The sequence below is a fragment of the Moraxella nasovis genome, assembly GCF_022701215.1.
GTDB classification, from domain to species: Bacteria; Pseudomonadota; Gammaproteobacteria; order Pseudomonadales; family Moraxellaceae; genus Moraxella; species Moraxella nasovis.
This window is the reverse complement of sequence record NZ_CP089976.1, coordinates 1,440,781-1,498,451: the sequence shown is the minus strand read 5'-3', so window position 1 is coordinate 1,498,451 and position 57,671 is coordinate 1,440,781. Positions and strand designations below refer to the sequence as shown.

Annotated in this window: 55 protein-coding genes and 1 pseudogene (2 of these 56 only partly in view); 15 read left to right on the top strand and 41 right to left on the bottom strand. The window is 42.5% G+C overall.

What is annotated here, in order from left to right:
- Nucleotides 1–1,341, bottom strand: the 5' portion of a protein-coding gene (locus tag LU293_RS07290) for a 1-deoxy-D-xylulose-5-phosphate synthase (RefSeq protein WP_242746868.1). Its footprint begins 759 nt before the window's first position; the window shows 1,341 of its 2,100 coding nt (coding positions 1–1,341); the start codon lies at nucleotides 1,339–1,341; the stop codon falls past the left edge of the window.
- A gap of 243 nt (nucleotides 1,342–1,584) precedes the next feature.
- Between LU293_RS07290 and ribA the strand changes: the two genes are divergently transcribed.
- The 3 genes from ribA (at nucleotide 1,585) to LU293_RS07275 (ending at nucleotide 3,694) form a co-directional block, all read left to right on the top strand.
- Nucleotides 1,585–2,196 (top strand): GTP cyclohydrolase II, encoded by a 612-nt coding sequence (gene ribA, locus LU293_RS07285; protein WP_242749718.1) that lies wholly within the window; start codon nucleotides 1,585–1,587, stop codon nucleotides 2,194–2,196.
- On the top strand, nucleotides 2,193–3,173 hold the full coding sequence (gene hemF / locus LU293_RS07280) for an oxygen-dependent coproporphyrinogen oxidase (RefSeq protein WP_242746865.1): 981 nt from the start codon (nucleotides 2,193–2,195) through the stop codon (nucleotides 3,171–3,173). Before ribA ends, hemF begins: the two co-directional genes overlap by 4 nt.
- A gap of 77 nt (nucleotides 3,174–3,250) precedes the next feature.
- Nucleotides 3,251–3,694: a c-type cytochrome gene (locus LU293_RS07275; protein WP_242746862.1), complete on the top strand. Its 444-nt coding sequence runs from the start codon at nucleotides 3,251–3,253 to the stop codon at nucleotides 3,692–3,694.
- Nucleotides 3,695–3,774: 80 nt separating this feature from the next.
- On the opposite strand, the gene LU293_RS07270 is transcribed toward LU293_RS07275, so the two are convergent.
- The 16 genes and pseudogenes from LU293_RS07270 to LU293_RS07200 form a co-directional block, all read right to left on the bottom strand.
- Nucleotides 3,775–4,296, bottom strand: a complete 522-nt coding sequence (locus LU293_RS07270) for a DUF2726 domain-containing protein (protein WP_242746859.1) — start codon at nucleotides 4,294–4,296, stop codon at nucleotides 3,775–3,777.
- Between the two features lie 124 nt (nucleotides 4,297–4,420).
- On the bottom strand, nucleotides 4,421–5,575 hold the full coding sequence (locus LU293_RS07265) for a LysM peptidoglycan-binding domain-containing protein (RefSeq protein WP_242746856.1): 1,155 nt from the start codon (nucleotides 5,573–5,575) through the stop codon (nucleotides 4,421–4,423).
- Between the two features lie 149 nt (nucleotides 5,576–5,724).
- Nucleotides 5,725–7,056, bottom strand: coding sequence for a bifunctional folylpolyglutamate synthase/dihydrofolate synthase (locus LU293_RS07260; RefSeq protein WP_242746853.1), 1,332 nt, complete (start codon nucleotides 7,054–7,056; stop codon nucleotides 5,725–5,727).
- Between the two features lie 142 nt (nucleotides 7,057–7,198).
- On the bottom strand, nucleotides 7,199–8,104 hold the full coding sequence (gene accD / locus LU293_RS07255) for an acetyl-CoA carboxylase, carboxyltransferase subunit beta (protein ID WP_242746851.1): 906 nt from the start codon (nucleotides 8,102–8,104) through the stop codon (nucleotides 7,199–7,201).
- 177 nt (nucleotides 8,105–8,281) lie between these two features.
- Nucleotides 8,282–10,045 (bottom strand): gamma-glutamyltransferase, encoded by a 1,764-nt coding sequence (ggt, locus tag LU293_RS07250; RefSeq protein ID WP_242746848.1) that lies wholly within the window; start codon nucleotides 10,043–10,045, stop codon nucleotides 8,282–8,284.
- A 29-nt stretch (nucleotides 10,046–10,074) separates the two neighbouring features.
- On the bottom strand, nucleotides 10,075–10,887 hold the full coding sequence (gene trpA / locus LU293_RS07245) for a tryptophan synthase subunit alpha (protein ID WP_242746845.1): 813 nt from the start codon (nucleotides 10,885–10,887) through the stop codon (nucleotides 10,075–10,077).
- Nucleotides 10,884–11,279, bottom strand: a complete 396-nt coding sequence (locus LU293_RS07240) for a HinfI family type II restriction enzyme (protein WP_242746842.1) — start codon at nucleotides 11,277–11,279, stop codon at nucleotides 10,884–10,886. The genes trpA and LU293_RS07240 overlap by 4 nt, the downstream gene beginning before the upstream one ends.
- Nucleotides 11,257–11,622, bottom strand: a complete 366-nt coding sequence (locus LU293_RS07235; RefSeq protein ID WP_375540364.1) for a TdeIII family type II restriction endonuclease — start codon at nucleotides 11,620–11,622, stop codon at nucleotides 11,257–11,259. The genes LU293_RS07240 and LU293_RS07235 overlap by 23 nt, the downstream gene beginning before the upstream one ends.
- A 76-nt stretch (nucleotides 11,623–11,698) precedes the next feature.
- Nucleotides 11,699–12,061 (bottom strand): hypothetical protein, encoded by a 363-nt coding sequence (locus LU293_RS07230; protein WP_242749803.1) that lies wholly within the window; start codon nucleotides 12,059–12,061, stop codon nucleotides 11,699–11,701.
- A pseudogene (locus LU293_RS09930) lies at nucleotides 12,000–12,306 on the bottom strand (DNA-methyltransferase). Before LU293_RS09930 ends, LU293_RS07230 begins: the two are co-directional and overlap by 62 nt.
- Nucleotides 12,303–12,785, bottom strand: coding sequence for a DNA-methyltransferase (locus LU293_RS09840; protein WP_256462103.1), 483 nt, complete (start codon nucleotides 12,783–12,785; stop codon nucleotides 12,303–12,305). Before LU293_RS09840 ends, LU293_RS09930 begins: the two are co-directional and overlap by 4 nt.
- Before the next feature lie 13 nt (nucleotides 12,786–12,798).
- Nucleotides 12,799–14,022: a tryptophan synthase subunit beta gene (gene trpB / locus LU293_RS07220; RefSeq protein WP_242746835.1), complete on the bottom strand. Its 1,224-nt coding sequence runs from the start codon at nucleotides 14,020–14,022 to the stop codon at nucleotides 12,799–12,801.
- A gap of 200 nt (nucleotides 14,023–14,222) precedes the next feature.
- Nucleotides 14,223–14,972, bottom strand: a complete 750-nt coding sequence (locus LU293_RS07215) for an SDR family NAD(P)-dependent oxidoreductase (protein ID WP_242746832.1) — start codon at nucleotides 14,970–14,972, stop codon at nucleotides 14,223–14,225.
- A gap of 358 nt (nucleotides 14,973–15,330) precedes the next feature.
- Nucleotides 15,331–15,966 carry a phosphoribosylanthranilate isomerase gene (locus LU293_RS07210; RefSeq protein ID WP_242746830.1) on the bottom strand — a complete coding sequence of 212 codons (636 nt, stop codon included), beginning with the start codon at nucleotides 15,964–15,966 and terminating at the stop codon, nucleotides 15,331–15,333.
- 171 nt (nucleotides 15,967–16,137) lie between these two features.
- Nucleotides 16,138–16,401 (bottom strand): YgaP family membrane protein, encoded by a 264-nt coding sequence (locus LU293_RS07205; RefSeq protein WP_242746827.1) that lies wholly within the window; start codon nucleotides 16,399–16,401, stop codon nucleotides 16,138–16,140.
- Between the two features lie 39 nt (nucleotides 16,402–16,440).
- A complete protein-coding gene (locus tag LU293_RS07200; protein ID WP_242746824.1) occupies nucleotides 16,441–17,304 on the bottom strand; it encodes an MBL fold metallo-hydrolase in 864 nt (287 codons plus the stop codon).
- Nucleotides 17,305–17,524: 220 nt separating this feature from the next.
- Between LU293_RS07200 and LU293_RS07195 the strand changes: the two genes are divergently transcribed.
- Nucleotides 17,525–19,261, top strand: coding sequence for a SulP family inorganic anion transporter (locus LU293_RS07195; RefSeq protein ID WP_242746821.1), 1,737 nt, complete (start codon nucleotides 17,525–17,527; stop codon nucleotides 19,259–19,261).
- 4 nt (nucleotides 19,262–19,265) lie between these two features.
- Here LU293_RS07195 and LU293_RS07190 read toward each other — a convergent pair whose 3' ends face one another.
- A complete protein-coding gene (locus LU293_RS07190) occupies nucleotides 19,266–19,919 on the bottom strand; it encodes a DUF4230 domain-containing protein (protein ID WP_242746819.1) in 654 nt (217 codons plus the stop codon).
- Between the two features lie 125 nt (nucleotides 19,920–20,044).
- On the opposite strand from LU293_RS07190, the gene LU293_RS07185 reads away from it, so the two are divergent.
- Nucleotides 20,045–21,763, top strand: coding sequence for a proline--tRNA ligase (locus LU293_RS07185; protein WP_242746817.1), 1,719 nt, complete (start codon nucleotides 20,045–20,047; stop codon nucleotides 21,761–21,763).
- Nucleotides 21,764–21,904: 141 nt separating this feature from the next.
- Here LU293_RS07185 and LU293_RS07180 read toward each other — a convergent pair whose 3' ends face one another.
- From LU293_RS07180 to serS, 7 genes are all read right to left on the bottom strand, one after another.
- A complete protein-coding gene (locus LU293_RS07180; RefSeq protein WP_242746814.1) occupies nucleotides 21,905–22,957 on the bottom strand; it encodes a type I glyceraldehyde-3-phosphate dehydrogenase in 1,053 nt (350 codons plus the stop codon).
- The gene (locus LU293_RS07175) at nucleotides 22,951–24,777 is read right to left on the bottom strand and encodes a DEAD/DEAH box helicase (RefSeq protein WP_242746812.1); all 1,827 of its coding nucleotides are present in this window, start codon (nucleotides 24,775–24,777) and stop codon (nucleotides 22,951–22,953) included. Before LU293_RS07175 ends, LU293_RS07180 begins: the two co-directional genes overlap by 7 nt.
- Nucleotides 24,778–24,846: 69 nt before the next feature.
- Nucleotides 24,847–27,897 (bottom strand): efflux RND transporter permease subunit, encoded by a 3,051-nt coding sequence (locus LU293_RS07170; RefSeq protein ID WP_242746811.1) that lies wholly within the window; start codon nucleotides 27,895–27,897, stop codon nucleotides 24,847–24,849.
- A complete protein-coding gene (locus LU293_RS07165) occupies nucleotides 27,897–29,069 on the bottom strand; it encodes an efflux RND transporter periplasmic adaptor subunit (protein ID WP_242746808.1) in 1,173 nt (390 codons plus the stop codon). The genes LU293_RS07170 and LU293_RS07165 overlap by 1 nt, the downstream gene beginning before the upstream one ends.
- 412 nt (nucleotides 29,070–29,481) lie before the next feature.
- On the bottom strand, nucleotides 29,482–31,482 hold the full coding sequence (gene tkt / locus LU293_RS07160) for a transketolase (protein WP_242746806.1): 2,001 nt from the start codon (nucleotides 31,480–31,482) through the stop codon (nucleotides 29,482–29,484).
- Nucleotides 31,483–31,626: 144 nt separating this feature from the next.
- Complete coding sequence (locus LU293_RS07155) at nucleotides 31,627–32,277, bottom strand: EcsC family protein (RefSeq protein WP_242746803.1); 651 nt, start codon at nucleotides 32,275–32,277, stop codon at nucleotides 31,627–31,629.
- A gap of 37 nt (nucleotides 32,278–32,314) precedes the next feature.
- Entirely contained in the window at nucleotides 32,315–33,574 is a 1,260-nt protein-coding gene (gene serS / locus LU293_RS07150) for a serine--tRNA ligase (RefSeq protein ID WP_242746799.1), read from the bottom strand.
- Nucleotides 33,575–33,807: 233 nt separating this feature from the next.
- Between serS and LU293_RS07145 the strand changes: the two genes are divergently transcribed.
- Complete coding sequence (locus LU293_RS07145) at nucleotides 33,808–34,464, top strand: YcxB family protein (protein ID WP_242746797.1); 657 nt, start codon at nucleotides 33,808–33,810, stop codon at nucleotides 34,462–34,464.
- Nucleotides 34,465–34,565: 101 nt separating this feature from the next.
- Here the strand turns inward: LU293_RS07145 and gloA are convergent, their stop codons facing one another.
- The 11 genes from gloA to LU293_RS07090 all read right to left on the bottom strand — a co-directional run bounded on the left by gloA (nucleotide 34,566) and on the right by LU293_RS07090 (nucleotide 43,667).
- On the bottom strand, nucleotides 34,566–35,099 hold the full coding sequence (gene gloA / locus LU293_RS07140; RefSeq protein WP_242746795.1) for a lactoylglutathione lyase: 534 nt from the start codon (nucleotides 35,097–35,099) through the stop codon (nucleotides 34,566–34,568).
- A gap of 57 nt (nucleotides 35,100–35,156) precedes the next feature.
- Nucleotides 35,157–35,783 carry a carbonic anhydrase gene (locus LU293_RS07135; protein WP_375540326.1) on the bottom strand — a complete coding sequence of 209 codons (627 nt, stop codon included), beginning with the start codon at nucleotides 35,781–35,783 and terminating at the stop codon, nucleotides 35,157–35,159.
- A gap of 7 nt (nucleotides 35,784–35,790) precedes the next feature.
- Entirely contained in the window at nucleotides 35,791–36,705 is a 915-nt protein-coding gene (locus LU293_RS07130; protein ID WP_242746793.1) for a hypothetical protein, read from the bottom strand.
- A gap of 2 nt (nucleotides 36,706–36,707) precedes the next feature.
- Nucleotides 36,708–37,817, bottom strand: a complete 1,110-nt coding sequence (gene aroB, locus LU293_RS07125) for a 3-dehydroquinate synthase (RefSeq protein ID WP_242746791.1) — start codon at nucleotides 37,815–37,817, stop codon at nucleotides 36,708–36,710.
- A 4-nt stretch (nucleotides 37,818–37,821) separates the two neighbouring features.
- Nucleotides 37,822–38,436 carry a shikimate kinase gene (locus tag LU293_RS07120; RefSeq protein WP_242746789.1) on the bottom strand — a complete coding sequence of 205 codons (615 nt, stop codon included), beginning with the start codon at nucleotides 38,434–38,436 and terminating at the stop codon, nucleotides 37,822–37,824.
- Nucleotides 38,437–38,551: 115 nt separating this feature from the next.
- Entirely contained in the window at nucleotides 38,552–39,928 is a 1,377-nt protein-coding gene (locus LU293_RS07115; RefSeq protein ID WP_242746787.1) for a type IV pilus secretin PilQ, read from the bottom strand.
- Nucleotides 39,928–40,536 (bottom strand): pilus assembly protein PilP, encoded by a 609-nt coding sequence (locus LU293_RS07110; protein WP_242746785.1) that lies wholly within the window; start codon nucleotides 40,534–40,536, stop codon nucleotides 39,928–39,930. Before LU293_RS07110 ends, LU293_RS07115 begins: the two co-directional genes overlap by 1 nt.
- On the bottom strand, nucleotides 40,533–41,201 hold the full coding sequence (locus tag LU293_RS07105) for a type IV pilus inner membrane component PilO (RefSeq protein ID WP_242746783.1): 669 nt from the start codon (nucleotides 41,199–41,201) through the stop codon (nucleotides 40,533–40,535). Before LU293_RS07105 ends, LU293_RS07110 begins: the two co-directional genes overlap by 4 nt.
- On the bottom strand, nucleotides 41,188–41,793 hold the full coding sequence (locus LU293_RS07100) for a PilN domain-containing protein (RefSeq protein ID WP_242746781.1): 606 nt from the start codon (nucleotides 41,791–41,793) through the stop codon (nucleotides 41,188–41,190). The genes LU293_RS07105 and LU293_RS07100 overlap by 14 nt, the downstream gene beginning before the upstream one ends.
- Nucleotides 41,783–43,063, bottom strand: coding sequence for a type IV pilus biogenesis protein PilM (gene pilM / locus LU293_RS07095; protein WP_242746777.1), 1,281 nt, complete (start codon nucleotides 43,061–43,063; stop codon nucleotides 41,783–41,785). Before pilM ends, LU293_RS07100 begins: the two co-directional genes overlap by 11 nt.
- Nucleotides 43,047–43,667, bottom strand: a complete 621-nt coding sequence (locus tag LU293_RS07090) for a TetR/AcrR family transcriptional regulator (protein ID WP_311195307.1) — start codon at nucleotides 43,665–43,667, stop codon at nucleotides 43,047–43,049. Before LU293_RS07090 ends, pilM begins: the two co-directional genes overlap by 17 nt.
- A 335-nt stretch (nucleotides 43,668–44,002) precedes the next feature.
- On the opposite strand from LU293_RS07090, the gene LU293_RS07085 reads away from it, so the two are divergent.
- The 3 genes from LU293_RS07085 to LU293_RS07075 all read left to right on the top strand — a co-directional run bounded on the left by LU293_RS07085 (nucleotide 44,003) and on the right by LU293_RS07075 (nucleotide 46,426).
- Complete coding sequence (locus LU293_RS07085; protein WP_242746773.1) at nucleotides 44,003–45,181, top strand: acyl-CoA desaturase; 1,179 nt, start codon at nucleotides 44,003–44,005, stop codon at nucleotides 45,179–45,181.
- Nucleotides 45,182–45,333: 152 nt separating this feature from the next.
- Nucleotides 45,334–45,513 (top strand): cbb3-type cytochrome oxidase assembly protein CcoS, encoded by a 180-nt coding sequence (ccoS, locus tag LU293_RS07080; RefSeq protein WP_242746770.1) that lies wholly within the window; start codon nucleotides 45,334–45,336, stop codon nucleotides 45,511–45,513.
- A 91-nt stretch (nucleotides 45,514–45,604) separates the two neighbouring features.
- Nucleotides 45,605–46,426: a sulfite exporter TauE/SafE family protein gene (locus LU293_RS07075; protein WP_242746766.1), complete on the top strand. Its 822-nt coding sequence runs from the start codon at nucleotides 45,605–45,607 to the stop codon at nucleotides 46,424–46,426.
- A gap of 66 nt (nucleotides 46,427–46,492) precedes the next feature.
- Here LU293_RS07075 and gdhA read toward each other — a convergent pair whose 3' ends face one another.
- Complete coding sequence (gene gdhA, locus LU293_RS07070; RefSeq protein ID WP_242746763.1) at nucleotides 46,493–47,833, bottom strand: NADP-specific glutamate dehydrogenase; 1,341 nt, start codon at nucleotides 47,831–47,833, stop codon at nucleotides 46,493–46,495.
- Between the two features lie 361 nt (nucleotides 47,834–48,194).
- Between gdhA and LU293_RS07065 the strand changes: the two genes are divergently transcribed.
- Nucleotides 48,195–49,112 (top strand): DUF808 domain-containing protein, encoded by a 918-nt coding sequence (locus LU293_RS07065; RefSeq protein WP_242746760.1) that lies wholly within the window; start codon nucleotides 48,195–48,197, stop codon nucleotides 49,110–49,112.
- Between the two features lie 57 nt (nucleotides 49,113–49,169).
- On the opposite strand, the gene LU293_RS07060 is transcribed toward LU293_RS07065, so the two are convergent.
- Nucleotides 49,170–49,841, bottom strand: a complete 672-nt coding sequence (locus LU293_RS07060; RefSeq protein ID WP_242746758.1) for an SPOR domain-containing protein — start codon at nucleotides 49,839–49,841, stop codon at nucleotides 49,170–49,172.
- Nucleotides 49,842–49,853: 12 nt separating this feature from the next.
- Nucleotides 49,854–51,689: an arginine--tRNA ligase gene (gene argS / locus LU293_RS07055; RefSeq protein WP_242746756.1), complete on the bottom strand. Its 1,836-nt coding sequence runs from the start codon at nucleotides 51,687–51,689 to the stop codon at nucleotides 49,854–49,856.
- A gap of 183 nt (nucleotides 51,690–51,872) precedes the next feature.
- On the opposite strand from argS, the gene LU293_RS07050 reads away from it, so the two are divergent.
- Entirely contained in the window at nucleotides 51,873–52,088 is a 216-nt protein-coding gene (locus LU293_RS07050; protein WP_242746754.1) for a DUF2788 domain-containing protein, read from the top strand.
- Between the two features lie 610 nt (nucleotides 52,089–52,698).
- Here the strand turns inward: LU293_RS07050 and LU293_RS07040 are convergent.
- Together LU293_RS07040 and LU293_RS07035 are read right to left on the bottom strand one after the other, a co-directional pair.
- A complete protein-coding gene (locus tag LU293_RS07040; protein WP_242746752.1) occupies nucleotides 52,699–53,451 on the bottom strand; it encodes a Rossmann-fold NAD(P)-binding domain-containing protein in 753 nt (250 codons plus the stop codon).
- Nucleotides 53,452–53,494: 43 nt separating this feature from the next.
- Complete coding sequence (locus LU293_RS07035; RefSeq protein ID WP_242746750.1) at nucleotides 53,495–54,787, bottom strand: solute carrier family 23 protein; 1,293 nt, start codon at nucleotides 54,785–54,787, stop codon at nucleotides 53,495–53,497.
- A 175-nt stretch (nucleotides 54,788–54,962) separates the two neighbouring features.
- On the opposite strand from LU293_RS07035, the gene LU293_RS07030 reads away from it, so the two are divergent.
- The 4 genes from LU293_RS07030 to ileS form a co-directional block, all read left to right on the top strand.
- The gene (locus LU293_RS07030) at nucleotides 54,963–55,175 is read left to right on the top strand and encodes a hypothetical protein (RefSeq protein WP_242746748.1); all 213 of its coding nucleotides are present in this window, start codon (nucleotides 54,963–54,965) and stop codon (nucleotides 55,173–55,175) included.
- Nucleotides 55,176–55,233: 58 nt separating this feature from the next.
- Nucleotides 55,234–55,623, top strand: a complete 390-nt coding sequence (locus LU293_RS07025) for a hypothetical protein (protein WP_242746746.1) — start codon at nucleotides 55,234–55,236, stop codon at nucleotides 55,621–55,623.
- Complete coding sequence (locus LU293_RS07020; RefSeq protein WP_242746744.1) at nucleotides 55,601–56,509, top strand: MFS transporter; 909 nt, start codon at nucleotides 55,601–55,603, stop codon at nucleotides 56,507–56,509. The genes LU293_RS07025 and LU293_RS07020 overlap by 23 nt, the downstream gene beginning before the upstream one ends.
- 186 nt (nucleotides 56,510–56,695) lie before the next feature.
- Nucleotides 56,696–57,671, top strand: partial view of an isoleucine--tRNA ligase, N-acetyltransferase domain-containing gene (ileS, locus tag LU293_RS07015; protein ID WP_242746743.1) — the beginning only. 2,327 nt of this gene lie beyond the right edge of the window; 976 of the gene's 3,303 nt are visible here — the first part of the coding sequence; it begins with the start codon at nucleotides 56,696–56,698; its stop codon lies beyond the right edge, outside the window.

Genomic DNA, 57,671 nt, shown 5'->3' with positions numbered 1-57,671 from the left:
ATGATTGGTTGCCATACCAGCTGCAAGCGTTACAGCGTGCTGTTCAGCAATCGCCACATCAAAAAACCGCTTAGGGAATACTTTGGCAAAATTCACCATACCAGACCCTTCTGCCATCGCAGGTGTGATTGCAACCAATTTCTCATCAGCTTTAGCGGTATCTATCAGCCACTCACCAAACACATCAGAATATTTTTTGGCAGGTTTTTGGACACTAGGCGTAGGCGTGGATTTCGGCAATTTGCCAATGGCGTGATAGCCAATAGGGTCAGCTTCAGCAGGTAAAAACCCCTTGCCCTTAATGGTATGTACATGAATCAGCACCGCACCTGACAAGCTTTGAGCTCGCTCAAACACTTGCATAAGCTTTGGCAAATCATGTCCATCAAACGGACCAAGGTATGTAAAGCCAATCGCACGAAATAAGTTATCTGCACATAGCCTATCAGCGATTTTCTCGGCGATTTTATCAGGTAGCGGCGTGGCAGGTGTATTTTTACCCAAAATACCGCCAATGGCATCAGATAATCGTTCGCTAATTTTACTAGGCAATTTACCAGAAATATCGCCAAAAGCGTCATTTGCCATGTGTAGATAATGGCGAACTCGGCGATCGTCTGTGCTGATTTGACGTTTTGCCATGATGATATTGCCATTTTTGTCAATATCTACTGCAAGTCCACGTTGCCAAAGCTTGGCAAGATGCCTAGAAAATCCACCAATCGCCTGAGAGATTGACATATCATTATCGTTTAGGACGACAGTAAGGTCAGCATTTTGCTGCACAGCGTCATTCATCGCCTCAAACGCCATACCGCCAGTCATAGCTCCATCGCCAATCACAGCAACCACTCGGCGACTCTCACCCGCCAAGCGAGCCGCCAAACTCATACCAAGTGCAGCTGAGATAGATGTAGAAGAATGCCCCACGCCAAAAGCATCATAAATACTCTCATGACGCTCAGGAAATGCTGTTAAGCCAAGCTTAGATCTGATACTGGTTAGAGCATCTTTGCGACCTGTTAGCACCTTGTGAGCATAGGCTTGATGTCCCACATCCCACACCAGCTGATCATATGGCGTATTTAAAACAGTATGTAAGGCGATGGTCAACTCAACCACGCCTAAATTTGCCCCAAAATGCCCGCCACTTACACCTGTAGAATACAATAAAAACGCTCGAAGCTCATCAGCTAGCACACACAGCTCATCCACTGATAATGATTTTAAATCAGCAGGAGAATCCACTTTATCCAAAATCGGCGTAAGCGGACGTGTGGTTATCATCTGCTTAAACACTTTTGATGTATAGGATTTTATGGGTGTATTGGAAGCTGGCATACGGGCTAATTTTTCCAAAAAAAAATAAAATAACAGCCAATAAAAAAAAGAAAATTATTTAAACAAATAACACAAAACTTTTTTATTGGATAAAATAGTGTGGCATAATAGCATTTTTGGCACAATCTTGCGACTATTTTACAAGATAGGCGGTTTTTTTGCTAGAAAAACCCTATTTTATTTGCAATTCTTCTGCCTAATAACACCCAACAACACCAAAATAATAAACAACATCTGAGGTTTATTTTGTACCAATTCATCAGTAAAGCCAAATTGCCAACCGCTCATGGCGAATTTGAGATTCACGTCTTTGAAAATGCCGAAGGTCAAGAGCATCTTATGCTGACTGTTGGACTACCCACAAATGATGACAGCATAATCCCCATCGTGAGAATCCACTCAGAGTGCCTAACAGGCGATGCTTTTAGTTCGCTAAAATGCGACTGTGGTCCACAGCTAAATGCCGCCATGCGAGCAGTGCAAGCTCATGGCTGCGGGGCGATTTTATATTTACGCCAAGAAGGTCGTGGTATCGGACTGACCAATAAAATCCGAGCCTACGCCCTACAAGATCAAGGGCATGACACCCTAGAAGCTAATCTATTACTTGGGTTGCCTGCTGATGCTCGCACTTATGAGATGTGTAAAGAAATGCTAGATTCTGTCGGTGTAACCAAAATCGCCCTGATGACAAATAACCCAAATAAAATCAAAGAGTTATCAGAATATGGCATTGACATCATAGAACGCATTCCCTTAGTGGTGGGCGTCAATAAGCATAACCAAGGCTACCTTGATACCAAAAGCGTTAAAATGGGTCATCTGATAGATAAACAATGGACACCAACATCATGAATAATACAGCAATACAGCTTGAAACAGTTCGCCAATTTTTAGTAGATTTACAAGAGCGTATCTGCACCGCCTTACAATCCCAAGAACAAGCTTGTGGCATAGACGGCGGTAGCGATGCTACATTTATCAGCGACGTCTGGACAAGAGAAGAAGGCGGTGGCGGCATTTCTCGAGTGTTATCAGATGGTAAAGTGATAGAAAAAGGTGGCGTTATGTTTAGCCACATTCACATTCAGCATATGCCCGCTTCAGCGACACTTCGCCACCCCCAGCTTGTGGGGGCGACAGCTGAAGCTATGGGGGTGTCGCTTGTTATCCACCCAAAAAACCCACACGTTCCCACAAGCCATGCCAATGTTCGGCTATTTGTTGCCACGCCAAATGATGGTAGTGAGCCGATTTGGTGGTTTGGTGGTGGGTTTGATTTAACACCGATTTACCCTGTGCTGTCAGATGTGGTACACTGGCATACGGTCGCTCATGATCTTTGTGCACCCTTTGGCAAAGATGTTTACCTAAAATACAAAACATGGTGCGATGACTACTTTTATCTAAAGCACAGATCTGAGACTCGTGGTGTCGGCGGTCTGTTTTATGATGATGTCAATACCAGTAGCACAGGTTGGGATTTTGATACTTGCTTTAAATTCATGCAGGCGGTTGGACAAGGCTACTTAGATGGCATTTTACCTATCATTGAAGCTCGCAAAAATAAGCCCTACACTCAGCATGAACGTGAGTTTCAGCTGTATCGTCGGGGTCGCTATGTCGAATACAATCTCGTCTACGATCGTGGCACGCTGTTTGGTCTACAGTCTAATGGGCGTACAGAATCTATTTTAGTCAGTATGCCGCCTTTGGCAAGCTGGGCTTATCGCTATGAGCCAAAAGTTGGCACGCCTGAGTTTGAACTGACAGACTTTTATTTAAAGCCAAGAGACTGGCTAAATCTAAATCCAGACACCACCTGTGCTTAAAAATGTAAAGACAATTGAGCTAATCATACTCTTTATGATATAGTACTTGCTTTATCTTAACCAAAGGACGACAGGCTGTGAAAACACTACCCATCACACTTTTAAGCATCGCTATATTATCTTTGGCTGCATGTAGTAGCACGAACGAACCTGCCGCTGTTAAGGCACGCCAAGACGCCATGCAAGACTGGCGTGCTTCAGGCGACATCATGAAAGGCATGATTGAAAACCCCGACAGTTTTGATAATGCTGCTTTTAGCGAACAAGCAGACCTCATCAAAAATAGCACAGCCACGACATGGTCGCATTTTCATCATGAAGCTGATAAAGGCGGCGACTCTTTAGATGCAGTATGGACAGATGCAGCAGGCTTTAACCAAAAGGCAACCGAGTTTGACGCTGCAGCAACTCAGCTGTCTAAGGTCGCTAAAACCGCCACATCAGCCGCTGATGTTGAAGCTGCCTATGGCGAGCTAAAAGAAGCTTGCGGCTCATGCCACAAGGTCTATAAAAAAGACTGATACGCCATCAGCAAATAAAGCCAAGCTTTTTGCTTGGCTTTATTGTATCTGCTAAAAAAAACTAAACTAACATTCAGCCACTAACCAAATCGTCGCACCACTTCGATGACATCATGACGAATCATCTCAGCTGTAGGCATGGCTGAAGCATGAAAGCGAATAATCGGAATGCCTGCACTGGATAACGCCTTGTCTTTTTTGGCGTCTTGTTTTTGGCGGACAACGCTGTCATGCGTCCAGTCATCAAGCTCGATGGCAGCAAGCACCGTTTGGCAATCAGCACGCACAAGCACAAAATCCACACTCTGACGGCATACTCTGTTAAACCAAAACTGTCGATCGCTACCAGCTTCTTCGCTCGGCTCTATGATGCGTGATAACTGCACCTGACTAAAAATTAAAAATTCGGGCAAGGCGATTTGTAGCTTTTTAAAAAACAGCACTTCGCTATCGGTCATCACAGGCATAGGTTCAAATGGCCAAATCGGCAAATCATCGCCTTTGACATGCTCTTGTTTGGGGCGTGTTTTTTTTCTCAGCCACAATAAGCACAAAATAAACGCCATCACGGCTATGCCAATCAACCAAACATCATCACTCATCACATCTCAATTCTTTTTTAATACATCATAAACTTAAAAAATAAACGCAGCCCAATGTCTGCGTTCCACCACCAAAATGGTGCGGTATTATAGCACCATTTTTGATTAAATATAGGTAAGCTTGCTATTTTTCCATTTTTTTGACAAAAGCCCCTTCTGACTTGACGCGATCATCGGCAGCGATTTTAGAGCGTAAAGCATTGGCATCATCATAAGAGTCTTTAGAATCAACTAAAACACGAATGCCGCGACTCGTCTGGCTGGTGCTAACTTTATAGCCTGCTGCACGATACTCACGCACCACGTCATCAATTTTTTGTTTATCAGGCGATAAAGCCACTTGCACGCTATAAATCGCTGTGCTTTTAGTTTTATTTTTATCTTGGGCTTTATCTGCTTTATCGGTGTTTTTTTCAGGCTTTGGTTTATTTTGTATCGGTTTATCTTTATTCGCTTGAACTCTGCGTTTTGCTGCCTTTTCTTCCAATTTATTCACTTGAGATGCACTTGGAATAACGATGGTGCGACCTAACCACAAGGCATCAGATGGACGCATATTATTCGCTTCTGCCAAAGCGGTGACAGAAATGCCATACTGACGGGCTATCCGAGTTAGGTTATCACCGTCAGCTACTTCATATTTTTTACCTTGAACTGGCTTAGAGTTTTGTTCTGCTTTGGTTTTTTGAGCATCTTTCTTGGCTGATTTGTTAGTATCTGATGCTAGATTATCTTGCTTTTTAGGTTCGGTTTTTTTAGGCTCAGATTGCTTTGTTTCAGCTTTTTTTGCCTCATCTTTTTTAGCTTGGGCTTGGGCCTCTGCTTTTTGTTGTTCACGAGCACGCTGACTTTCACGCACTGCTGCTGCCAGTACTTCAGGGCGAGTTTGCACAGTAGGGGCTGCGATTACCTCACTTTTTTCGGCACTTTGGACACTGATTTCCTTAGATTTGACTGACACGCCGCCATTTGTTTCAGCTTTCGCCTTTGCCAAAGCCTCAACACGCGCACGCTCTTGTTCACTTAGCAATGCGTTCGTTTCTAGTTCAATAAGGGCTTCACGTTTTTCACGCTGCTTTTGACGCTCTGCTAGAACTCGCTTCTCGGTCTCAGCATCAGCGGTCAAAGGCTCTACCACAGGACGGACGATTGTCTGCTCTGTCTTAACGGCAGGCACATCTTTATTTGGCACGTGGTCGCCTTCTTGGGAAAGAGCGAATGCCAACACCCCACCGCCTACAATCAAAACCAACCCAAGTACCACTTGCTTTGAAATCATATCTCACCGTTTTTTAGTTTGTCAGTTGTCATTAAGCTACCTACTGGCAGTACGACCGATAAATCTAGCGTTTTTATAAAAACACGTCAATCAATATTGTGTCTTAATATTGTAACACAAAGACATAAATTTAGGCGTAGCACGCACTCTTAATTTTCATTAAATCGAATATCAAGCAATGCCATTAACGTCTCGCCAATTGTATGAAACGACCCAAAACATAAAATCAAATCCTGCTCACAAGTCGCCTGAATAACGCCTGTCGCTGCATCAGATAACGTTGCGTACGAAACGATATTAGCATCTGTCAAATGCGTATCCATCAGCTTTAGTACATTTTGTAAAGGCATCGCTCGATTGTGCAAGATAGCAGCAGTATGCCAAGTATCCACCCTAAAATCACCACCATGGATATGAGCTTGCATTAAATCTAACACCTTAGCCACGTCTTTATCGCCAAGCATAGAAAAAATGATGTGTAAGCGTGCGTCTGGGTGGGTGTGCTGATAATCTCGCCAATAAGGGATAAATTGCGATAAAAAAAATGTCATGCCGTGTTCATTATGTGCAACATCAAACAGCCATTGGCGATTTTTAATCATACGTCTATCAAACCGCCCTGCCAACTGCACCTGTCTCATCGCTTGGGCGATGTGCTTCTCATTAATGGCTAGATTGCTTACCAAGACACTACTGATGGCTGTAGCGGCATTTTGTACCGACAGCTTGGGCATGGGTAAATTAAGCGTTCTACTGCCACAAGCATATTGCCAAACATCACTTAATCCATCATGATGATAATCATAATCTTGCCCAAGCTGATATACGGTGGCGGCATTTTGCATGGCGATGTCATGCACGCGACTTGGCACATCTGCACCAATCACCACAGGGATGCCATGACGGATAATACCAGCTTTTTCTTCTGCGATGTTTTGGATATCACTACCAAGCCAATCTGTATGATCGATACCGATATTTGTAATCACCGCTACATCAGGATCGATGATATTAACGACATCAAGCCGCCCACCAAGCCCAATCTCAAGCACCCACACATCGCAATTTGCCTGCTTAAAAATCACAAAGCTTGCCAAAGTTGTCATTTCAAAGAACGATAAGGATAAACCGCACTGTATTCTGGCTTGCTCCACTTTCTCAAAGGCGCAAGTCAGCGTATCTTCGTCCACTTCCACGCCATTAATCTTCACACGCTCGGTAAATGACACCAAATGCGGCGACTGATATAACGCTGTTTTTAGTTCCGCTGCCTGACAAATTTGGGCGATGGTGGCAGTCGTTGATCCCTTGCCATTTGTGCCTGCTACTGTAAAAATATACGGTTTTGGGTCTAGATTTTCTTTTAAAATACCTAAGTGCTTGGCAACGGGCAGTACTCTTTGAAGTCCCATGTCAATGGCAGAAACATGAATGCTTGCCATGTAGTCAAGCCACTGGCTTAAAGTTCTCGTAGTTGTCATAATAATTGATTTTAATGAATTTATCGTATTGTACTTGATTTTAACACAGATTTAAAAGACAAAAACCATTCATCAAACCTTTAAGATGAATGGTTTTATTTAGCTTGTCAGCTAATAATACCATGACACGTATTAAATCCAATTAGGCGACTTTTGTGATATTTAGTAGCTTTAATAAAATACGATGCACAGTTTGCTTTAACTCATGGCGGTGCGTTACCATATCTACTGTGCCTTTTTCAAGTAAAAATTCTGCACGCTGGAATGGCTCATCTAAGACTTCACGCACCGTCTGTTCAATCACACGCTTACCTGCAAAGCCAATCATAGCACGTGGCTCACTGATATGCACATCGCCTAGCATGGCAAGACTTGCTGTAACCCCACCATAGACAGGATTGGTCAATACCACCACATAAGGCACGCCTGCTAAACGCAACCGCTCAATAGCTGCTGATGTGCGAGCCATCTGCATAAGCGATAACAGACCTTCTTGCATTCTAGCACCCCCACTGGCAGCAAAGCAAACAAACGGCTTACGCTCGGCTAAGGCTATCTCAGCTGCCTGCACGAAACGATCACCCACCACAGAACCCATAGACCCACCCATGAATTTAAAGTCAAAGGCACAAGCGATAAGCTGTAAATCATTGATTACGCCTTGCATCGCAACTAAAGCTTCACTCTCACCTGTGGCAGCTTGAGCCTGTGTCATACGTTCTGGGTAAGGCTTGCTATCGGTAAACTTTAAGGGGTTGCCCGTTTGAAACTCTTGCCCAAGCTCTTTTGTGACTGAGTCAAAAAACCATTCTAAGCGATTTCTTGCCGACATAGTCAGATGATGGTCGCAGTCTGGGCAGACGTATTGATTAAAGATGAGCGATGTATTTGTGGTCAAAGAATGGCAGTTTGGGCATTCGGTTGATGGCTCGGTCTCCACCGCAGATGGTGTTACCACTCGGTCTTGCTTGACACTCGGCACAGGTCGATTTAGCCAAATAGCACTCTTATGTTCTGCTGTGTCCGCTTGGGGATTCGGGCTTGTCATAAAAATTATCCTAAAGATACTTAAATTATTATAGTTTACATTCGTAAACAAAAAATAGCAACTTTTTTATGCAAGCAAAACAAGCATTCACTTATCATGCTTGCTGCCTGCCAACTTATGAAGACGATATTAAACACAAGATTTGATGAAAGTGCAACCGATTTAAATCACCATTCATCATCTGCCCATCACCTTACCTTCACGGCGTGGGTCAGCACCACCAAGCAGCTCCCCATTTTGCTTATCTAGCAAAATGGCTTGTACACCTGAGTTTAAATCACGCACTTGTACCTTATAACCCATATCTTTAAGTGTCGGTTCAAGCTTTGTAATGTCGCTATTTTGTTCTAATTCATAGGTTGAGCCACGATTTAAAATATTTGGGTAACTGATGGCACTTTGAATATCCATACCAAAATCTAAATGAGCAACCAAGGTTTTGGCAACATAGCCAATAATACGACTACCCCCTGGTGAGCCGACCGCCATATAAGGTTCGCCATCTTTTAGTACGATGGTCGGTGCCATAGATGAGCGTGGGCGTTTGTTGCCTTGCACCGCATTTGCCACAGGCTTGCCATCTTTGGTGGGTTCAAAGGCAAAATCGGTTAGCTCGTTATTTAATAAATAGCCATTTGCCATAAGCGTTGAGCCAAAGGCGTTTTCAATGGAGCTGGTCATAGAAAGCACATTACCTGCTTTATCCACAATCACAATGTGCGTGGTGGATGGCAGTTCCATAGATGTATCTGTAGCATAATCGGCTAAATCACCTGCTTTAACATCCGTTAGTGCCTTATTGCTGTCTTGAATGAGTTTGGCACGAGATTTTAGGTAATTGTCATTTAACAGTGCATGGGTAGGCACATTAACAAAATCAGCATCAGCAACGTATTTGCCACGGTCAGCAAATGCCAAAGCAGATGCATTCCCCACCCAACGCCAAAAATTGGGGCTTGGTGATGGCTTGGCAGGATAATGGTTAAGTATGCCTAAAATTTGCCCAAGGGCGATACCCCCTGAACTAGGAGCTCCCATGCCACACACTTGATATTTGCGATATTCTTGGCAAACGGGGGTGCGCTCGATGACTTTGTAGTGATTAAAATCACTCATCGCAATTGACCCTGCATTTGGAGCATGATTGACTATTTTGACGATATTTTGAGCAAGCATGCCGTCATAAAAAGGTTTTGACCCTTGTTTGGCTAAGATTTGTAGCGTGTTGGCATAGTCAGCATTTTTAAGCAATGCACCCGCTTGCAAGGGCTTACCGTTTGGCATAAAGTAGTTGCTTGTCACTTCATGTTTGGCAAGGTATTTTTTGTTTTGCTCTATTGACTGTGCCAAGCGATTTGACACCAAAAAACCGTCTTTGGCAAGCTTGGTAGGCTTATCAAATAAAGAACGCCAAGGCAGCACGCCGTAACGCTCATGCAACACCTCAAACAGCTTAGGAATGGCAGGCACGCCGACCGATCCACCACCGACAACAGCGTCCATAAATTGTAGGGGTTTACCGTCTTTATCCAAAAACACCGTCGGTGAAATGGCTTTTGGTGCAGTCTCTCTGGCATCAAATGTGGTCAATTTTTTAGCAGTATTATCCCAGTACACCACAAGTGCCCCACCGCCAAGTCCTGATGACTGTGGCTCAGTTAGCCCAAGCGTCGTCTGCACTGCTATCATCGCATCAATGGCACTACCGCCTTGTTGCAAAATCTCATAACCTGCTTGGGTAGCTAAAGGGTTGGCAGATGCGACCATAAACTCTTTGGCACGCACAAGCTCTTGTTTGGTCAATCCTGTGCCTTGCTCTGGAGCGATATCGGCTTTTTGTGGCACGTCGGATTTGGTCTGCTTTTGGGGTGTGGTCGTGCTTAGATGAGTACAGCCTGCTAATAAAGTTGCCAAACTTAAAGTTAATAGCGATATCTTCATCATTCTTCCTTAAATATTAATCGTTGATGTTACCCATCAATCGCTCGTCTTAATTCATCCATTTTTGCCAAAATATTGTCAATGGCTGTTTTGGTATCTATGCTGTCATCGCCAAAATGTCTGACCAGCTCACTGCCGACAATCACACCGTCCGCCACAGCGGATAAAGCTTTTGCACTTACCCCATCACGAATACCAAAGCCTACGCATACAGGGATGTCAGTGTTAGCTTTAATGGCTTTAAGATGCGTGCTGACATCATCGGTATCTAAGGCGTTTGAGCCTGTAACACCTTTGACTGAGACATAATAGATAAACCCGCTGGCATTGTCAATCACGCTTTGACGGCGGTCAAAGGCGGTGGTTGGCGACAGCAAAAAGATTTGGTTCATGGGGCAAGGGGTGTAATGTTGCAGTTTTTTAGGGAAATCGTCTGCCTCATTTGGTGGCAAGTCCACCATCAAAATGCCGTCCACCCCCGCCTCACTGCACAGGTTGGCAAAATTCTCATAGCCGATAATTTCAATGGGATTAAGATAGCCCATGACCAGCACAGGTGTATTTTGGTCAGTTTGGCGAAATTGCTTTACCATCTCAATCGCTTGGCGTGTGCTTGTACCACCCGCTAACGCTCGCTCACCTGCAGTGGCGATAACTTGACCGTCCGCCATCGGATCAGAAAAAGGCAAGCCAACTTCTATGATGTCTGCTCCATGGGCGACAAGCTTATGCATTAAATCCACGGTAACGCTAGGATTTGGATCGCCCGCCATAATGTAGGGGATTAGAGCTTTTTTGTTTTGCTGTTTTAGGGTGATAAAGGTTTGTTCAATACGGGTCATATTTTACTCTCTTCTATGCATCGGACATCTATTGACATGATTTTCTTATACAGGTCGTCAAATGCCTGAATATTTTCAGGACTTTCAGAAAGGTTTCTCATGTAAGCATCGACATCTTCATATTTTACATTCAAAAACTCATCAAAAAATGATTTTCCACGTCTAATATTAGTATTTTCGGGAACATAGATATTTCCTTTCATCTTTTTGTTGTTGAAGAAAAATAATATTGGCTTAATCTGTGATTGTGGAAACTCTCTAATCAAATACGCATAGGTTTTTATAAATTTGCGATTTATATCTACAAATTTTCCTGTCTCATGGTCGTCATTATATTCAACTTCCAAGTAATAAATAATACCAGTTTCTTTATTTTTTAAATAAAATATCAATATCATGCTTTATTTTTGAAATATTTATATCGTTATCTTTAATAATTTCATCTAAAAGCTTCATAAAATCTTTATTAAGGTTAACATTACCGTATTGACAATCGCTGATAAATTTATCAATTCTTCTATCGTTTTCGGTTGAGAGTGAAAAGCTATTGCTCTTTTTGCCACTATATTTTTCTAAAACCTCGTATCTACCATCGGACTTAATGAAAAGAGTCATAAACTCTTCTAAAAAATTACCGAATTGAATATTCATGCTTTGTAAAATACCGCCAAAAATTCTATAATTTTTTGGCACAAAATGAATTTTTACATCGTGTGTTTTTAGTAATTCTCTAATTTTTTTATCACTACTGCTATTTTTTAAAATATTTGATACCGCCTGATTAGCGTTGAAATTGAATCATTCATAAATATTACACCTTAATTTTAGAAAACTCATACCTTAAACTATCTAAGCTAATAAACTCATTGTTGTCAAATAAGTAAAAATAATCCCAGCCATTATGGTTAGATTTGTTTAAATATTTGGCACTCATTTTGTGTATCGATAAAGTTTCTTCGTCATCTGATACATTGCCATTTCCTAAAACTTTACATATAGGATTTTTATTTTTGTCAAATAAGATTTGACCTATATTAAGAAATTGGCTCTCTACCAGCTTTTGCATTGGGAGTTTTGGGGGTTTTACTTCCAACGATAAAAGCTCAATCTCATTAGGCATTGATTTTATCTCTTTCAATCTTTTTTTTAGCGACATGAATATATTTGTTTTCACGCTCTATTCCAATATAATTACGCCCCAATCTCTTAGCAACAGCCCCTGTTGTTCCTGTACCAAAAAAGGTCTAAAACAATATCATTGGGCTTAGTAGTTGATAAAATTATTTTGTACAATAATTTTTCAGGTTTTTGTGTTGAGTGAACTTTATTGCCATCTTTATCTTTGATTCTTTCGTTTCCTGTGCATAATGGCAATTCCCAAACACTTCGTTCTTGTTTATCATTATTCAAAAACTTCATTGTTTTATAATTAAAGGTAAATTTATTTTTTTACCTTTGGAACACCAAAGCAAGGTTTCGTGAGCATTGCAAAATCTTGTTCCACCAAAGTTTGGTACTGGGTTTGACTTATTCCAAACGACATCATTTAAAATCCAAAAATCTAAATTTTGCATAATGTAACCTATTCGGTATATATTTTTAAAATGAGCCAATAACCCAAATAGAACCCGTTTTTTTTTAGCACTCTTCTGCATTTTTGCAAGCCATAGCGTACAAAATTTATCATATTCTTGGAAATCATTGAATTTATCCCACTCATCTTCTACGCCTGAAAATTTTTCACCATTTGTTCTTAATAATTCACCTTCAGTTTGCATAAAATAAGGGGGGTCAGCAAAGATTAAATCTACACTTTCACTTGGTATTGTCTTTAATATTTCAATACAATCACCTTGTAGAATAGTGTTGGTAATATCTTGTATATTAACTGTTTGCATATTTCATCAACTCTTATATTTCAATCTTATCAACACTCATCACCGTATGCAAATCCTTATCGCCACGCCCTGATAGGTTGACAATAATAGATTGCTCTTTTGACATGGTTTTGGCAAGTTTGACCGCATAGGCAATGGCATGACTGCTCTCTAAGGCAGGAATAATCCCTTCGGTTTTGGTTAGTAGTCCAAAAGCGTGCAAAGCTTCATCATCGGTAGCACCGACATACTGCACACGTCCCATGTCCTTTAAAAAGCTATGCTCTGGACCAACCCCTGGATAATCTAGCCCTGCCGATACCGAATGCGTCCCCAAAATCTGTCCATCATCGTCCGCCATTAAGTAAGTGCGATTGCCGTGCAACACACCCACACGCCCTGTTTGTAAGGGGGCGGCGTGCTGTGTAGTGTCAATACCCAAGCCATCTGCTTCCACACCATAAAGCTTAACATCGTCATTTAAGAACTCATAAAACAGCCCAATGGCGTTACTACCACCACCCACGCACGCCACGCACGCATCGGGCAATCTGCCTTCTTTGTCAAGGTGCTGGGCTTTGGCTTCACGCCCAATAATCGCCTGAAAATCTCTGACAAGTAGCGGATAAGGGTGCGGACCTGCCACCGTGCCGATGATATAATAAGTGTCGTCCACATTGGCAACCCAATCTCGCATGGCTTCGTTCATCGCATCTTTGAGCGTGCGAGTACCGCCTGTTACCGCCACCACTTTTGCCCCCAAAAGTCGCATACGATAGACGTTCATTTTTTGGCGTTCTACATCGTCCGCCCCCATATACACCACGCATTCAAGCCCAAGTCGTGCTGCGATGGTTGCTGTCGCCACACCATGCTGACCTGCTCCTGTCTCAGCGATGATACGCTTTTTGCCGACCTTTTTGGCAAGCAAGGCTTGACCGATGGTGTTATTGACCTTGTGAGCCCCTGTGTGGTTTAAATCTTCTCGTTTAAGATAGATTTTTGCACCGCCTGCCTCTTCGCTTAACCTTTTGGCAAAATAAAGCGGTGTCGGTCTGCCAACATAATCGGTCAAATCCGCCAAAAACTCTTCCCAAAAAGCAGGGTCAGCCTTAGCGGTCGTATAAATCTCTTCAAGCTCTTCTAAGGCTTTCATCAAAGTCTCAGACACAAAGCGTCCGCCATGAATGCCAAAATGTCCGTCTTTTGTGGGGAATTGGGTATAGTCGCTGACTTGTTTGGGGTTTTGGATATTCATAAAATTTCTCTATAAATCAATGGTTTTAAATGTTTATATGTTTATCGCAGGGGCGTCATTACGCCTAATCATTTGATTTAATGCATCACACTTATAAGCTGTCTGCCAAATGCGGTATTTTTATATTTTAGGTTGGGTGCTATCAAAAACTTGTGAAAATTTTTAACAAGCTTATCACCAACTTTAACTTGTCATTATTTTTAACCCTTAAACACCGTTAAGCCTGCAAAGGTCTGCATGGTTGGCATCACTTCTAAGCGGTTGATATTGATGTGTTTTGGTTGGGAAATTAGCCATAATACCATATTGCTAATGTCTTTTGGGGTGATAAATGCCACATTTTCGTATACCTGTTTTGCCTTGTTATCATCACCATGAAATCGCACATTGCTAAACTCTGTGCCACCGCAAAGACCTGGTTCAAGGTTGGTTACTCGCACATTTTTACCGACCAAATCAGCTCGCAAATTTAAACTAAACTGCGTAACAAACGCCTTAGTTGCCCCATAGACATTCGCCCCAAAATACGGATAATTGCCCGCAGTAGATGACACATTGATAATCAGCCCATCGTCTTTGGCAACCATAAATGGTAAAATAGCGTGGGTCATTTGGGCAAGCCCAAGTGTGTTGGTGTTAATCATCGTCTGCCAGTCGTTCATATCCGTTTGGTGGGCAGGCTCTAACCCCAAAGCCAGCCCTGCGTTATTCACCAAAACATCAATATTGTGCAAAATGGCTTTGTCCAAACCTGCCAAGGCGGTGTTTAATTCATCTAGATTGCCAATGTCAAAGGCAAGTGGTATAAAACGCTCGCCCAGCTCGTTTTTTAATGCCGTTAATTTATCCAACCGTCTACCTGTGCCAATGACAGCATGACCATTTTTGATACAGTCAATGGCGATTTGTTTGCCAAAACCTGATGTTACGCCTGTGATGAAGATGTTCATTTGGTTTCCCTTTTTTTTGTTTCAATATACTAGTACAATAGTATCACAGTATAAAGGTTTTTGTTAAAATTGCAAGGCTTAACAGCTATTTTATTTTAAAATAAAACTTTCTGACTATATCAATACCTTGGCACGCCTATTGATTGGTGTCGTATCATAAAGTTAGCTTTATCAATCTACCTTTAAATAAACACTCTTATGTTACATAAAATATTGCAAAAGCCATCACAATCTTTTTTTTAATAAACCAATCACTCATTAAAAATCCATCAATGATTTGTTTATAAGTGATATGGCGGACTTTGTTAATTTAGTTTTGTTATTAAGTCTTAGTTAGTACTCATAGTAAAGATATAATTTAACGTATGTTTTGTAAAAACTTAGCCATTTTTTCCCGACACTTTCGCCCCTTTTGCCACTCAATGCCGCCACTTACATCAACGCCATAAACACCAACGTTTTTAGTTGCTTGCCCCACGTTATCTGCCGTCAATCCCCCTGCTAAAATAATGGGCAAAGGTGAATTTTTGGGGATTTTATCCCAATCAAACCGCTCGCCTGTACCGCCAAATTTATCCGCCTGATAAGCATCCAGCAGCACACCAGACGCTCCATAGTCTTTGAGTGTTTGGATTTGTTTTAAAATCGTCTCGCTTGTGTCAGTGTCTTTAATGCGAAGTGCTTTTATCCAACGTTTGTGGATTGTGTTTGCCAATGCCTGACAAAGCGATGGGGTTTCATCACCATGAAACTGCACGATATCAAAACTCACTTGATGAGCCAAAGACACAAGCTCTTGCTCGCTCATGTTCACCACCAGTGCCACAATCGTGGTAAAGGCGGGTATGTCTTTGACAAGCTCGCTTGCCTGCTTGGACGTTACATAGCGTGGACTTGACGGATAAAACACTAAACCGACAGCATCCACGCCAAGCGATACGGCAATTTGTAAATCATCAGCGTGGGTGAACCCACAAAATTTGACAGCGGTCATAGACCCTCCTTATGGCAAGATATTGTTATGTTAGCATAATTTTTATCAAGCACTTAGTGGAATTGTTAAATTTGATGGGTTTTTATCCCTAAAAATTATTCCCAAAATACCATAAAAAACCCTTAACAAAACGTTAAAGGTTTTTTAAAAACTTGATAAATAATTTTTTTATTATTCATCATCTTTTATATTAGCGTTGTCTTTTTTGTTTTTGTTTGAACACGCTTTATCTATCTGGCTATCTGCACAATCTTTAGATTTGTCACACTTATTAGTGCAGCCACTCCATAACGATTTGGCAGGGCAATAACCCATAATGCCTGTCAATAGTGGCACAAGACCAAGCTTGGAAAAACGGTTAGCACTTCTTAATAGGCTAATCCCTGTAACAATACGGATAAGGCGTTCGGTTTTACTTTGGTTGGTTTTCATCATATTCTCCTAATTGACATACATATTAAGCATAGCAAACCATCACAATGGGTGCAATGGGAGCTTTAGATATCGCACGCCATTATCTTCTGGCTGTGGTAACTCGCCTGCATTAATATTTACCTGCACAGACGGCAAAATTAAGCGTGGCACAGCAAGCGTCTTATCTCGTGCATTACGCATTTTGACAAAATCGTCTTGACTAATACCATTTTTAACATGAATATTATGGCGTTTTTGTTCGCCGACTGTGGTTTTTGGTGTGTAATCTCTCCCTTTTGGTGGATAATCGTGGCACAAATACAGCTGTGTCTCATCAGGCAGTGCAAGTATTCGCTCAATTGAGTGATACAGATTTTTGGCACTACCATTCGGAAAGTCACAACGAGCCGTCCCTACATCTGGCGCAAAAATCGTATCCCCCACAAACACCACAAGCCTTTCTCCATCATCAGCTTGGTATGCCATATCTGCTGGCGTATGTCCAGGTACATGCATGGCGGTGATGGTGATACGCCCAAGCATAAGCGTCGTACCTTCGTCAGTGAGTATATCAAACTGACTGCCATCTGTAGCTAAATCACTTAGATTAAACACCGTCTTGAAAGTTTTTTGTACTTCGTCAATCTTTTGACCGATGACAATCTGTCCGCCTAACTGCTGCTTAATATAAGGTGCTGACGACAGATGATCAGCATGAGCGTGCGTTTCAATGATGTATTTTAAGGTTAATTGATGATCACGGATAAAGCTTATGATACGATCAGCACCAAGCTGGCTAAACTCGCCTGACTTTTGGTCAAAATCAAGCACAGGGTCAATGACTGCACACACGCCATCTGCTTCACTGACCAAAATATGGGTGAAAGTCTCGGTATTTAGGTCTAAAAAAGAATGAATATTCATAGTTATAAGGTGTTAGCTTGGTTTATTGTATTATATTTTCTTTAAAGCAGTCTTTCAATAAAATAGCCACTTGTTAAATAATAAAAAATTTGGGAAAATGCTAGGCGATATAAGTCAGTTATGTTCTAAAAACCTATCTAGCCACGCTTTTATCATTTATCTTTTAAGCAAGCGACTTTACACGGTCTAATTTATCAAAATAAGTTGGCATTACTTACCAATGTTTCATCATCTTTTAAAAAGCAATGCCATTTGGCAGATACCCGACTGGATTAAGTATTACCAAAAATCAAACCTATCAAGCGACATCATCGCAGGGTTAATCGTTGGTATTCTTGTTATCCCCCAAAGTCTCGGCTATGCAATACTGGCAGGTCTGCCCCCTGTATATGGCTTGTACGCCTCTATCGTACCAGTTATGGTCTATGCATGGATAGGCTCAAGCTCAGTGAATGCTGTCGGTGCTGTATCGGTATCAGCAGTGATGACCTCCCAAGCTTTAGTTGGATTTCATCATCTACCGCTCTTACAATATATCATGCTCGCTACCACGCTTGCGTTCTTAGTGGGTATTATTCTGACATTAGCAAGCATTCTTCGGCTTGGCTGGGTTACTCAATTTATCAGTCGTGGGGTGACATCAGGCTTTATCAGCGGTACAGCGATTCTCATCTTCATCAGCCAGCTTAAGCACTTGACAGGCATTCCTATTGTTGGCAAAAGCATCCTAGATTACGCTCAGTCTTTTGTCTTAAATTTAAGCAGCTTTCACTTACCCACCTTAATCGTCGGTGTGATGGTATTTATATCACTAGAAATTAACCGACTCGCTTTGCCAAAATGGCTTGGTATGCTCTCACTACCCAAGTCCAAAATCACTGCCATTTGTCGCATTTTTCCTCTCATTTTAGTTGCGGTTGTGATTTTAGCCAGCATACAGTTTCATTTTAGTCAATTTGGTATACGGCTGTCTGGATCGATTCCAAGTGGATTACCACAATTTACCACACCAATCATGACGCCAAGCATTCTTGCCCAATTACTACCATCTGCTTTACTCATCGCCTTGATTTCATTTATTTCAAGTCATGCTGTCGCAAGCAGTCTTGCACGAGAGCGTAACGAGCATTTTAATGCAAATCAAGAACTGATGGGGTTGGGACTTGCCAACCTTGTAGGCTCTTTTTTCCAAAGTTTTGCCATCACAGGTGGCATTTCTCGCACCGCCATTAACATCTCAGCAGGGGCAAAAACACCGCTTGCCAGCCTTATTACGGTAGCTATTATGATTGCAAGTTTGCTTGTGTTAAATGATGTTATCGCTCCTTTACCCTATGCTGTGCTTGGAGCAATTATCATGAGTGGCATTATTAAGATGGTGGACATTGACACGCTTAAATACGCCCTAAAATTTGACCAATTAGAAGCCGTCACCTTTATGGTAACTTTCATCATGGTACTCACCTTTGGGCTAAACATTGGGCTAGTAAGCGGAATTTTATTCTCGTTTGGCGGTCTAATTTGGAACACCAGCCGACCCCACATCGCCATTGTGGGGCAAGTGGGCTGTACTGAGCATTTTCGTAACATCTGCCGCCATCATGTGATTGAACGCAGCGATATTTTAATCATTCGCATTGATGAAAGCTTATTTTATGGTAACGCCATATCAGTACGCACGTTTATTGATCAAGCCTTAAAGCGTCAAGATTATCAGCATTTAATTTTAATGCTGTCGGCGGTCAATCACATAGACCTAACCGCCCAAGAAATGCTGATCAATCTTAACTGTGAACTTGGCAAGCACGATAAATCGCTACATTTGTCAGACGTTAAAGGCCCTGTGATGGATATTATCAGCCAGACACCTGTGATAAAAGAACTCACTGGCAAGGTATTTTTAAGTACTGCTGACGCCATCAAGCACCTTCATGCTTATGATGATTTTTGTATTTAGGGTGTTATCGGCTAAGCTGACAAGCACCTATCGCACCACCTTTAATGGTGACACTCGCCCCTGTCAGCATAAACAGCCCTTGCATTTGTTCACTGGCATTTTTACCAGCTAAAGCCATAATGTCGCCTTGACAAGCTTTATTTAGCACTTCAGCTTTGGCAGATGTTTGGGCTTGGGTGAGTAATTTTGGATCATTATCCACCGCACCAAATAGCCCCGTCTGCCAGTCATACACTTGGATTTCATCTAAAAATACTTCAAAAACTTCACTCGGCGGCAGGGTAATCACGACATGGGCATGCGGTGCAACAGCAGGATTAGACTGTGTGTCATAGCTGACTTGAACCATATCGGCTGTGATTTTAGACAAATCCACGCCTGCTAACACCCGCCCATGAGCGACAAAAATCCCTTTTTGTTCATCTTGCCAAAGCCTTTGCCATGTGCCTTGTTTTTGGGCGGTGATAATCGTATCTACACCATAAGCCACAGACTCTAGACGAGATAAACTTTGAATCTGAGTCACCACCCCATCACGAGTGACGGCAGACACAGCAGGTTTTGGCTGTTGGGATTTCATCATAAAAATAAGCCAAATGACAAGCAAGCTAAGAAGAACTGCCATCATTATCTTTAAAATACTGGCGTTTTTTTGCATAAATTTTTCCTTTTTAATCGCTGATTATTTTATAATACTGCTATTTTTCCCATTTGACAAAAAATTAGTTGCAATGTTGCCAAATTTTGTCTTAAGATAGCTCATTTTTAGATAATAAGGTCGTTATGAAAGCCAGTCAATTTACTTTTGCCACCCTACGCCAAACCCCAAATGATGCAGATGTAGTTTCCGCACAGCTTATGCTTAAAGCAGGGCTAATCCGTAAGCTTGCTTCAGGCTTATATGTCTGGATGCCATCAGGTTTGCGTGTGCTTAAGCGTGTGGAGAAAATCGTCCGTGAAGAAATGGAACGCATTAACGCTCAAGAACTGCTTATGCCTGTTACTCAGCCTGCTGAACTTTGGCAAGAATCTGGACGCTGGGAAGATTATGGTGCTGAACTGCTACGCTTTAAAGACCGCCACCACCGTGATTTTGTGCTTGGACCGACACACGAAGAAGTCATTACCGACATCGCTCGCAACCATTTGGCAAGCTATAAACAGCTTCCTACTTGCTACTATCAAGTACAAACCAAATTCCGTGATGAGATTCGCCCCCGCTTTGGCGTGATGCGAGCTCGTGAATTTACCATGAAAGACGCTTATAGCTTTCATATTGATAAACAATCGCTTGCAAAAACCTATGATGATATGTATGAAGCATACAGTCGCATTTTTAGTCGTCTTGGGTTAAATTTCCGTGCGGTGCTTGCCGACACAGGCTCAATTGGTGGATTTGCCAGCCATGAGTTTCATGTACTTGCCGATAGCGGAGAGGATGATATCGCCTTTAGCACCGAGAGTGATTTTGCGGCAAATGTCGAGCTTGCTGAAGCGATATGTCTTGATACTCGCCAGCCCCCAAGTCAAGCTAAAGTGGACGTTGCCACACCAAATATGCCAACTTGTGAAGAAGTTGCCAGCCACCTAGGCTTACCACTTGCTCAGACGGTCAAAACCTTGATTGTAGAAGGTGTGGGAAATGAAAGTAACGAGCCAACGCTTGTCGCCCTAGTACTGCGTGGCGATCACACCCTAAACGAAATTAAAGCTGAAAAATTACCCCAAGTGAAAGTCCCACTTACCATGGCAAGCGAAGAGGCCATCGCTAAAGCAGGACTGCATAAAGGCTATATCGGCGTGTTTGACCTGCCGATGCCTGTTATTGTCGATCGCAGTGCAGCTGTACTTTCTGACTTTGTCAGTGGTGCAAATAAGGTAAATTATCACACCACAGGCGTAAACTGGGAACGTGATGCACAAATTGATGAGATTGCCGACATTCGTAACGTCCTCGATGGCGATCCAAGCCCTTGTGGTAAAGGCGTGATTGCCATCAAGCGTGGCATTGAAGTTGGGCATATTTTTCAATTAGGCGATAAATATTCAAAAGCCTTAAACTGCACCGTGCTTGGCAAAGAAGGCAAACCTGTTACTTTGATGATGGGGTGCTATGGCATTGGGGTGAGTCGCATCATCGCTGCTGCCATAGAACAAAGCCACGATGATAATGGTATCATCTGGGCGGACACGCCAGATCCAAGCGATAACATCGCACCGTTTCGCGTTGCCATCGTTCCTATGAAATCTAAAGATGGCACAGCAGAAGCTAAAGCTGAAGAATTATACACTTTGCTTAAAGACAAGGGCGTAAACGTGATACTAGATGATCGTGATGAACGTCCAGGCGTGAAGTTTGCCGATCTTGAGCTAATCGGTGTACCGCATCGTGTCGTGGTTTCTGAGCGTAATCTGGCAAATAATGAGTACGAATATGTGAAGCGAAACGTAGGCGAAAAACAACTGTTAAGTCTTGATGATTTACTCAGTAAGCTAAGCTAGTGCTTAACGCACAAAAAACTAAAAAAAACAGGGAGGATTTCCCTGTTTTTTATTATCCCAAATAAAAATAAAACAACAACGTCTAAAGCACACAATCCAAGATGTTAGCGTATAAGCGTTATAATTTTAATGAGCTTATGCTTATCGTTTTGCCAATATCTGGCACATATCAAGTAAGCGATTGGCATAGCCCCACTCATTATCATACCAAGCAAACACCTTAAACTGCTCGCCTGCTTGCATAATCTGTGTGCCATCTATCACAAGCGAATGTAAATCTCCGATAAAATCACTAGAAACAAGTGGCTCATCAGTATAACCCATGATACCTGATAGCTTGCCTATACTCGCCTGATATAGCACATCTTGCAATTGGGATAGACTGGCAGACTTCATAAAGGTAAAATTGACATCAATCGCTGCCACATCAAGCGTCGGCACACGAATAGAATGTCCGTTAATTTTGCCTTGCATATCAGGTAAAACTCGTTCTGTGGCATTAATACTGCTTGAAGTTGTCGGAATGATATTTTGCCCACAAGCACGGGCTCTGCGTAAGTCACGATGAGCTTGGTCAAGCACGCTTTGATCAGCGGTTACAGCATGAATCTCGGTCATCATGGCACTTTTAATGCAAAAATTATCATGCAGCACAGATAATAATGGCACAAGAGCTTGGGTGGTGCATGACACACTTGAGATGATGGGCAAATCTCTTGTGAGCAAGTGGTCGTTCACCCCAATGACCACGCTGGCATCAATCTCATCAAAAGGTGCTGCCCCTACGATAACCTGCCTTGCTCCTGCTTGACGGTGCTGCATGGCTTCATGATACGAGCGAAATTTTCCTGTGCATTCAAGCACAACATCAACGGCCAAGTCACGCCACGCCAGATTCTTAGGCTCTGACTCATTAAAAAATAAAATACAGCTTGTCATAGACTTAGTATGAAGCTCTAAAGCTGTCCGACCATCAAGCACGCCAAGCTGTGCTGACACACCAAGAGCAGAGAGCCTGCCATGCGTGGTGTCAAACTTTAACAAATGCAATAAGGTGCTAGCATCTGCCACGTCATTAATGGCGACAATCTCAACATCTAAAAACTTATCGGGGTGTTTTAGGTAGGCACGCAGTACGTTACGTCCGATACGCCCAAAGCCATTAATCGCTAAGCGGATTTTTGGGGTTAACATCCGTCTACCTTATCCTTTGTGTCAATAAAAATAAGTGCCAATCGCACTGTGTTATAATCATAATCACCCCCAAGCTCATCAACTATAGGCTTTAGCGTTATTTTATCGGCAAACTCACCTGCCGCCTCTAAAGCATCATAAGCTTTTTGTACGTCTTGCAGTGTTTTATCGCTTGGGCGAATATGTGAGCAGTTAAAGTCTTTATCTTGCTCACGTAGATCTTTAATATGCCCAATAATCGTTGATATAGCAAGGGTGCGTTTTTGTGCCACATCTAAAATACTAAGCCCTGATTCGATAAGCTTTTTGGTTTCTTGTAGCGTTTGCCCCACTGCCTTTTTATTTGGGTTGGCACAAGCGGCGATTTGAGCACGTTTTTCGTTGTTATGCTTTTGTTCTAGTAGACGTTTTTCATTAGCGATGACCACGTCTTTTTTTGTGATGCCATCGCTTGCTACCACAAAAGCATCTTGCACTTGCTTAATAACATCGTCATCTAGTGAATAAAATGCCATTTCATGTTCGTGTGCCAGCTCTTGTAATCGTCTATCTACTCGAAACACCCATTCATCTAGCAGCAGGCTTTTTTGATTAAAGCCAAGCAGCTTTAAGCCGTCAAGCGAACGCAGTCTGGATAACGCCACATAACCTTGACCCATCTCAAAGGTGCGTGATAAGTCAATCTTAGCAGCATCTAAGGTCATGCCTTGAGATTTATGAATGGTGATTGCCCATGCCAAGCAAAGCGGTATTTGGGTATAGCTTGCCAATACTTCACCTTGGGGATTCTCAATGGTCCAATCATCAGGTTCAGCAATCACCGTACGCCCATTATGCAGGCGGACGACAGGGTATTTTGATAATAGATTATGCTCGCTCTCATCAGTCTCGCCAAGTGTGGCAAAGTCTACTACTTCACCCATCGTGCCATTTGATACATTTAGATCAGGATTGTTTTTGACGAACATCACTTTTGCACCCACTTTTAGTTCAAGCTCAGCGGCAGCACGGACATTTTTTCTTAAATTCTCAAGCAATGCTTTATCGCCAAACTCTGTCGCTGTGAATGTATGAGCCTTAGTTGTCAGTTTATTAAGCTGTGCCTTATTAATCTCATCGACATTGGCATTATGGGTATAAAGCCTTGTACAATCATCGTCTATGGCATGATTTTGGGCGGTATTTAGAGCATAAATGGCAGTTTGGCTAACGTCTTGGCGGCGGATTTGGTTTAAAATGTCATTAAGCGATATGCCAAATCGCTGATGCTCATCACACGCCGTTTGGCGGTGCTGTTCGGTAAGATAACAGACTTGAAAATTGGCATCTAGCCATGCTTTTGCCATAAAGGCAAACTTTTCTTTATTGGTCTCGCCACGCTTGCCAACAGGGGGAAGCTGAAAAAAATCACCTGAAAAAATCACCTGAATACCGCCAAAAGCAGCGTCATTATCTCGTATTTTTTGTAAAATTTCATTAAGCAAATCCACTTGCTTAGCATGCAACATGGAAATTTCATCAACGATTAGCACCTTTGATTGCTTAATCCTTTCTACAACCATTTGACGAGATTTTAGGCGGCTGTAATCATCTGGCGAAAAAGCATCCTTAATGCCCATGCCACTCCATGCATGTAACGTCATACCGTTCATGTGCGTGGCAGCAATGCCTGTGCTGGCGGTGATGGCGACAGCAATCCCCCTTGCTCTTAGGTAGTGGATATATTGGTTCAACACATAAGTTTTACCAGCTCCTGCCTGCCCTGTCAAAAAGACATTTTGCCCTGTTTTTAAAATCTCTAATGCGGTCGCTTGTTTCATAAGCTTACTAAAAAAATCACAAATAATAACGCTTTAGCATAGCATAATTTAGCAATTTTCGCCCAAGTTTTATACGCTCGTTGCTTTTTTGTATCGCAGTTTTCGACTAATATCATCCATCAAGGTATAAACCACAGGAATAACGACAAGACTTAAGAAAGTAGATGTTACAAGACCGCCAAGCACTGCTGCTGCCATCGGACGGCGAAAGGTTGGGTCGCCATCACCAAAGCCTGCCACAAGCGGCAACATTCCTGCACCCATAGCAATACTTGTCATCATGATGGGTCTTGCTCTTTTGCGACACGCATCAATAATCGCCTCAAACTGTGACTTGCCATCGTTTTGGGCGATGATGGCATAATCCACCAATAAAATGGAATTTTTGGTAGCAATCCCCATCAACATGATAAAGCCAATCATCGATGGCATAGATAGGCTACTGCCTGTTATGAGTAGTCCGACAAATGCACCACCCACAGATAAAGGCAATGCCACCAAGATGGTAAACGGTTGCAATACTCGGTGAAACAGCAGCATTAACACCCCAAAAATGCACAGCACCCCAACGCCCATCGCCAAAACAAAGCCGCCAAACAGCTCATTCATGCTTTCAGCTTGACCTTCTTCAATAATCGTAATACTGCTTGGCAGATTGACCAAAGTTGGGCTTGCTTTAACGCTTGCCACAAGCTCGCCTAGTGGCATATCGCCATCAACTGTAATTTTTACCGAACGCTCTTCATCAAAGCGGTGAATCTGGGCATCACCTGCACCAAACTCAAAGCGTGCCACATCATCTGCTGTGACGCTTGCCTGTCCTGAGCTAGGCAGATATAGCTTGGCAAGTGTCTCAATGCTTTGCTTATCTTCATCAGGCAGTCGCACACTGATGGGAATCTGACGGGTGTCTAAATTTAACTTAGGTAATGCCTGCTCATAATCACCAACGGTAGCGACACGCAGCGTATCTGCTAAATCCTTTGTCGTTACTGCTTTTTCTGCCATGCTTAAGCGGTCAGGATAAACGTTAATTTGGGGCTTAGGTAATGACTCATTGGTTGTGATAGTTACCCCATCAATGGCATGAATTTCATTAACCACTGCCCGAACTGTCTCGGACAGTCTTTGCCAATCATGACTGGTTAAAGAAAATGAATAACCAGTCTCACCGCCTGAGCTCATTCCCACCTTAAATCTTGCACCTGCGATGTTTTGTAGTGCCGTACTGATTTTATGCTCTACATCCGACTTAAATGGACGCTCACCCCTAGGATTAAGCGATACATCAAGCGTAGCGATATTAACCGATCCTGCAGATGCACTTCGTGAATCCATACCACCGGCCGCTGTACCCACAGCCGCAAATACCGAATCCACGCCATCTAACTGCCCGATAACATCACTTGCCATGCCAACAATCTTAACCGTATCATCTAAGCTGGCATCAGGCGTAAGCTCAATCGTAACTTGTGTTTGGTTAATGTCGTTATCAGGAATAAATCCTGTCGGTAGTAATGATGACAAAGACAGCGAGCCGATAAATAATACCACCGTTACAGCAAGCGTCACTGCACGATGGCGTAATGCCCATTTAACTAGGCGAATGTACCATGTCATTGTCTGACTATGTTTTTCTGCTGCTTTTTTCTCAGGTTTTAGGATATAAGCTGCCATCATTGGCGTGATTAGCCTTGCTACAAGCAATGAGATAAAAACGCTTATCGCCGCTGTCCAGCCAAACTGTGAGAAAAACTGCCCCACAACGCCATTCATAAAAGCCGTTGGCAAGAACACAGCAATCAGCGTAAAGGTTGTGGCAATCACCGCAAGCCCAATCTCGTTTGCCGCTTCCATAGCTGCCTCATAAGGCGTTTTACCAAGTCTAAGATGGCGAATGATATTTTCTACTTCCACAATCGCATCATCAACAAGCACCCCAATCACAAGCGATAAAGCAAGAAGAGAAATGACATTTAGGCTAAAGTTAAACCAATACATCGCCAAAAATGTCGGGATAATGGATAAAGGCAATGCCATCGCCGTCACGAAGGTTGCTCGCCAATTACGCAAAAACAACCATACAACCACCACTGCCAAGATACAGCCTTCAATCAGCATCTGCATAGATGCTTTATAATCGTCATAGATGGGCTTGGCGTGGTCGTAAATCTTATCAATGGTGATGTGTGGATTTTGTTTGGTAATTTTATCAAGCTCAGCATCGATAAGCTCCACCATCGCCACCTCGCTAGCACCACGAGAGCGAGTTATGTTAAAGGCGACAACAGGCTTATTATCTAAAAGTGCCGTACTAGTCTCGTCCGCCTTACCGTCATACACATCAGCGACATCGGCTAGTCTTGCTGTGCCATGCGGTGTGCTAATTTGTAAGTTTTGTAGTTCATGAATGCTATCAGACGCCCCTAAAATACGTATGGTTTGCGTCTGACCGCCCACTTTAGCTTCACCGCCAGACGCGTCCTGCCATAAGGCGTATACTTGCTGAGATAAGCTGGTAATTGGCATTTGCCAACCGCCTAATTTATCAGCATCAGCAGCGACGATAATTTGGCGTTCAATACCGCCAATGCGAGCAATTTTTCCCACGCCATCAAGATTTGACAATCGTCTAGATAAGGCATCATCCACCCACCAAGACAGTTGGGCATTATCCATTTGGCTTGAAGATACAGAATAGCTAACCACAGGAAAGCCTGCGGTGGATACTTTGGAGATAATCGGTTCTTGGGCAGCGGCAGGCAGGTCGCCACGCACTTCACTGACCGCTGAACGCACGTCATCCACCGCTTCTTGGACGTCTTTTTCAAGGACAAATTCACCATGAATGGTTACCGCTCCTGTCTGCAAGGTGGTGCGGACGTGTTTTATCCCCTCAATTTTTGATAAGCTGTTTTCTACTTTTTTGGCAATGTCATTTTCTAGCTGAGCAGGTGCAGCTCCTGGCATGGGAATGGTAACAATCACCCCCGGCAAGTCAATATCAGGAAATTGCTGAATCTTACTGTTTTTAAAGCCGAGAATGCCGCCAAGCGTCAGCAAAGTAAATAATAAAATCGCAACAAGTGGATTTTTAATAGAATAAGCAGAAAAATTCATCACAGCCCCGCATCTATGGCGGATGTCTCAGCTGACTGGGATAAAACACCCACCACACGCACTGTATCGCCATCTCGCAAGAAATTACCGCCTTGGGCGATTAGTAACGTATTTGCATCTAGGTTTGTCGCCACATATATCCCACTTCGGCTACTGATGTTAATTCTAGTCTTGTGAGCGGTATAAAAATCATCTGCTTTATGCTCTAGCACCCACACATAATCATAGCCATCTTGGGTACTGACAAGGCGAGCAGGAATGGCAAGTAATGTCTTTTGTGATGCCGCAAATTTCCCCGAAACAAACATTCCTGCTGTCAGACGGTTATCCTTAGGTAAGGTGACATGAACCGTAAGTTCACGATTATCATTCGCCGTAGGAGAGATACGATCGATCACCCCTGTGATGGGACGCCCTGCCTTAGGTCTATCTAAGGTGGCAGATTGCCCAGCGGTCAGCTCATTTGCTTTATCTGCAGGCACATTGGCTTGCCATTCTAAGACGCCATCTTTGATAATAGTAAATAATGGAGCACCTGTTACAACCATACCAACTTCAGCAGCTTTTTCACTGATAATACCTGATATGGGAGCGACAACTAGGCTATTATTTTGGGCATTTTTGGCAAGATTCACTTCAGCGGTTGCTGCTTGTACGTCCAGCTGTGCTTGGGTTTTGGCAGTGCGATAGCCGTCATACTGCTCACGACTGATGGCATCAATTTGAATTAAAGGCTCAACACGGCTTAAATCGCTTGTGGCTTTAGCAAGGGCAGCTTTGGCTTTTTGAAGGTTGGCATTGGCAGATAAGATATTTTGGGCAGAAGTATGGTCATCAAGCTTAGCAAGCGTCTGTCCTGCCTTGACATAATCACCCTCTTTGACCATGACTTGTTCCACCGCCACGCCACTAATACGCGTGCCAACTGTCGCCTCATCACGCCCTGTGATGGTGCCACTAGCACTGACGTATTCATCAAGTGGCCGATATTCTGGACGTAAGGCATTCACCGTCATCACCGCAGAATTAGAATTTTTGGCACTAATGTCATCTTGCTTGGTGTGGCTAGAGATATCATCTACCTGACTTCCTAATCGCCCAATCATAATACCAATCAGCAGTAATAATCCACCAACCACCACCCAAATGATGTGTTTTTTTACCCCTTTCATCAAGCCTCACCTGTTGCCAAAATATTTTTATTGTAACCTTATTGTTGATTTGGTTATGTAAGATTTTTGTAAAGCACCCCACAAAAAAAAGACTTACCGCAGATGCCAAGCGAAATAGACCCACAAGATAGATGCCTTGCACTGATTGTGCAACAAACCCACCATACATGATGGTGGGTTTTGTATACTACGTGATTAGGGCGTGTTGATATTGCCTGTTTTTAATTAAAAATACGGACGAAAAACAAGAGCCATCACACGTTTTTTTAGTGGTAAATTTTGCAAATAATGTGAAAATATTCAGCAAAAAATTTTGACGATAAAAACCAAACTTAGCCATTTTTCAATAAATGTTTTATTACCACTAAGACATTTACATTTTGTATCGTACTATAAAAGTGCCAACACCCCACTAGATCAGCTCATTTACCGCTTGGATAACCGCCTCACTTGTGATGCCAAAATGCTTAAACAAGTCTTTGGCAGGAGCAGATTCACCGAAGCTTGTCATGCCAATCACTTTACCGTCTAAGCCGATAAACTTATACCAATAATCAGCAATCCCCGCTTCAACGGCGACACGAGCACGCACATTTGGCGGTAGCACACCTTCAATATAGTCTTTATCTTGCTTTATAAAAATCTCAGCACAAGGCATAGATACCACACGCACGCCCACGCCCGCTTGGCTTAGCTCATCATAGGCAGTCATCGCAAGCTCTACTTCAGAACCTGTAGCAATGATAATCGCTTGCAACTCACTTTTTTCTTTGGCAAGCACATAAGCACCTTTTTCGATGTCTGCAATTTGCTCATCAGTGCGAGCTTGGAACGCTAGATTTTGACGAGATAAAATCAGCGATGTTGGTGCATTTTTAGTTTTTAGTGCCATTTTCCATGCCACCGCCGTCTCAACAGTGTCACATGGTCGCCATGTAAAGTGGTTTGGCGTGTAACGCAGACTTGCTACTTGCTCGACAGGCTGATGTGTCGGACCATCTTCACCAAGCCCAATACTATCATGCGTATAGACATTAATCACACGCTGCTTCATCAAAGCTGACATTCTCACCGCATTACGGGCGTATTCCATAAACATCAAAAATGTCGCTGTATAAGGAATAAAACCACCATGCAATGCTACGCCGTTGGCAATCGCTGTCATCGCAAATTCACGCACACCATAATGCACATAGTTACCGCCTGCATGGTCTTGTACGCCTTTAGCTCCATTCCATAGAGTTAAATTCGACCCTGCCAAGTCAGCACTACCACCTAGGACCTCTGGTAAATGTGGTAAAAGACTTGCGATGGTGTTTTGACTGGCTTTACGACTGGCGATACTTTCACCCTTATCATTACAAGCTTTAATAAAGTCGCTCGTTAGTTGCTCAAAGTCGCTTGGCAAGTCGCCGCTTAGACGACGTTGTAATTCTGCTGCTTCACTTGGGTATTTGGTCTGATAGTCAGCAAACTTGGCATTCCACTCACTTTCAGCACGTTGCCCTTTAGCTGTCATATCCCATGCTTGATAAATCTCATCATCAATAACAAACGGCTCGCTATTTGCCCAACCAAGCGTCTCACGCACCAAGGTGATTTCATCCATGCCAAGCGGAGCACCGTGGCAGTCTTCTTTGCCTTGTTTGTTTGGCGAACCTAGACCGATGACTGTTTTACAGATGATAAGTGTGGGCTTGTTAGTTTCAGCTTGGGCTTGTTTGGTGGCTTGGCGAATGGCATTTTGATCATGCCCATCTACCTTAATCACTTGCCAGTTATAGCTCTCAAAGCGTTTGGCGGTATCATCACTAAACCACCCTTCTACCTCGCCATCAATCGAGATGCCATTATCGTCATAATAAACGATAAGCTTGCCAAGCCCTAGCGTGCCTGCCAAAGAACAAGCCTCATGACTAATACCCTCCATTAAACAGCCATCACCTAAAAAGCAGTAAGTATAATGATCGATAATAGCATTATCAGGCTTGTTAAATTGCCCTGCCAAAGTCTTTTCTGCCAAGGCAAAACCCACCGCATTGGCGATACCTTGTCCCAAAGGACCTGTCGTCGTCTCAATGCCATCAGCATAGCCAAACTCTGGATGTCCTGCAGTCTTAGCATGTAGCTGACGGAAGTTTTTGATGTCATCAATCGTCAAATCATAGCCTGACAAATGTAACAATGAATAAAGTAGCATAGAACCATGTCCATTTGATAAGACAAAACGGTCTCTATTTGCCCATTTGGCATTTTTTGGATTATGCTTTAAAAATTCACGCCACAATACATCAGCGATGTCTGCCATGCCCATTGGTGCACCTGGGTGTCCTGAGTTGGCTTTTTGCACCGCATCCATAGCTAGGATACGAATGGCATTGGCTGTTCTACGATTTTGAATTTGAGTTGGCATAAAGCTACCTTTTTTGGGGTTTAATTTTGGGTTAAAAAATATCAATAAACGTGAGCCTATCACTCACAAGTCCTACGGCATGTATAAAAAACTGGCTAGGCTGCACCTAATTTAAGTCTTATCAATCAAAGATACACTTTAAATCTACATATTAATAAAATCTGGCGACATACCTAAAAAAGTATCTCTGGCTGTATTACCCACTAAATTTGTGGTAAATACATCTAGCCCACCACTAACCACGCCACCTATAATCGGCACCATCTTAGTCAGATTAATCACGCCTTTCTCGCCTGCTTTAGTTACAAGCCTAAATCCAACGGCTTTATTAATCTGCTTTAAACTTTCTGTTGTGATGTTTTTTGCAATGTAGTTTTGAGCAGTTTTTGTGGCAAGGGTTACGCTTGTGTCTTTGATAAATTCAGTCACCCCTTGACCAAGCAAACATATAAAAACCAACGTTTTTACCTTGTCATGATGAATATCAAAGCCTGCCATGTGAGCGATTGCCGCTACCATGCGAATTTGCACATACAGTGTGGAGACGATATTCATGGGCAGTGCTACAGGTAGCGTAATCATGCCGCCCATACCACTTAAAAATCCTGCACCGCCCGCTTTCGTATTTTGCCAACGTATCAAGGCATTTATTCTGTCTTCTAAAGAACCTGATTGCTTTAGATAATCATCGCCCAGCTCTTTGGCAGAACCCATACTTGCCACGCCATTGACAGCTTTATCATAGCTCCACTCTAGCACTTCTTGCATGAGTTCTGCACTAATTAGTCTGCTCATCATTGCCACCTAGATTGCAATTCATCACAACTTAAGCCTAACCAATCACCGTTAAACCACCTAAATACGGCTGCAACACACTTGGTACATTAACTGTGCCGTCAGCGTTTTGATGGTTTTCCATGATGGCAAGTAAGGTACGTCCCACCGCAAGCCCTGAGCCATTTAGTGTATGCACAAGCTCGGTTTTCTTACCATTTTTGGTGCGTGCAGACATTCGGCGAGCCTGAAAATCACCGCAGTTAGAACAGCTACTAATCTCACGATACGTCTGCTGGCTAGGTAGCCACACTTCAATATCGTAAGTTTTGGTGGCAGAAAAACCCATATCCCCTGTACAAAGCTGTACCACACGGTATGGTAACTCTAATGCCTGCAAGATACTCTCAGCTTGAGCAGTCATCTCGTCTAAAGCTTGCATGGAGTTTTCGGCTTTAACCACTTGCACCATTTCTACCTTTTCAAATTGGTGCTGGCGAATCAGCCCACGAGTATCTCGCCCTGCACTCCCCGCTTCACTTCTAAAGCACGGCGTATGGGCAGTAAGCTTGATTGGCAAGCTCTTATCATCAATAATCGTATCACGCACAGTGTTGGTTAGCGGCACTTCAGAAGTTGGAATTAGATAGTAATTATCGCCAACTTTAAATAAATCTTCTTCAAACTTTGGCAACTGTCCTGTGCCTTTTAAGCTGTCTGAATTGACGATATAAGGTACATACATTTCGGTAAATCCCGCCTTAGTATGAGTATCAAGCATAAAGGCAATCAAGGCACGGTTTAGCTTAGCAAGCTGACCTTTAAGCACGCTAAAGCGAGAACCTGTAAGCTTAGCAGCCATCTCAAAATCAAGCATGCCAAGCCCTTCGCCAATGTCAGTATGATCCTTAATCTCAAAATCAAAGTGGCGTGGCGCACCCCATTTACGCACTTCCACATTATCATCTTCATCATTGCCCACTGGCACATCATCAGCAGGCAAATTTGGAATGGCTAGGCTTTGTGCCATAATGGTGGCTTGTAATTCACGCAATCGAACTTCTGCTTGCTTCATCTGCTCACTCACCGCTTCCATTTCTGTAAGCAATTCGTCAGCACTTTCGCCTTGGCGTTTTAGCTCGCCGATTTTTTTTGCACCAGCGTTTTTTTGAGCTTGCAGATTTTCAGTTTCCACTTGAAGCTGTTTACGCTGAGCTTCTAAATCCTGCCAAAATGCCACATCCAGTGCGTAACCACGGGTCGCAAGGCGTGCTTGTAAGTCTTGTAAATCGCCACGCAATAATTTTGGGTCAAGCATACCGTTTCCTAAAATCGTTCTAATTAGTTAAAAATTTGTGTTTATGATACCAAATTTTGCCACATTTTTCAGCTATGAATATTAAGTTTTGCTGTTTTTGCAGAAATAATTTACATAAAATATGAATAAAATGTCATTTGCAGAGCGTTTTGTGCAAGTTTTGGTTTATTTTTTGTGCCAAAATCGGTAATATAGGGAGACTTTTCTAACATTGATTATTTTCTTGGATTATTATGTCAAAAGCACTCTATCCGTACACCCTAAAGCCTGTCATGCTAAACCTAACCGAAGATGAGTTCAAGGCAGCCCAATTAGAACTGTTTGAAAAAGGTGCACAGCAAGCAGGGCTAAAGTCTGTCCGCACAAAAGAATGGATAATCTTAGGCGTGGTGGTGGTCGCAGCGATTTTTGGCCTAGTGTTCGTCAGTGGCTATTCAACGATTATTTTTTGGTTAATGCTTGTGCTTGCAGCATTATATTTAGTCGTTCGTACGCTTGGATTAAAATGGTACATGAGACGTGAATACGAAAAACAAACGGCAAGTGTTACCATGCCAAAAGAGCTAGAGCAAGTCGGTCTTGGCGTGCAGTCGCATGGCATCATCATGAGTATGCCAACCCCTGCTCATATCCTAAACCAATCCCAAATGCGTGGTATGCAAATGCGTACTGCAGCTACACAGTCAGCAGTTATCCCTTGGCATGCTGTCACCAGCTGGGATGAGACGGCAGATTATTTGTTTGTGATGTTTGAGCTAAAAGGTCAAAAGGGCAGCCAAATTATCCCAAAACGCCTAAATACTCAAGGCTTTCCAATGGATACCATCAAAAAACACCTTAGTCAAACAAAGCCAAAAGGTCTAGAGTCTATGACTCAAACTACGCCTTAATCTAATCTGAAATAAAATACCCCAAGCGAATTTAAGCCACTTGGGGTATTTTGCTAAGCCATAACTGTCTTAATCTAGACTAAGATGGTATAAGATGGCAACTAATACTTTAATTCGATAATTTCAATCCAATAACCGTCAGGATCTTTGATAAAGGCGATGTCTTTCATACTGCCTTCTTCAGGACGCTTTTGGAATACGACGTTATTTTCATCAAACCACGCCACCGCTTTTGCCAAGTCTGGCACGCTAAAACAAATATGCCCAAAACCACGGGGCTCACTGTTGCCATCATGATAGCTGACAGTATCATCATTTTCTGTACCATAATTATGCGTCAGCTCAAGAATACTGCGTTGACGTGAAACATAGGCAGTTAAGTCTTTAGTGTTTGGTAGGTTATGACGCTCCTCTTCGGTGAGTCTTGCCAAGAAGTATAAATCAAATTTAGCATCAGGAAATTGACTGTGGCGAAGCAAGGTCATGCCAAGCACACCTGTATAAAACTCAAGCGACTTAACAGGGTCTTTAACGCGTAGCATGGTGTGATTAAATACAAAGCCTTCGCTTTGAACAGGAATATCCAACACTCCCTTTGCAGTTAGGGCGTTGTCAGGCTGAGAAATGCGTGTCATACATACTCCAAATTAGTGAATGATAGCTGTAAGTATAACACAGACAAGCTTATAACACTAACTAAAGAAATCCACTCGCCCTGTTGCCACATCATACTCAGCACCGATAATGGTTAGCATGCCTGCATTTACCATATCTTCTAAAATGCGTGAGCCGTGTCGCAACTGACTAACTGACATTCGCACATTAGCACGCACTGCACGGTCAATAAACTCGCCCATATCCATCTCACCATCAGACGCTGTGGCAATCTCGTGCAAGTTATAGACGCTTGGGCGGATACGATCAACAATGGATTGTAAATTTGGTGAATAATACTGCTCAGGGTTGGCTAATGCCTCAACACACGCTGTCACCGCTCCGCAATTTGAATGCCCAAGCACAACCACAAGCTGAGTGCCAAACTTCTCAGCAGCAAACTCAATAGAGCCTATCTGACTTGGTGCAACCACATTACCTGCAACACGAATCACAAAAAGCTCACCAAGCCCTTGATCAAAAATCAGCTCAACAGGCACACGTGCATCAGAACAGCCAAGGATAATCGCACTGGGTTTTTGCTCAGCGACAAGCGTTGGGGGTGGCACACTTAATGGTTTGGTGCTGGCTAGATTTGCCATATAACGAGCATTGCCCGCTTTTAAATTTGCCAGTACCGTCTGGGCGTCTAAATTATCTATCATTGGTCATTTACCCAAATCGACTGTGAGAGCCAGGGACGCTTGGTGTATTTGTATTCGGCTCTATCACAGGCTTTGATTTTTCTTCAGTTGGGGCAGTAGGATTTTCTGGCTTAGCTGCCTCTGCGTTAGGCTTATCCTTAGTTTTTTCTGGAGAAGTTGTAGGTTTTGGCTTGTCTTCTTTTGGTTTGGCTTGTGTGGCAACGTCTTCTATAACCGAAGTGATCGGTAAGTCAAGCTCAGTATTTGATGGAATCTCCAAATCCTCTGGCACTTCAATCGGAATTTCTTGTCTGGTCTGTTTTAGGGTAACTTGACGCTTTGTGCTTTTTGCATAATCAAGCACATCATCAAGCTGATAGTCATCGATAATATCCAAATAACGACTAACAGGCTGTACGCTTAAGGTTACTGACTTTGGTAATTTAAAATCATTAGATGTAAGTTTTGCTTTAGCAGCATTTTTGTCATCAAACTTGCCATAAACCAGCAGGTAACGTGGGGTCTTTTGTTCGTCTAAATAGCGAAAATACACAAAATCATCACGATCTTTACGCCCATTTAAGTAATCTGCAACAACTTCGTTTTTACTGACGTTCATAACTTCGATGACGTATTTGTTTTTAATTTTTTCAAAATATCGCTTATCTTTAAATTCAATCGGATAATTTCTAAGGTCTCGTACTAAAGATGAAAGCTCAATCGGCTTTACATCCTTTGACAACTCATCAAGTGAATCGATTCGTTCTGGCAATGTGAAATCTTGGGACGTTACTTGGGTTTCGGCAGTGGGTGTGGCAGTACTAGGGGTGGCACTCATTAGCCATAAAATAAGCCAAGCAACCAAAATCACCACCGCCATCACGAACCAATAAAAAGCTTGGCGACGAAAATAAACTGAACTTTGTTTAAAGTGATTTGTCATATTCATGCACCCACATACTCATCTACCGAACTTAGCACCGCCATCAACATCTCTGGCTCAAAATCTGCGGTAACAAACGCATCGCCAAGCGACCTTAACAGCACCAAGCGAATCTGCCCACGCTGAACTTTCTTATCATGCCCCATTAACGTTAGTGCATCATTAACATCAATCTTTGGTGGCACAATCGGTAGATTAAACGCTTGCAATAATCGAATCACACGACTCACCTCATCACGACTAATGAGTGCCATCTTATGCGACATCGCTAATGCCTGCACCATACCAACTGCAACTGCCTCACCATGTAGCCATGCTCCATATCCTTGATGGGTTTCAATGGCGTGTCCAAAAGTATGCCCAAAATTTAGCAAGGCTCGCTTTCCAGATTCTCTTTCATCCAAAGCGACAATCTTTGCCTTATAATCACAGCATCGATACACCATCTTGGCCAAAACATCACCATCATGAGCATTGATTTGCTCGGTATGCTCTTCAAGCCAATCTAAGAACGACACATCCATAATTAAGGCGTACTTCACCACCTCAGCAAGCCCAGCTGCAAACTCACGCTTTGGCAATGTCTGAAAGGTCGCCATATCTGCAAGCACCGCCATCGGCTGCCAAAAAGCCCCTATCATATTCTTGCCCAAAGCATGATTAATGCCTGTCTTACCACCTACTGACGAGTCTACTTGAGATAATAGCGTTGTTGGGACTTGGATAAAGTTCACACCACGCATAAAGCTTGCTGCTGCAAACCCTGTCATATCGCCGATAACACCGCCCCCTAACGCAATCAGCGTGCAATCTCTAGCAAAATGCTCTTGCATTAGCACATCATAAATGCTGTTAATACTGTCTTGGTTCTTGAACGCCTCACCATCAGGTAAAATGCACGTCGCCACAGTATAATGTGCCTGCTCTAATGCCGTCTGAACGCCTGACAAATAAAGCGGTGCAATCGTTTCATTTGTGACGATAAGCACTTGCTTGCCCTTAATATAAGGCACAATCTGAGTGACTAAATCGATTTTATTTGCTTTACTTGCGGTAATAAAAATCGGATAATCGTGGCTTTGGGTATGGACGGTTAGCGTGGTTTGTTTCATAGTACTATCTTTTGTGGTGAAAATAGATGCTGTGCGTATCAGCATATTGTTGTAAAAAATCAAGCAACTCATTAATCATTTGCTTGGGATAGGCACGCCCTGTTGGCACAATAATATCAGCAACCTCTTGATATAATGGGCTGCGTTTTTGGTACAACTCTTCTAAGACTGCTCTGGGATTTTCAGACTGTAATAGCGGGCGGTTTTTGTCTTTTTTGGTACGCATAAGCTGTGTATCTACATTGGCATCAAGATAAATAACCAAGCCTTTTTTTAATAAATCTCGATTCTTGGCACGCCCAACAGCACCGCCACCTGTCGCCATAACAACATCGGTGCGTTCGGTCAGCTCTTGTAGTGCCTTAGTCTCTCTATCCCTAAAGCCTGCCTCGCCTTCTTTAGCAAAAATCCAAGGAATGTCAGCCCCTGTCTGCTCACTGATATACCAATCACAGTCCACAAATTCACGCCCCAGATGGCGTGCCAACAGCTTACCAATGGTGGTCTTTCCTGCCCCCATCGGCCCCACCAAGTACACAGGTGGTAAATGTTTGGCTAAATGCGTACTCGGTCTTTCTACGATCGTTTCTTCAATAATCGCCGATACATCATCATTCATTCTTTGCTCAATTACAAAATCAAAATAACCTATGATACAAGGTTTATGTAAATTTTACCAATCAAATTTTACCAAAAAAAATTCTGCCATACTCATCAATTCTTAGAGTATTCATTTACTTGACAAGCTTAGGCGTAATAAAAATCATCAACTCCTCTTTATCATCCATACGGCTTTCATTACGAAACAGTCCTCCTACGAGTGGCAAATCACCAAGAAAAGGAACTTTTTTAACGCCTTTTCCTTGCATATGGCGATACACACCGCCAAGCACGACAGTTTGCCCATCTTCAACTTGCACTCGTGTTTCTATAGAATCTTCTTGTATGGCAATACTACCAAGATTGGTAACAGGCGTGCCATTTTTAATGAGTAATTTTAGATTAATTTTACCATCAGGTGTAATGCTTGGTGTCGCCTCTAAGACAAGTGCTGCTTCTTTAAAGACCGAATTGGTTGCTCCTGAAGATGTCTCTTCTTGATAGGCAATTTGCATACCTGATGAGATGCGTGCAGTTTGCTTATCTGCGGTCAACACCTTTGGTGTGGATATCACCTCACCTCGGTTATCTGCTTGCATTGCAGACAGCTCAAGATCAAGCACGACATCAGACATATTTAAAATGCCAAATGCGATTCTACCAGCTGGATTTATCGCCCCAAGATTAACCGATAAATTATCAGGGCGATGTACGCCTCGCCTCATATAGTCTGTCGTTCGCATATCCCACAAGGTTGTCTGAGAGCCACCAACTTGCAGATTAGATTGATTAGATAAGATACCAAAATTCACCCCAAGCTCTCGGCTAAATTTATCAGACGCTGAGACAATCCTAGCCTCTATCATCACCTGATCAACAGGTACATCAATATATGCCAATACATCATGGATATCTGCTAGATTATCCGCTGTGTCTTTAATGATAAGCGTATTTGTACGCGTATCGACCCCAAGCGTGCCACGTGCTGATAATAGCCCTGCTTGTGCCTGCGTGCCTGCCTTCTGTGAGCTTTCGCCTAAGATGATTTTTTGCACGTCTTTAATATCTGCATAATGCAAGCGAATGTATTCAGTTTGTAGTGGTAGCGTCTCTTCGTAGGCAGATTGGCTTTTTGATTTTTGAGCATTGATATCGGCAAGCTCATCGGCTGTCATGACTGCTAGTACGCCATTATTGGTGGTCTTAATCAAATTCTTGCTATCAAGCACGATACTTAAGGCTTGATCCCATGGTACATGATTAAGCTTTAAGGTGATGTTGCCTGCCACTTTATCGCTAACGATGATGTTGGTTTTGCCTACTGTCGCTAGGGCATTAATCACCGCTTGTACTGGCATATCATAAAAATCCACAGAAATACGATCGCCATGATATTGGGTATCGTGGTTCGTCTCGGCAGCTAAAGCAGACAAAGGAAGTACCAGCATGAATACGCCAAGTTTGTGCTTTATTTTTTGCCAAGTCGGCATTGCATTGATTAACTTTGTCATTATCTCCCCAAACTATTCACCTCAAAAGGCAAAACGATGGCTTCATCATTTGCTGATAGCAGCACCATCTGTTTTTGTGTGATGGCAGTAATTTTAGCTCGTTGCACGCCAAGATATTGCCCAACCGTTACAGCATATGCTCGCCCATTAGGCAACACCACCAATGCAATCATCTGACCGTCTTTTTGAAGATACCCTTGATAATGCAGTTCATGTAAATCATAGGACTGTAATGGATGTTGCGATAACACAGATGTGGCCTGATGGCTTGGCTTGGTTGGTTGATATGGCGTGCTTATCTTATGCTCAGATGCGGGCGTTGATGGTGGCTTATCAGCTTGAGTATCAAGCTTGGTATCAGTCTTAGCACTACTCTTAGTACGCACTAAGAACGGGGCGGCAAATAAATCGTTTGGCAAATTAAATGAACGCTTTGCTTGAATGGGTAAAATTATCTTTTCATCTTGCTGAACTGATAATAATGACACTGACGCAAGCTTTTGTTCAACGATGGCATCTTCATCGTTATTATTTGATAAATCACCACAGCCTAGCACTGCTGTAACACACCCGACCACCACCAGACATTGATATGCCAACCGTTTCATAAGACCTCCTTTTGAGACGTCTCATCAGGCAACTCTTCTTTAGCCTCGTAGGTTTTGATTTGCATGGTTAATTGCAATGTTGGTGTATCACCAAGACCTGCCTCATTTAGCATATCAAAATCATGCACTGTAATCAGCTCTGGCGTCTCTGATAATGTCATTAAAAATCGAGTAAGCTGATGATAGCTGCCTTTAATGGTTATCTGGAGTGGTTTTTCGGTATATAAAGGCGTATCAACACTCTCAGCCATCGCCACATCTACAGACGTCACGCCTGCAGCATTTGCCGCATCATGAATTCTTCCCATGATTTGCGTCATATTGACATGATAAGAAAGCTTGGCTAAGTCTGCAGAAAAGTTAGTACGCAGTTTGTCAAGCTGCTCTGTCTTGCCCCCCAAAGAAGCTGCCTGTGTATACTTAAGAGCGTACTCATCTAACAGCACTTCTTGTTGACGCTGTGTCGCTTCAATCTCAAGATACATGGGGTGAATCACCATAAACCATGCCAATACGAACACCGCCATAAATACCATTAGCAGTAGCGTAGCACGGATTTGCCAAGGTGATGAGCCAATATTATTTAAGGTGATGGTGTTTAACGCCTGCCATTTTTTAGCAAGGCGTGTACGGCGATCAAACCCATCTATTTTATGGTGTTGCATCTACACTGTCCGTTTTGCCTTTAGGCATATCCTTAAAAACCTTTGCTGTCATCACAAACTGCACCAGCTGACCGCCTGCGTGCTTTGCCCTTACATCGGCTGGAAGTGGCGTATCCACCAGTGCCGTTATCATGACATCGCTTAAAACATCGCCTTCTATTGCTTTAGCGAACATCGCAACCTGCTCGTTATTTTGGGCATAACCTGTGATATTTATCACGCCATCATCTTGGGATAATTGCCCCAAAAATATGCCAGTTGGTCTGTTTTTTGTCAGATGATCGAGCACCACAAGTAAAGAAAATCTCTTAGCAGTCAGACTGTTGATTAAAGCCATTTTATCTGATAAGTCGTTTTTTTGTTGTTGTAGTACGGCAACTTTAGCAATATCTTCATCAAGCTTGGTTATTTTGGCAGTAATTTTCTCATTTATGCGGTGGTGGTAATCTAGCTGACTTTTTAGGTACAGGCACGCTGCACCAACGATAGCAAGAGTAAGAATAACAGCCATCGCCATCATTTTTTTAAACTCTTTGTTTTGAAATTCTTTTCGCTCTTCACGCCAAGGCAGTAGGTTAATTTTAGCAATCATCGAACGCCCTTAATGCAAGCCCAAAAGGCACAAATAAACGCGCCAAATCTTTGGTTATTCTTGCCAAATCCACACGCTGACCTATCGCCATATCCGTTAGGGGATTTGCCACATAACAAGGTATGCCCTCTTGTTTTTTTATATCTTTAGCGATTTGCTCTAGCTGACGCTTACCGCCTGACAACATCACCACATCCACACGAACACCTGTTGCCATCTGATAGTGTTCTAGCATTGTGGCAATTTGTCCGCTCATATAACTGACATACGCATCATCAAGATCACAATCATCCGCTGCATTCGTTTGGCTAATTGGCATGTCCGTCAAGGCCTCAAAACTAATAACATAAGAAGATTTTTGCTCTGATGTGTCTGCTTGCTCTTGAAGCTTAGTCGGCTCTACCAACGCATGGTGACTAATATCTTTATCAGATAGCGTGCTACCCCAAGCGATCGTTGGCTGGATTGAATCTGTATAAAAGTCATCTACCTGCGATATGTCTTGGGATTTTTCAAAATCAGCCTTTAACGTCGTCTTAGCCTGCCAATACTCGCCACAAAAATATTCACGATGGTAGTCAAAACCCCCAAACTCATCTACACTTTTGATATCTGTCAAGTCTGCGACATAAAATCTGCTTTTATCCCAGCCAATATCAACCAACGCCACCACACGCCCCAAAAACTGCGATAAAACCAAGCTTAGTCCTCGTGCTAAGGCGTGGTCATAAACATCTACCACTTTAGCCTCTAAGCCAGCCTGTGCCAACACATCAAGCTGCCTTCCTAGCGAATCTTCACGGCAAATCACAAGTAAAACCTGCTTCATGCCGACATCATCAGACCCTGTAGCTGTAAAATCATACGCCACATCAGACAGCGGATAAGGGATATGCTGATGGGCATTCATGCAAATTTGCTCATCAATCTCATCATCGGTAAGTTCAGGGTGCATAGACAGCGTGCGACTTAGCGTTTCGGCAGTCGGCATACAGGTAATGGCTTTTCTAAAGGGGATTTTTGAGCGACTAATAATCTGCTGTAAAGCTATGGTAGCCTCATCTATACCGATGTCGTTGCCATCTTTGGCAGTCCCAGCTTTAGGGTAACTTTGGCTGTCATAACTTTGGCTATCATAATAAGACACATGGATGCGACTACGGTGTTTTTGCAATTGTAAAACAAATACAGCATCATCGCCAAAATGCACCGCCATCACATCAGACGCACAGTGCGATACGCCAAACAATCGCTTAAGCCAGTGCATCATCATCCACCTTAGGATACAGCCGTGGCAAGGATAAAATTTGATCCACCCAAGTATATTCTAAAGCATCTCGATCGCCCAAATATCGCTGATAAAAGCTAGAATTTAGCAATCCTGCCCCACCTTGACCAACTGCCCAAATGCTCGACATATAATCTTTGACAGTCATGCTACTGTGCTGCTCATCAAGATACTGCTGAGCGATAACAGACAAACGAGTCATCCGCTTTCGACGAATGCGGTATAGTTCTTTAAATTGAGTGTGCAATCTCGATGACACACTTGCAAGCCGCTCTTCAATATGATTAAAAATCATCGCACGCACAGGCAGACGCAGCTGCTGCAGCACCATACGCACAATTCCCGCTGCCGCACCATCATCGACATTATTCATGCAAAATAAGCGTTTTTCATGCTCGATGATGATTTGCAGTAGCAACTCATCTTTGCTGGCAAAGTGCTTATACAGCGTGCCTTTGGCTAAGTCTAAATGACAGGCTAAGCTATCTAGCGTTAAATTCCCTTCGCCAGATTCTAATAACAGCTGCTCTGCTGCCGCTAGTATGCTTTGCTCACGCTGCTCAAACTGCTGCTTTTTATTTATCATGGCTAATGCTAATATCAATGATGGCAGTCTTGTGTGCTGGTTGTCTAAGTTTATTACTATCCATCACTAACTCCAAACGCTCCATAAATCATCCTTGTTTTATCCGCCAAAAACTTGCATGCAAGCTTATTTTTTAGTCTTTTTTTTATAAAATTAAAGGGGGTTATTATAACAAACCTAACCGCTTAAATCATCGTTTATTTGGGCAAATATTTTTTTCTTGGATTGTGAATAAATGTTCACTTTTAATATATTTTAAGCTATAATAGATGAACTGGCTAAGCTGTGTGCATAAGCCAACCATTTAATTCTTTTTTGACTCATAGGAAACGACAATGAGTACCGAATCAAACCCAGATTTCCAAAACCCACCCATCAACTGGACGCCCGCCATCGTGCTACTATCCACGCCACTTATCGCTTTGGTGAGTGTGCCTTGGTATCTGTACACGCATGATGTGAACCCAGGCATCTGGACAGCTTTTGCTATTTTTATGGCGTGGACAGGTCTGTCTATTACTGCAGGCTACCACCGCTTGCTGGCACATAAGTCATACGAAGCACACCCTGCCGTAAAGTACTTTTTGTTATTTGGGGCAACATTAGCAGTCCAAAGCTCAGCTTTTGATTGGTGTTCTGGACATCGCTCTCATCACCGTCATGTGGATGATGAATACGAAGATCCCTACTCATCTCGTCGTGGTTTTTGGTTTAGCCATATTGACTGGATGCTACACAAATACCCAAGCGGTCAATACGACTATAAGAACATTCCTGACCTAAAACAAGACAAAATCTTATGCCTACAACATAAATATTATGGCATCTGGGTTATCTTAACCAATGCCATTGCCCTTAGCATCGTTGGATTATTAACAGGTGATATGCTTGGCTCATTCTTGATTGTAGGTTTGTTACGCCTTGTGCTGACACATCATTTCACCTTTTTTATCAACTCGCTATGCCATATGTTTGGTGCACGCCCTTATACTGATGACAATACCGCTCGTGATAACCCAATCTTAGCATTCTTTACTTGGGGTGAGGGTTATCACAACTATCACCACCATTTTCAATACGACTATCGTAATGGTGTAAAATGGTGGCAATATGACCCAACCAAATGGCTAATCATCGCCCTATCAAAAGTTGGACTTGCCAAAAACTTAAAACGTGTGGACAATCTCACCATTAAGCATGCAGAAGTTGCCATGCAGTTTAAGCGTGCCAACGAACGCATCGCAAAAGGCGACATGACATTCGATGACCGCTTACAAGCTCTCAAAGACCACGTGGCAGCAGAATACGACGCTTTTACCAAGACGGTAGAAGAATGGCACCAACTAAAAGCTAAAGCCATCGAGCTTAAACGCACCGAGTTTGCCAATCGCTTGCATGAAGCTGATGAACGCCTTAAAGATCAGTTTCTCCAAATTGAGCGTAAAATCTTAGAGCACAGCAAACGTATCCAAGATGCTAATATTAAGCTTCAAGGCAAAGCAAGTAACGCTTAAGCTTACATAACGCTTTAGATCCTAAAAACCCTGCTTTTTGCAGGGTTTTTTATATTTAGTTATTTGAGAGTTCATCTTAACTATGGCACACAGCCTAAAGTTTTTGTATAATAGCTTAAACCCTAATGCACGTTTTGTGCTTTTGAGATTTTATGCAAAGCATTTATCTACTAATCCCACTAAGTTTAATGCTCTTTGTCGTTGCTATCTGGGCAATTGTTTATGCTGTTAAATCAAACCAATTTGAAGATTTAGACAACGCACCAGACCAGATTATCTTAGACGATCGTCAAACTCGCCGACAGGCCCTATCCAATCAGAAACAAAATTAGCCCTTTTTAATCATCACCACTTATTCTACTACATAAGACTTAGTGCGTATTTTCTACCGCCAGAAGTCTAAATTTTATGGGAGAGCTTATCATGTTTATCGCTTTTTTTATTGCTGCCTTAAGTATGGGATTTTTTGGCTCACCGCATTGCTTAGGAATGTGTGGCGGTATCGTTACAGCATTTGGCATCTCAATGCAAAACTACAGCCCAACAAAGCGTCGCATGCTGATTGCCATGTATCATGTTGGCAGACTTTTAAGTTATATGCTGCTTGGGCTTATCGCTACTATCTTTGGTAAAGAATTGCTCGCTCCTTTGCTTAGTGATAACCTAGCACCAAGATTTATCTTAGGCGGGGCTTTGGTATTTGCCGCTCTACTCATGCTTGGCGTGCCTTTTTTAGGCCGTGTTGAAAAGCTAGGCATGGGAATGTGGCAAGCCATGTCGCCTATCCGTGCTAAGGTTTTGCCTCTTGATAACCCCGTTAAGGCAATCTTTGCAGGAATCTTGTGGGGATTTTTACCTTGTGGCTTAGTGTATGGAGCATTAGGCGTGGCAGTTGGCCTATCTACAGCGGGCAGCAGTATGAATGGCGTATTATTCATGCTCGGATTTGGGCTTGGCACGATGCCTGCTCTATTAATGGCAAGCACTACCATAAGATGGTTGCAGCAGCACGTTAAGCGATTTAACTTGCGTCAGTTTAGCGGTGCAGTCTTATTGGTATCAGGGCTTGCTGTAGCATTTGCCATGCCTATTATGCACACTTTGCATGGTGGACACCATCACGGACATGGCGAGCACCACTCTCATGACGATGTATCAGAGCATGGACATCATAGCCATGAACACAATCATCATACCAACCAAGGCCATCATGAGCATATGGGTACAAATCACTCTCACCATTAACCAAATGATGATGCTTTAAAAACAAAAAACGGCAATCTATGCCGTTTTTTGTTAAACTTATAATTATCACAATGTGCCGTATGCTACCAAAGCATTTGCCACTTGGATAAAGCCTGCCACGTTCGCACCTGTCATGTAATCTACCGCATCTTTGGTTGTGCCGTATTTTTCAGCAGCTTCTTTAGCATTGTCATGGATATTTTTCATGATGTTTTGTAGTTTCTCATCTAGCTCGGCAAAGCTCTTATACTCACGCACAGAGTTTTGGCTCATCTCAAGACCAGATACAGCCACACCACCAGCATTAGCCGCCTTACCAGGTGCATACGCCACACCATTATCACGCACGACATCGATAGCTTCAGCAGTCAGTGGCATATTCGCTCCTTCTGCGACATATTTTACGCCAAGTTTCACCAGATGCTCAGCATCTTCTTTACTGACTTCATTTTGGGTAGCACAAGGCAAAGCAACTTGAGCTTCAAATTGCCAAGGACGCTCACCTTCCAACCATTCGCCACCAAACTCTGCCACATAGTCAGCTAGTGCTTTACCGTTGGCTTTATGATTTTTTACCCAGTCAATCTTTTGTTGAGTAAAGCCATCTTTATCCACCAATGTACCTCTTGAATCTGAGAAGGTGATGACTTTACCGCCAAGGTGTAAGGCTTTTTCGGCAGCGTGCTGAGCCACGTTACCTGCACCAGATACCAAAACAGTTTTACCAACGAGCGTGTCATTGTTCACTTTTAGCATATTGTCAAGAAAATACACCAGACCATAACCTGTCGCTTCGGTGCGGATTAAACTACCACCAAAACCGACGCCTTTACCAGTTAATACGCCTTCAAATTCACGAGTTAAGTTTTTATACATCGCAAACATGTAGTTCACTTCACGGCCACCTACACCGATATCACCAGCTGGCACATCCATGTCTTTGCCGATATTTTTATGAAGTTCACGCATGAACGCATAGCAAAAACGGCGAATTTCAGCCTCTGATTTACCTTTAGGGTCAAAATCTGAACCACCTTTACCACCACCCATAGGCAGACCTGTTAAAGCATTTTTGAAAATTTGTTCAAACCCCAAAAATTTTAGCGTGCCTTCGGTTACTGTTGGGTGAAAACGTAAACCGCCCTTATAAGGACCAATGGCATTGCTAAACTGTACACGCCAGCCACGATTCACCTGCACTTCACCTTTATCATTTTCCCAGTTTACACGAAAACTGATGATGCGATCTGGTTCACACAGGCGTTCAAATACCTTGAATTCTTCAAATTTAGGATTGTTGGCATAAGCCTCGCTGATGGTTAATGCAACCTCTTCTACCGCCTGAATAAATTCTGGCTGATGAGCATAGTTTTGTCTTACTTTTTCAATGGCTGATTGAATGGTCATGATACAATCCTTAAGCTTGTTTGATGGATTTAATGGACAAATGATGAAAAATAATAGTGCTTGATGTATTTTATCAAAATAAATGATGAATACATTAGCAAATATAATAATACAGAGATTACACCAAAAATACAAGCGATTATTGTTAGTTTAAATTGATAAATGATATTTTGTTTATCATTATAAATGATTTTAAATATATAACATATTGATTTTTATCATTTAATTTACATAATTCTTTTGATAAGTCTAATAGCAGTCAATTTTTTCACGAAAAACAAAAAAGTTGATTTATAATAGCCTGCAATACACATAACCCAAAAAGTCGCACACTGACCAATCAACGAACAAAAGGATAGTTATGGCTGCTGGCAATTTATTAATGTTACTTGATGACATCAGCGTCATCTTAGATGATGTATCTGTCATGACAAAAGTCGCTGCTAAAAAGACCGCAGGGGTGCTTGGCGACGATCTTGCCTTAAACGCACAGCAAGTATCTGGCGTGCGTGCCGACAGAGAGCTTGCTGTCGTCTGGGCGGTTGCTAAGGGTTCTTTTGTAAATAAGCTCATTTTAGTACCTGCCGCTCTTGTAATCAGTGCTGTAGCTGCATGGTTAATCACACCGCTTTTGATGATAGGCGGGCTTTTCTTATGCTATGAAGGAGCAGAAAAAGTAGTACATCAGTTTGCACCAAACCTACTGCCCCACGATCTCGATGACGAAAAAAAGCACCATGACCGACTAGAAGCAAATGCCCAAAAAGTCGATCTTATCGCCTTAGAAAAAGAAAAAATTAAAGGTGCGATTCGTACAGACTTTATTTTATCAGCTGAGATTGTCGTCATCTCACTTGGAACAATGGCAGCTGCAACACTTGCCGCTAAAGCTGTATCACTGTCGGTTATCGCCATCGTTATGACGGTTGGTGTTTATGGTTTGGTTGGTCTAATTGTTAAGCTAGATGACATCGGTCTGCATTTAACACAAAAGCCAGACACCACAAGCCAAAAACTTGGAGGAGCGATTTTATCATTTGCACCCAAGTTAATGAAGTTTTTGTCAATCGCAGGCACTCTAGCGATGTTCTTAGTTGGCGGTGGCATCTTAGTACATGGCATCGACATCTTACATCATCAAGCACAAGACTTATCGGCACTCTCTGGCATGCTAAGTGGCATTGCCGAGATGCTATATAATGGCACCATCGGACTTATTGCAGGTTTATTGGTATTGGCAGTTATTTTAGGTGGCAAAAAAATCAAAAGCAAAATCTAACAATGGACAGCAAAGCCTTGATTTTCACCAAGGCTTTTTTAATAAATACCATAATCACTACTTATGGCGTTGTTCCACCATCAAAGCATCAATGCCGTTACTTTGAAGTAATCGCATGGCACGGCTTACTTCTTCACGACTGGTCATTGGCAAGGAAATCACTTGATAAAGTGGCTTTTGGGTCTTAGGATCGATACGGCGAACCACCACCGCATCCACGCCTGCCATCAGTACATCGGTTCGGCGTAAATCAGCATCTTCAGCGTTATCATAACTACGAATTTGTAAAATAAACGTAGACTGAGCATCTTGATCTGACGTGCTTGTATTTGCTTGATCGCCATTAGATGTCACATGATCATCTTCTAAGACTGTCGCCACAGGTTCATCATTTGCTTGCTCACTGACTACTGTGTCTGCCGTGTTTTGCGTGCCGCCAAAATCAATCGTCTCATCAGGGGTGCTGCTAAAATCTTGTTTAGGCAGTACATCATAAAATTCATACTCAGACTCAGGATGAGCTGGAGTTGCTATCGGCTCAACTAACTGCTCTGGCTCAGCTTGATCAGCGTTTTGATGATTGCCAAACATCGGCGATAAATACAATAAGATCGCCAATCCAGCCATAACAAATACGCCTGATATTAGCCACACTAGACTGGTTACAGCGTTTTTTTTCTGATTTTCAATGTCTCGATAAACAGCAGAAGGTCGCTTTTTATGGCTCATGATTGTCGCTCCTTACATCGCATCAGGTGCTGATAAGCCCAAAAGCCCAAGACCATTGGCAAGCACTTGCTTGACTGCCAAAGACAGTCTTAAACGTGCTTGCATGAGCGTTATCTCTTCTGCTGTCGCTGCATTGTCAGACAGACCCTTTGGCAAGATTCGATTGTCATTATACCAAGCGTGAAAATCACTTGCCAAGTCTTTTAGATAGTTGGCTAAAATATGTGGTTCACGAGCGTTGGCAGCTTTAACGATGGTTTCACAATAGGCAGACAAACGCTTAATCAGCTCATTTTCACTCTCTAGCGCAAGTAAATGCTGAGCATTTTTTGCCATTTGATCATCAAAGGTAACGCCAAACTTTTCTAGTCTTTCAAACACTCGGCAAATGCGTGCGTGTGCATACTGAATGTAATACACCGCATTATCACGGCTTTGGGACTTGGCAAGCTCTAAATCAAAATCCATGTGTACATTTGGCGTGCGTGCCACATAATAAAAACGCGCCGCATCATTACCCACTTCTTCACGCAATTCACGCAAGGTGATAAACTGCCCACTGCGACTAGACATTGCTACTTTTTCATCGCCACGATATAATGCCACGAACTGCACCAGCATGACTTCTAATCGCTTAGGATCAATACCCATTGCCGATAACGCTGCCTTCACACGAGGGATATAGCCATGATGATCAGCACCCCACACATTAATCACCGTATCAAACCCACGATCAAACTTATCCTTATGATATGCAATATCAGAAGCAAAGTAAGTTAAAAGCCCATTAGCACGCTTAACCACACGGTCTTTCTCGTCACCAAAAGCGGTAGATTTAAACCAAATATTGCCATCTTTTTCGTATAAATACCCATTGGCGTCAAGCACAGCCAGTGCATCATTAATCTTATCTTTTAAGGTTCGTTCTGAATACCAACACTCAAAAGTTACCCCAAATTCTGCTAAGTCTTCTTTGATATCATCTAAGATATGGTTTAACGCAAATTCTAAAAATATCTCATATCCTGCGTCACCAAGTAGGGCTTTCGTGTTTGCGATTAGCCCATCAATGTGTAACTCTTTATCGCCTGATACTTGCACTTTTTCGCCGTCTTGAATCTCAAAAACCGCATCAGCAGGCACATCTTTTATTACATCGCTTATGGCATGGCGGTATTTATCGCCATATTTATCAAACAAAACTTTGCCAAAATCAACGACATAGTCGCCTTGATACGCATTCACAGGAAAGGTAATGGCTTCACCGCACGCCTGCAAGTAACGCAAATAAGTACTGGTCGCCAAAATATCCATCTGACGCCCAGCATCATTCACATAATACTCACGGCACACATCATAACCTGTGGCTTCTAAAAGGTTAGCCACACTCATGCCATACGCTGCCCCACGCCCATGTCCAACGTGTAGGCTTGAAGTAGGATTGGCAGACACAAATTCAACTTGTACTTTTTTACCACTATGGATACAAGACAAGCCAAACTTCTCGCCTTTTGTAAAAATCTCATCTAGCACGGCAAATTTAACATCTAAATTCAAAAACACATTAATAAACCCTGCACCTGCTACATCACACTTTTCAACCAAATCAGACGCATTTAGTCGCACCAAAAATCTTTCGGCAAGTTCACGAGGGTTTTTGCCTGCTTTTTTAGCACTCATCAAAGCAATATTACATGCAAAATCCCCATGGGCTGTGTCTTTGGGTCTGACCAAATTAATCGGAGGGTAAAAATCAGCAGGCAATGTACCTTCAGCTTTTAGCTCGTCTAATGTGGCTTGAAAAAGTTGGGTTAATTGGTTTGTTTTCGGATCGGTTTGGGTTGTCATAGCTTGCCTTATTCGTGCTTTTTGGTTTTAATAAAGAAAACTTTTATTCTAACAAAATTTTTTAATCTTAGGTTAAAATTCGTATAAAAATAGCAAAATCAAGACTGTTTTTGGCTGATTTCACAAAATAGCTCACCGTAAGTTGTGTTATAATGCCAATAAACTTATTTAAAAGAGATTATCATGACCATCTCCGATCAAACCATCACCATGCTTGGGCTGTACGTTTTATTACCCATCTTCATCGCATTCTTATTTTTTATCATGTGGGATATCTCCAAAAAGTCCAATGCAGGCAAGCAAGGAACATTTTGGATTTTTGTGGCATTAGGGGCAGGTTTTATGGGCTTTCTTGCTAAAATTGTGATTGAATTTGTGCTAAAAACTTGGGTTATTTAGGCTTATTTAGGGTCTGTAGTAGATTGTCCTTAAATGCCACACCAGTTTCTTAATACTTTAAGCTGATTATAGGCAGCTAATTATAGGCAAATCTAGTTCAAACAAAACTTTCGTCTTTAATAAATAGATGGAAGTTTTTCTTGTCAATGCCGTTATATTTGCGTAGTGCACGCTTAAGCTTACGATCAAAAGCTTCGGGTGCTAGATGTGATTGGCTCTGTTTTGTTTATCGATAAACTCTTTGAATGATTTGCTCTAAAATGCTTAAAACACTTGCATCTAAAGCATTATAGCTCTTATGGCTATCTGTATAAACACCACGATTAAGTTTACTTAAACTTGTAATGATGGGCATTAGCGTATTACCTTTGTGTCTTTTATCACCATCGCATAAGCTTACCATCACGCTTTAAACCATCATGTCTTAATAAGCCAAATACAGCCGTTTTACCGCCAACACCACGAGACCACGTTTGCCTTGATAAGCACCGCCAAAATAATTTTCAATAAGCTTGATTTTATCCCTTAAAGCGTTGGCAGACTTCTCATGTGTAGCTTTGTTTACTTATGACATGCTCTGGCATAGCTATTCATATGCGTAGCTCTAAGCTTAAACGAAGTTGCCGACAAGTCGCTTACCGCTAACTGGTGCATCACTTGGCGTGATGGCAGATAAGCCATAGTCTTGGCGGATTTTATTATAAATCTCATGCCGCAGCTGACAGCTTTCATTTAAAATATACTGCTCAAAGATACGTTTTGATACCGCAAGTTGTGCCATCTTTGCCAAATTTACAATCACCGTCTGTCTTTTGACCATATTTAGCCAATGACGCTCCATTGGACTTGCTGCCTTAAGAGCCTGCTCCACCAAGTACTTACTGCTACTAATTTCACCTGCAATCAATCCACTTGGGCGAACGATTGTCAGTTGATGTTGCCAAAATGCTTGATAGGATAGCTCAGCAGCGTATAGACAGCGATCCTTAGGCGTGGCAGGATTTGGGTTGGTGTGAATATCCACTATCTCACCTTGGTTTTGACCATATACACCTGTTGATGAGACATAAATCAGATGAGTGTTTGGGGAGTAAACTGATTCGCTGATTGGATGAGCTGTTTTTACATAAGTTTGTAGATAGCCTAAGATGGTGCGTTCGCTTGGGCTTAAAATCACATAAACCACATCAAAACTTTCTTTAAAATCTTCTGTCGTCAAAGTGGCGACATCCTTGATAACTTGGCGTACACCATCAATAGGCTTTTGGCTACGGCTGACAATGGTAACATCATAAGCTGTCTTTAGCATTTTGGCTAATGGCAAGCCCAATTTACCTGCACCGATGATTAAGATTTTTGTCATTATTATTCTAAAACACCTAAAAACTCGCCCAATGACACAAACTTTAAGACGCTTGTCTTAAGCTTAAAAACCAATTTAACAAAATCGCTGCAAATGTCGCTGTGCCAATACCGCCCAGATTAAACTCACCAATCATCAAACCAAAATCACCCGTACCCAAAATGATGGTGATGGCAGCCACCATCAGATTTTTGTTATTGGAAAAATTGACTTGATTATCAATCCAAATTTTTGCCCCAGCAATGGCAATCAGACCAAATACCACGATGGAAGCACCTGTTAATACAGGACTTGGAATGGTCTGAATGATGGCACCAAATTTTGGGGATAAGCCCAAAAATACCGCAAACACGCCTGCAATCACAAAAACAATGGTAGAGTACACACGAGTTACCGCCATCACGCCGATATTTTCGCCATAAGTCGTCATGCCTGTACCACCCACGCCTGCTGATAGGGCAGTTGCTACGCCATCTGCCACAAATGCCCTACCCAAATAAGGGCTTAGGTTTTCACCTGTCATCGCCCCAACCGCCTTGATATGCCCCAAGTTCTCTGCCACCAAGATGAATGCCACAGGGGCGATGATGAGCATGGCATTAACATCAAATACAGGCGATGAAAAACTTGGCACACCAAACCACGCCGCCTGCCCAATGACACCAAAATCAATGGGCGTGCCCAAGCCAAATACATTCGCCACAATGGCATAAATCACGTAAGCTAACACCAAACCAAGCAATAACAGCAAGCGTTGGACAAAGCCACGAGCAAACACCGCAATCACACTCATACAAAGTACGGTAATCAGCGTCATGGTCAATTCAAAAGGCTTGCCTGCGACAGTTGAGACCGTAACAGGGGCAAGATTTAGACCGATAATCATCACCACCGCCCCCGTTACCACAGGTGGCATCAGATTCTCAACCCAGCGAGTGCCTGTCGCCATCACCACAAGACCAATCAAGGCATACAGCACACCGCAAGCAATAATACCGCCCAATGCCACCGCCAAATTTGGATTTGCCCCAGAACCTGTGGCGTGTGCTGTCGCTGCTGCCACCACGCCAATAAAAGCAAAGGACGAGCCAAGATAGCTTGGTACTCGCCCACCTGTCATCACAAAAAATAAAATCGTACAAATACCGCTCATCATGATGGCAAGGTTGGCATCAAATCCCATCAATAAAGGTGCTAGCACGGTCGCCCCAAACATCGCAAGCACGTGCTGAATGCCAAGCATGACACTTTGTCCTATGGGCAGATATTCATTTGTCGCCACAGGTTCTTTGTTTAAATCGCCTGCATAAGGTCGCCATGTTGCAAACCAACTCATTTTAACACCTGCTTATTCGTCTATTGGGATATTTTTGATTGTTTTGTATTATAGCTTTTATTGGCAAAATTATGAATAGATTTGACCAACTTTTCGTGTCCTGCTCGCTTTTTGATTTTATGGCTTTCATTACCCTTTATCGCCCATTGCCTTTCATTGCCTTATGATGGCTTTGATGGCGATAAAGACACAAGCAATCGCACATTTTATCATTCCTACCATCATCAATCCCATAATCAATTCATCAATCCAATTTTTAGCCCAAATATCCTTGACACAAAAAATCTCTCACGATACGATAAATAAAATACTAAGCACACTGATTGGCTTGATGGCAGCCATCGCCATCTTAGTTAATTTATTTATCATCTTAGTTAATTTTATTTGAACAACACCTTAATCTTAACAACACCTTAATCCATCAGTCATCATCAAAGGCAAATCTTGTGTCTTATCTTTCAACGAATAAAGACTTTTATTTATATCAACTCTCCGAGACGCTCCTTAATACTACCATCAAAACCATTGGCATTGTATTTGCGTGGCTGATGATCAATACGCTACATCTATCACAGCCTTTGGGGGTGTTTATTAGCATTTCTTGGGCGTGTCAAGTGGTGTTTTTGTTGTTGTTTTCTTATTTATCAAGCAAACGTCATCTCAACCACAAAAAGCTCTTATTGGTTTTTTGTGGTTTATCAAGCCTAGGATTGGCAGTATTATTTCGCCATGATAACCATCTGATTTTTGGTATCATTTTTATCATCACGTCTATTTTTTTCTATCATTTTAACTCCCATCGGCACAAGCCTTGTGAACGAGCTGTACCAAGATGACAACAAAAGTGGCGGATTTAAAATGCGTGGCTTTGTCAATTCTATCAACACCATCTTATCACCCATCATCTCTGGATTTTTGATTTATTATTTTGATACCTTGACCATTTTAAGTCTCTGCCTTGGGCTGTCTGCGGTCAGTTTTTTATTGTTTTATCACATCAACTTATCACACCCAAAGACAGCACAAGTGCATTCGCAATCGCATACGAACACGAACACCCTAAGCATACTACTTTTCAACCCCATTGAACGGCTGATGGTCGCCATATCCGCTCTTGCCAACTTCATCATCACCCCGCTGATAGCGTATGTCATTCCCTATCAAATCGCCCACACCTTCAAATTATCCGCCTTTTATATTGGCATTGGCGAAGGGGCGTTTGGTCTTGGCATGATTATTGGCAGTGTGTTTTTGATAAAAATATTAAATCAAAAAATTGGCAATCATCGCACCACATCTGCCAGTGTCTTTTTTGTGGCTTTTGGGGTGTGGCTTGGCACAAGTGAGCATTTTATGGTGTTTTTGTTGGCTTTGATGATGATTGGCATGGGCGTTGTGATGTTTAATATCAACAGCACGCACATTCGCTCAACCGCCACCCCCAAAGACATTCGCCAAAGTTTTGAATTCATCTTTTTGGCGGTGTGTATCGTATTTGTGCCATTGGGCGTGCTATTGACCACATGGGTCATTGATGGGGGCTACTTGACTGCCTTTTATGGAGCAATCAGTGGTGTTTTGGTGATATTGACATTCACGATACTGTATCATCAAGCCATCAAAAACATCTACACAATTGACGATAAAAAACTAGATGGCTACTATCAAGTCATTTATCAAAAAATTTATGAGCCAAACCCAAGTCAGTCGTTGCCCCTATAAAGACCAAACCTACATCACGATTGGTTAAGCCAGCAACACTATAACTCTTTAAATAAACTCTTTAAATAAATTTACCAAACCCGATATAAATCTTATTTTTAACCAACAAACCTTTATCAAAACAGCGTTTTAGGCTATAATTGACAGTTTTAATAATAATTTAGCCAATTTACTGATGACATCGCCATGACCGACCAAAAAAACACCCCACAAACAGATTATAAAGCCACCTTAAACCTTGCCGACACGCCTTTTCCCATGCGAGCTGACCTTGCCAAACGTGAACCAAAATGGCTTGACGCTTGGGAAAAAGACCGTCTTTATGACAAAGTACGCACCGCCAAAAAAGGCCTGCCAAAATATATCCTACACGACGGCCCGCCGTATGCCAACGGTCAGATTCATTTAGGTCATGCCGTTAATAAGGTACTAAAAGACATCATCACTAAATCTAAGAACCTATCTGGATTTGATGCTGTATTTGTACCAGGATGGGACTGTCACGGACTGCCGATTGAACAAAAGGTTGAACAAAAAGTAGGTAAAGTCGGTCAAAAAGTTGATGCGACCGAATTTCGCCGCCTATGCCGTGACTACGCAAAAAGCCAAGTTGAACTGCAAATGGCTGATTTTAAACGCTTGGGGGTGCTTAGCGATTGGGATAATCCGTATCTTACCATGAATTTTTCCCAAGAAGCGAACATCGTGCGAGCCTTAGGCAAAATTTATGACAACGGTCATATCGTGCGTGGGCTAAAGCCTGTCAACTGGTGCTTAGACTGTGGCTCTGCTCTTGCCGAAGCGGAAGTAGAATACCAAGATAAAGCCTCTGACGCCATTTATGTGGGCTTTGACATTGTCAATAAAGATGCTTTGCCCGCCCTAAAAGATATTGATGGCAACGTGCAAGCGGTGATTTGGACAACGACCCCTTGGACACTGCCTGCCAACCAAGCAATTACCGCCCATGCCGACTTTGATTATGCGGTTATCAAAGGCGAAAAAGTCGCCCCATTTGCCATGCCAAGCGAACTTGAAAGCGACAACTTTTTATTAAAAACCCTAAGCAAAGCCGACAAAGAAGCGTTATTTAACAAAGCCAAAGACCCTACCATTTGGGAGCTAATGCCAGAAAAACGCCATTTGCCAGAAGTGTTTGAGC

Coding starts and splice junctions, on each gene's coding strand:
- hemF (WP_242746865.1), top strand. CDS start 2,193: ATGAATAATACAGCAATACAGCTTGAAACAGTTCGCCAATTTTTAGTA.
- LU293_RS07270 (WP_242746859.1), bottom strand. CDS start 4,296: ATGAGTGATGATGTTTGGTTGATTGGCATAGCCGTGATGGCGTTTATT.
- LU293_RS07265 (WP_242746856.1), bottom strand. CDS start 5,575: ATGATTTCAAAGCAAGTGGTACTTGGGTTGGTTTTGATTGTAGGCGGT.
- LU293_RS07260 (WP_242746853.1), bottom strand. CDS start 7,056: ATGACAACTACGAGAACTTTAAGCCAGTGGCTTGACTACATGGCAAGC.
- accD (WP_242746851.1), bottom strand. CDS start 8,104: ATGACAAGCCCGAATCCCCAAGCGGACACAGCAGAACATAAGAGTGCT.
- ggt (WP_242746848.1), bottom strand. CDS start 10,045: ATGAAGATATCGCTATTAACTTTAAGTTTGGCAACTTTATTAGCAGGC.
- trpA (WP_242746845.1), bottom strand. CDS start 10,887: ATGACCCGTATTGAACAAACCTTTATCACCCTAAAACAGCAAAACAAA.
- LU293_RS09840 (WP_256462103.1), bottom strand. CDS start 12,785: ATGCAAACAGTTAATATACAAGATATTACCAACACTATTCTACAAGGT.
- trpB (WP_242746835.1), bottom strand. CDS start 14,022: ATGAATATCCAAAACCCCAAACAAGTCAGCGACTATACCCAATTCCCC.
- LU293_RS07215 (WP_242746832.1), bottom strand. CDS start 14,972: ATGAACATCTTCATCACAGGCGTAACATCAGGTTTTGGCAAACAAATC.
- LU293_RS07210 (WP_242746830.1), bottom strand. CDS start 15,966: ATGACCGCTGTCAAATTTTGTGGGTTCACCCACGCTGATGATTTACAA.
- LU293_RS07205 (WP_242746827.1), bottom strand. CDS start 16,401: ATGATGAAAACCAACCAAAGTAAAACCGAACGCCTTATCCGTATTGTT.
- LU293_RS07200 (WP_242746824.1), bottom strand. CDS start 17,304: ATGAATATTCATTCTTTTTTAGACCTAAATACCGAGACTTTCACCCAT.
- LU293_RS07195 (WP_242746821.1), top strand. CDS start 17,525: ATGTTTCATCATCTTTTAAAAAGCAATGCCATTTGGCAGATACCCGAC.
- LU293_RS07190 (WP_242746819.1), bottom strand. CDS start 19,919: ATGCAAAAAAACGCCAGTATTTTAAAGATAATGATGGCAGTTCTTCTT.
- LU293_RS07185 (WP_242746817.1), top strand. CDS start 20,045: ATGAAAGCCAGTCAATTTACTTTTGCCACCCTACGCCAAACCCCAAAT.
- LU293_RS07180 (WP_242746814.1), bottom strand. CDS start 22,957: ATGTTAACCCCAAAAATCCGCTTAGCGATTAATGGCTTTGGGCGTATC.
- LU293_RS07175 (WP_242746812.1), bottom strand. CDS start 24,777: ATGAAACAAGCGACCGCATTAGAGATTTTAAAAACAGGGCAAAATGTC.
- LU293_RS07170 (WP_242746811.1), bottom strand. CDS start 27,897: ATGAATTTTTCTGCTTATTCTATTAAAAATCCACTTGTTGCGATTTTA.
- LU293_RS07165 (WP_242746808.1), bottom strand. CDS start 29,069: ATGAAAGGGGTAAAAAAACACATCATTTGGGTGGTGGTTGGTGGATTA.
- tkt (WP_242746806.1), bottom strand. CDS start 31,482: ATGCCAACTCAAATTCAAAATCGTAGAACAGCCAATGCCATTCGTATC.
- LU293_RS07155 (WP_242746803.1), bottom strand. CDS start 32,277: ATGAGCAGACTAATTAGTGCAGAACTCATGCAAGAAGTGCTAGAGTGG.
- serS (WP_242746799.1), bottom strand. CDS start 33,574: ATGCTTGACCCAAAATTATTGCGTGGCGATTTACAAGACTTACAAGCA.
- LU293_RS07145 (WP_242746797.1), top strand. CDS start 33,808: ATGTCAAAAGCACTCTATCCGTACACCCTAAAGCCTGTCATGCTAAAC.
- gloA (WP_242746795.1), bottom strand. CDS start 35,099: ATGACACGCATTTCTCAGCCTGACAACGCCCTAACTGCAAAGGGAGTG.
- LU293_RS07135 (WP_375540326.1), bottom strand. CDS start 35,783: ATGATAGATAATTTAGACGCCCAGACGGTACTGGCAAATTTAAAAGCG.
- LU293_RS07130 (WP_242746793.1), bottom strand. CDS start 36,705: ATGACAAATCACTTTAAACAAAGTTCAGTTTATTTTCGTCGCCAAGCT.
- aroB (WP_242746791.1), bottom strand. CDS start 37,817: ATGAAACAAACCACGCTAACCGTCCATACCCAAAGCCACGATTATCCG.
- LU293_RS07120 (WP_242746789.1), bottom strand. CDS start 38,436: ATGAATGATGATGTATCGGCGATTATTGAAGAAACGATCGTAGAAAGA.
- LU293_RS07115 (WP_242746787.1), bottom strand. CDS start 39,928: ATGACAAAGTTAATCAATGCAATGCCGACTTGGCAAAAAATAAAGCAC.
- LU293_RS07110 (WP_242746785.1), bottom strand. CDS start 40,536: ATGAAACGGTTGGCATATCAATGTCTGGTGGTGGTCGGGTGTGTTACA.
- LU293_RS07105 (WP_242746783.1), bottom strand. CDS start 41,201: ATGCAACACCATAAAATAGATGGGTTTGATCGCCGTACACGCCTTGCT.
- LU293_RS07100 (WP_242746781.1), bottom strand. CDS start 41,793: ATGATTGCTAAAATTAACCTACTGCCTTGGCGTGAAGAGCGAAAAGAA.
- pilM (WP_242746777.1), bottom strand. CDS start 43,063: ATGATGCACTGGCTTAAGCGATTGTTTGGCGTATCGCACTGTGCGTCT.
- LU293_RS07090 (WP_311195307.1), bottom strand. CDS start 43,667: ATGATAAATAAAAAGCAGCAGTTTGAGCAGCGTGAGCAAAGCATACTA.
- LU293_RS07085 (WP_242746773.1), top strand. CDS start 44,003: ATGAGTACCGAATCAAACCCAGATTTCCAAAACCCACCCATCAACTGG.
- ccoS (WP_242746770.1), top strand. CDS start 45,334: ATGCAAAGCATTTATCTACTAATCCCACTAAGTTTAATGCTCTTTGTC.
- LU293_RS07075 (WP_242746766.1), top strand. CDS start 45,605: ATGTTTATCGCTTTTTTTATTGCTGCCTTAAGTATGGGATTTTTTGGC.
- gdhA (WP_242746763.1), bottom strand. CDS start 47,833: ATGACCATTCAATCAGCCATTGAAAAAGTAAGACAAAACTATGCTCAT.
- LU293_RS07065 (WP_242746760.1), top strand. CDS start 48,195: ATGGCTGCTGGCAATTTATTAATGTTACTTGATGACATCAGCGTCATC.
- LU293_RS07060 (WP_242746758.1), bottom strand. CDS start 49,841: ATGAGCCATAAAAAGCGACCTTCTGCTGTTTATCGAGACATTGAAAAT.
- argS (WP_242746756.1), bottom strand. CDS start 51,689: ATGACAACCCAAACCGATCCGAAAACAAACCAATTAACCCAACTTTTT.
- LU293_RS07050 (WP_242746754.1), top strand. CDS start 51,873: ATGACCATCTCCGATCAAACCATCACCATGCTTGGGCTGTACGTTTTA.
- LU293_RS07040 (WP_242746752.1), bottom strand. CDS start 53,451: ATGACAAAAATCTTAATCATCGGTGCAGGTAAATTGGGCTTGCCATTA.
- LU293_RS07035 (WP_242746750.1), bottom strand. CDS start 54,787: ATGAGTTGGTTTGCAACATGGCGACCTTATGCAGGCGATTTAAACAAA.
- LU293_RS07030 (WP_242746748.1), top strand. CDS start 54,963: ATGGCGATAAAGACACAAGCAATCGCACATTTTATCATTCCTACCATC.